This is a genomic window from Kitasatospora sp. NPDC059973, assembly GCF_042737525.1.
In the GTDB taxonomy this organism is placed as follows: domain Bacteria; phylum Actinomycetota; class Actinomycetes; order Streptomycetales; family Streptomycetaceae; genus Kitasatospora.
Genome location: NZ_JBHWUI010000002.1, coordinates 1 through 57410 on the forward strand (window position 1 = coordinate 1; position 57410 = coordinate 57410).

47 protein-coding genes and 3 tRNA genes (1 of these 50 running past the window's edge) are annotated in these 57410 nt (G+C 73.8%); 17 read left to right on the forward strand and 33 right to left on the reverse strand.

All coding sequences use genetic code 11. The features are described from left to right. The 4 genes from ACFWA9_RS00760 to ACFWA9_RS00775 form a co-directional block, all read right to left on the reverse strand. A partial coding sequence (locus ACFWA9_RS00760; RefSeq protein ID WP_380382131.1) for an NAD-dependent epimerase/dehydratase family protein occupies window positions 1-266 on the reverse strand: 266 nt, incomplete at its 3' end. A gap of 118 nt (window positions 267-384) precedes the next feature. Then, window positions 385-1053 (reverse strand): LuxR C-terminal-related transcriptional regulator, encoded by a 669-nt coding sequence (locus ACFWA9_RS00765; RefSeq protein ID WP_352290656.1) that lies wholly within the window; start codon window positions 1051-1053, stop codon window positions 385-387. A 170-nt stretch (window positions 1054-1223) separates the two neighbouring features. After that, window positions 1224-1296: transfer RNA gene (locus ACFWA9_RS00770), tRNA-Thr, on the reverse strand. A gap of 135 nt (window positions 1297-1431) precedes the next feature. Next, complete coding sequence (locus ACFWA9_RS00775) at window positions 1432-1842, reverse strand: helix-turn-helix domain-containing protein (protein ID WP_329489307.1); 411 nt, start codon at window positions 1840-1842, stop codon at window positions 1432-1434. A gap of 155 nt (window positions 1843-1997) precedes the next feature. Between ACFWA9_RS00775 and ACFWA9_RS00780 the strand changes: the two genes are divergently transcribed. Then, window positions 1998-2603: a flavodoxin family protein gene (locus tag ACFWA9_RS00780; RefSeq protein ID WP_329489306.1), complete on the forward strand. Its 606-nt coding sequence runs from the start codon at window positions 1998-2000 to the stop codon at window positions 2601-2603. Window positions 2604-2664: 61 nt separating this feature from the next. Here ACFWA9_RS00780 and ACFWA9_RS00785 read toward each other — a convergent pair whose 3' ends face one another. From ACFWA9_RS00785 to ACFWA9_RS00800, 4 genes are all read right to left on the reverse strand, one after another. Continuing rightward, complete coding sequence (locus ACFWA9_RS00785) at window positions 2665-4005, reverse strand: MFS transporter (RefSeq protein WP_352290655.1); 1341 nt, start codon at window positions 4003-4005, stop codon at window positions 2665-2667. A gap of 162 nt (window positions 4006-4167) precedes the next feature. Further along, window positions 4168-5460: a S8 family serine peptidase gene (locus ACFWA9_RS00790; RefSeq protein WP_359803693.1), complete on the reverse strand. Its 1293-nt coding sequence runs from the start codon at window positions 5458-5460 to the stop codon at window positions 4168-4170. Between the two features lie 235 nt (window positions 5461-5695). Then, on the reverse strand, window positions 5696-7342 hold the full coding sequence (locus ACFWA9_RS00795) for a WXG100 family type VII secretion target (protein WP_380382134.1): 1647 nt from the start codon (window positions 7340-7342) through the stop codon (window positions 5696-5698). A gap of 43 nt (window positions 7343-7385) precedes the next feature. Beyond that, entirely contained in the window at window positions 7386-7913 is a 528-nt protein-coding gene (locus tag ACFWA9_RS00800) for a hypothetical protein (protein WP_329489302.1), read from the reverse strand. 402 nt (window positions 7914-8315) lie between these two features. Between ACFWA9_RS00800 and ACFWA9_RS00805 the strand changes: the two genes are divergently transcribed. After that, entirely contained in the window at window positions 8316-10334 is a 2019-nt protein-coding gene (locus ACFWA9_RS00805; protein WP_380382136.1) for an FUSC family protein, read from the forward strand. A gap of 53 nt (window positions 10335-10387) precedes the next feature. Here ACFWA9_RS00805 and ACFWA9_RS00810 read toward each other — a convergent pair whose 3' ends face one another. The 7 genes from ACFWA9_RS00810 to rsmI all read right to left on the reverse strand — a co-directional run bounded on the left by ACFWA9_RS00810 (window position 10388) and on the right by rsmI (window position 18412). After that, on the reverse strand, window positions 10388-12196 hold the full coding sequence (locus ACFWA9_RS00810; RefSeq protein WP_380382138.1) for an ABC-F family ATP-binding cassette domain-containing protein: 1809 nt from the start codon (window positions 12194-12196) through the stop codon (window positions 10388-10390). 111 nt (window positions 12197-12307) lie between these two features. Further along, window positions 12308-13234, reverse strand: a complete 927-nt coding sequence (locus tag ACFWA9_RS00815; RefSeq protein WP_352290649.1) for a 4-(cytidine 5'-diphospho)-2-C-methyl-D-erythritol kinase — start codon at window positions 13232-13234, stop codon at window positions 12308-12310. Then, window positions 13231-14115 carry a 16S rRNA (adenine(1518)-N(6)/adenine(1519)-N(6))-dimethyltransferase RsmA gene (rsmA, locus tag ACFWA9_RS00820; RefSeq protein WP_329489298.1) on the reverse strand — a complete coding sequence of 295 codons (885 nt, stop codon included), beginning with the start codon at window positions 14113-14115 and terminating at the stop codon, window positions 13231-13233. The genes ACFWA9_RS00815 and rsmA overlap by 4 nt, the downstream gene beginning before the upstream one ends. A gap of 112 nt (window positions 14116-14227) precedes the next feature. Next, window positions 14228-15106, reverse strand: coding sequence for a TatD family hydrolase (locus ACFWA9_RS00825; RefSeq protein ID WP_329489297.1), 879 nt, complete (start codon window positions 15104-15106; stop codon window positions 14228-14230). Further along, complete coding sequence (metG, locus tag ACFWA9_RS00830) at window positions 15106-16728, reverse strand: methionine--tRNA ligase (RefSeq protein WP_352290647.1); 1623 nt, start codon at window positions 16726-16728, stop codon at window positions 15106-15108. Before metG ends, ACFWA9_RS00825 begins: the two co-directional genes overlap by 1 nt. 165 nt (window positions 16729-16893) lie before the next feature. Further along, the gene (locus ACFWA9_RS00835; protein WP_352290646.1) at window positions 16894-17319 is read right to left on the reverse strand and encodes a hypothetical protein; all 426 of its coding nucleotides are present in this window, start codon (window positions 17317-17319) and stop codon (window positions 16894-16896) included. A gap of 235 nt (window positions 17320-17554) precedes the next feature. Further along, window positions 17555-18412, reverse strand: a complete 858-nt coding sequence (rsmI, locus tag ACFWA9_RS00840; protein WP_380382141.1) for a 16S rRNA (cytidine(1402)-2'-O)-methyltransferase — start codon at window positions 18410-18412, stop codon at window positions 17555-17557. Between the two features lie 106 nt (window positions 18413-18518). Between rsmI and ACFWA9_RS00845 the strand changes: the two genes are divergently transcribed. Continuing rightward, window positions 18519-20339 carry a phospholipid carrier-dependent glycosyltransferase gene (locus ACFWA9_RS00845; RefSeq protein WP_352290645.1) on the forward strand — a complete coding sequence of 607 codons (1821 nt, stop codon included), beginning with the start codon at window positions 18519-18521 and terminating at the stop codon, window positions 20337-20339. Between the two features lie 171 nt (window positions 20340-20510). Further along, window positions 20511-22277, forward strand: a complete 1767-nt coding sequence (locus ACFWA9_RS00850; RefSeq protein ID WP_352290644.1) for a penicillin-binding transpeptidase domain-containing protein — start codon at window positions 20511-20513, stop codon at window positions 22275-22277. Between the two features lie 24 nt (window positions 22278-22301). On the opposite strand, the gene ACFWA9_RS00855 is transcribed toward ACFWA9_RS00850, so the two are convergent. From ACFWA9_RS00855 to ACFWA9_RS00875, 5 genes are all read right to left on the reverse strand, one after another. Beyond that, complete coding sequence (locus ACFWA9_RS00855) at window positions 22302-23711, reverse strand: glycosyltransferase 87 family protein (RefSeq protein ID WP_380382143.1); 1410 nt, start codon at window positions 23709-23711, stop codon at window positions 22302-22304. Between the two features lie 132 nt (window positions 23712-23843). Beyond that, window positions 23844-25337, reverse strand: coding sequence for an amino acid permease (locus ACFWA9_RS00860; RefSeq protein WP_352290642.1), 1494 nt, complete (start codon window positions 25335-25337; stop codon window positions 23844-23846). Between the two features lie 267 nt (window positions 25338-25604). Further along, window positions 25605-27113, reverse strand: a complete 1509-nt coding sequence (locus tag ACFWA9_RS00865; RefSeq protein ID WP_380382145.1) for a penicillin-binding transpeptidase domain-containing protein — start codon at window positions 27111-27113, stop codon at window positions 25605-25607. Beyond that, the gene (locus tag ACFWA9_RS00870; protein WP_329489288.1) at window positions 27113-28444 is read right to left on the reverse strand and encodes an FtsW/RodA/SpoVE family cell cycle protein; all 1332 of its coding nucleotides are present in this window, start codon (window positions 28442-28444) and stop codon (window positions 27113-27115) included. Before ACFWA9_RS00870 ends, ACFWA9_RS00865 begins: the two co-directional genes overlap by 1 nt. 133 nt (window positions 28445-28577) lie before the next feature. Beyond that, window positions 28578-29114 carry a DUF1269 domain-containing protein gene (locus ACFWA9_RS00875; protein WP_380382146.1) on the reverse strand — a complete coding sequence of 179 codons (537 nt, stop codon included), beginning with the start codon at window positions 29112-29114 and terminating at the stop codon, window positions 28578-28580. A gap of 337 nt (window positions 29115-29451) precedes the next feature. Here ACFWA9_RS00875 and ACFWA9_RS00880 point away from each other — a divergent pair, with 337 nt between their 5' ends. The 3 genes from ACFWA9_RS00880 (at window position 29452) to ACFWA9_RS00890 (ending at window position 32196) form a co-directional block, all read left to right on the forward strand. Beyond that, a complete protein-coding gene (locus ACFWA9_RS00880; protein ID WP_329489286.1) occupies window positions 29452-30771 on the forward strand; it encodes a VWA domain-containing protein in 1320 nt (439 codons plus the stop codon). 2 nt (window positions 30772-30773) lie between these two features. After that, window positions 30774-31652: a peptidase gene (locus ACFWA9_RS00885; protein WP_380382148.1), complete on the forward strand. Its 879-nt coding sequence runs from the start codon at window positions 30774-30776 to the stop codon at window positions 31650-31652. A 94-nt stretch (window positions 31653-31746) separates the two neighbouring features. Beyond that, on the forward strand, window positions 31747-32196 hold the full coding sequence (locus tag ACFWA9_RS00890; protein WP_380382150.1) for a universal stress protein: 450 nt from the start codon (window positions 31747-31749) through the stop codon (window positions 32194-32196). A 120-nt stretch (window positions 32197-32316) separates the two neighbouring features. Here the strand turns inward: ACFWA9_RS00890 and ACFWA9_RS00895 are convergent. From ACFWA9_RS00895 to ACFWA9_RS00930, 8 genes are all read right to left on the reverse strand, one after another. Next, a tRNA-Ala gene (locus ACFWA9_RS00895) sits at window positions 32317-32390 on the reverse strand. Window positions 32391-32481: 91 nt separating this feature from the next. Continuing rightward, window positions 32482-33600: a gephyrin-like molybdotransferase receptor GlpR gene (gene glpR, locus ACFWA9_RS00900; RefSeq protein ID WP_380382152.1), complete on the reverse strand. Its 1119-nt coding sequence runs from the start codon at window positions 33598-33600 to the stop codon at window positions 32482-32484. 150 nt (window positions 33601-33750) lie between these two features. After that, window positions 33751-34377: a GNAT family protein gene (locus ACFWA9_RS00905; protein ID WP_329492222.1), complete on the reverse strand. Its 627-nt coding sequence runs from the start codon at window positions 34375-34377 to the stop codon at window positions 33751-33753. Further along, entirely contained in the window at window positions 34374-34922 is a 549-nt protein-coding gene (locus ACFWA9_RS00910) for a molybdenum cofactor biosynthesis protein B (protein ID WP_380382154.1), read from the reverse strand. Before ACFWA9_RS00910 ends, ACFWA9_RS00905 begins: the two co-directional genes overlap by 4 nt. Then, on the reverse strand, window positions 34919-35359 hold the full coding sequence (gene moaC / locus ACFWA9_RS00915; protein WP_380382281.1) for a cyclic pyranopterin monophosphate synthase MoaC: 441 nt from the start codon (window positions 35357-35359) through the stop codon (window positions 34919-34921). The genes ACFWA9_RS00910 and moaC overlap by 4 nt, the downstream gene beginning before the upstream one ends. 173 nt (window positions 35360-35532) lie before the next feature. Then, complete coding sequence (gene glp, locus ACFWA9_RS00920) at window positions 35533-36879, reverse strand: gephyrin-like molybdotransferase Glp (protein ID WP_352290634.1); 1347 nt, start codon at window positions 36877-36879, stop codon at window positions 35533-35535. Window positions 36880-36905: 26 nt separating this feature from the next. Beyond that, window positions 36906-37826 (reverse strand): UTP--glucose-1-phosphate uridylyltransferase GalU, encoded by a 921-nt coding sequence (galU, locus tag ACFWA9_RS00925; protein ID WP_329489280.1) that lies wholly within the window; start codon window positions 37824-37826, stop codon window positions 36906-36908. Window positions 37827-37877: 51 nt separating this feature from the next. Then, on the reverse strand, window positions 37878-38747 hold the full coding sequence (locus tag ACFWA9_RS00930) for a GGDEF domain-containing protein (protein WP_380382156.1): 870 nt from the start codon (window positions 38745-38747) through the stop codon (window positions 37878-37880). 60 nt (window positions 38748-38807) lie between these two features. On the opposite strand from ACFWA9_RS00930, the gene ACFWA9_RS00935 reads away from it, so the two are divergent. Beyond that, the gene (locus tag ACFWA9_RS00935) at window positions 38808-39383 is read left to right on the forward strand and encodes a 5-formyltetrahydrofolate cyclo-ligase (protein WP_329489278.1); all 576 of its coding nucleotides are present in this window, start codon (window positions 38808-38810) and stop codon (window positions 39381-39383) included. A gap of 25 nt (window positions 39384-39408) precedes the next feature. Here ACFWA9_RS00935 and ACFWA9_RS00940 read toward each other — a convergent pair whose 3' ends face one another. Beyond that, the gene (locus tag ACFWA9_RS00940) at window positions 39409-42120 is read right to left on the reverse strand and encodes a penicillin acylase family protein (protein WP_380382158.1); all 2712 of its coding nucleotides are present in this window, start codon (window positions 42118-42120) and stop codon (window positions 39409-39411) included. Window positions 42121-42424: 304 nt separating this feature from the next. On the opposite strand from ACFWA9_RS00940, the gene ACFWA9_RS00945 reads away from it, so the two are divergent. From ACFWA9_RS00945 to mscL, 4 genes are all read left to right on the forward strand, one after another. Beyond that, window positions 42425-43912 (forward strand): potassium/proton antiporter, encoded by a 1488-nt coding sequence (locus tag ACFWA9_RS00945; protein ID WP_359836657.1) that lies wholly within the window; start codon window positions 42425-42427, stop codon window positions 43910-43912. A gap of 436 nt (window positions 43913-44348) precedes the next feature. Further along, window positions 44349-45626 (forward strand): MFS transporter, encoded by a 1278-nt coding sequence (locus tag ACFWA9_RS00950; RefSeq protein WP_329492220.1) that lies wholly within the window; start codon window positions 44349-44351, stop codon window positions 45624-45626. Window positions 45627-45889: 263 nt separating this feature from the next. Further along, window positions 45890-46228, forward strand: coding sequence for an FmdB family zinc ribbon protein (locus ACFWA9_RS00955; RefSeq protein ID WP_352290629.1), 339 nt, complete (start codon window positions 45890-45892; stop codon window positions 46226-46228). 572 nt (window positions 46229-46800) lie between these two features. Further along, the gene (gene mscL, locus ACFWA9_RS00960; RefSeq protein ID WP_359803732.1) at window positions 46801-47220 is read left to right on the forward strand and encodes a large conductance mechanosensitive channel protein MscL; all 420 of its coding nucleotides are present in this window, start codon (window positions 46801-46803) and stop codon (window positions 47218-47220) included. Between the two features lie 10 nt (window positions 47221-47230). On the opposite strand, the gene ACFWA9_RS00965 is transcribed toward mscL, so the two are convergent. Both ACFWA9_RS00965 and ACFWA9_RS00970 read right to left on the reverse strand, forming a co-directional pair. Then, window positions 47231-47500, reverse strand: coding sequence for a hypothetical protein (locus ACFWA9_RS00965; RefSeq protein WP_380382161.1), 270 nt, complete (start codon window positions 47498-47500; stop codon window positions 47231-47233). Window positions 47501-47624: 124 nt separating this feature from the next. Beyond that, window positions 47625-48596 (reverse strand): sigma-70 family RNA polymerase sigma factor, encoded by a 972-nt coding sequence (locus ACFWA9_RS00970; RefSeq protein ID WP_329489273.1) that lies wholly within the window; start codon window positions 48594-48596, stop codon window positions 47625-47627. Between the two features lie 530 nt (window positions 48597-49126). Between ACFWA9_RS00970 and ACFWA9_RS00975 the strand changes: the two genes are divergently transcribed. Together ACFWA9_RS00975 and ACFWA9_RS00980 are read left to right on the forward strand one after the other, a co-directional pair. Beyond that, window positions 49127-49975 carry a phosphatase PAP2 family protein gene (locus ACFWA9_RS00975; RefSeq protein ID WP_380382163.1) on the forward strand — a complete coding sequence of 283 codons (849 nt, stop codon included), beginning with the start codon at window positions 49127-49129 and terminating at the stop codon, window positions 49973-49975. A 53-nt stretch (window positions 49976-50028) separates the two neighbouring features. Further along, a complete protein-coding gene (locus ACFWA9_RS00980) occupies window positions 50029-50913 on the forward strand; it encodes a carbon-nitrogen hydrolase family protein (RefSeq protein WP_380382165.1) in 885 nt (294 codons plus the stop codon). 249 nt (window positions 50914-51162) lie between these two features. On the opposite strand, the gene ACFWA9_RS00985 is transcribed toward ACFWA9_RS00980, so the two are convergent. Then, window positions 51163-51235 (reverse strand) — tRNA-Arg (locus tag ACFWA9_RS00985). A 312-nt stretch (window positions 51236-51547) separates the two neighbouring features. Between ACFWA9_RS00985 and ACFWA9_RS00990 the strand changes: the two genes are divergently transcribed. Further along, on the forward strand, window positions 51548-53089 hold the full coding sequence (locus ACFWA9_RS00990; RefSeq protein ID WP_380382167.1) for a glycosyltransferase family 39 protein: 1542 nt from the start codon (window positions 51548-51550) through the stop codon (window positions 53087-53089). A 157-nt stretch (window positions 53090-53246) separates the two neighbouring features. After that, window positions 53247-54215 (forward strand): YhjD/YihY/BrkB family envelope integrity protein, encoded by a 969-nt coding sequence (locus tag ACFWA9_RS00995; RefSeq protein WP_380382169.1) that lies wholly within the window; start codon window positions 53247-53249, stop codon window positions 54213-54215. Between the two features lie 80 nt (window positions 54216-54295). On the opposite strand, the gene ACFWA9_RS01000 is transcribed toward ACFWA9_RS00995, so the two are convergent. Then, window positions 54296-56272, reverse strand: a complete 1977-nt coding sequence (locus tag ACFWA9_RS01000; protein ID WP_380382171.1) for a D-alanyl-D-alanine carboxypeptidase — start codon at window positions 56270-56272, stop codon at window positions 54296-54298. Between the two features lie 661 nt (window positions 56273-56933). Between ACFWA9_RS01000 and ACFWA9_RS01005 the strand changes: the two genes are divergently transcribed. Beyond that, window positions 56934-57410: the 5' portion of a GPP34 family phosphoprotein gene (locus ACFWA9_RS01005; RefSeq protein WP_329489267.1), read on the forward strand. 279 nt of this gene lie beyond the right edge of the window; 477 of the gene's 756 nt are visible here — the first part of the coding sequence; the start codon lies at window positions 56934-56936; its stop codon lies beyond the right edge, outside the window.

Below are 57410 nucleotides of genomic sequence, written 5' to 3' on the forward strand. Positions count from 1 at the left end.
TTGCGCCAGTACTTCTCCGGGTCCGCGACCGACTCGCCGACCTGCGAGGAGGCCGCGAAGTGCAGCACCCCGTCGAAGGAGGCGTCGAGGACCTCCCCCGCCTCCTGGATCCGCCCCCGCACGAACTCGGCGCCGGCCGGCACACCCTCGCGGAAGCCGGTGGAGAGGTCGTCCAGGACGGTGACCTGGTGTCCCGCCTCCAGCAGGTGGGCGGCGACCACGCTGCCGACATAGCCGGCGCCACCCGTGACCAGGTACTTACTCATGATGAGACCTCCAGCGGGCGATGGTCCGCCGGTGGGCGGCCATCGGTGACGTACGTACGACTGGGGCCTATTGTCCCTGGCCGCGGGAGTGCTCCGGACCGCCGGCCGGACCGCCCGCTCAGCCCCGCGCCATCCGCTCCAGCAGTCCCGTCCGGGCGGCCACCGCCGCCGCCTCCAGCCGGGTCCGCGCGCCGAGCTTCATCAGCACCCGCTGGACGTGCGTCCGGGCGGTGCTCGCCGCGATCCGCATCCCGGCGGCGATCGCCGCGGTGTCCTCGCCGTCCGCGATCCGGGCCAGCACCTGCACCTCACGGCGGGTCAGCAGCCGCAGCAGGCGGAGCGCTTCGTCGTCCGGCTCCGCGGCCGGGCGCAGCAACTGGTCGAAGGCGCCCCGGAGCACGTCCACCGCGACCGCCGCCTCCCCGGCCCGGGCCCGCCCGATGGCCCGCTCGACCACTTCGATCCGCTCGTCGCTGGGCACGTAGCCCGCCGCGCCCGCCGCGAACGCACCGGCCACGCCCCGCAGTTCACCGACCGGACCGAGCACGATGACGGCCACCTCGGGCCGCTCCCGGCGGATCCGGCGCAGCCCGTCGAAGGCCCCGGGATCGGCCGGACCGGCCACCCCGAGCAGGCACACCTCGGGCCGGCGCCCGGCCACCAGGTCGGCGGCGGACCCGGCCGGCGAGCCGACCGCGAGCACCCGGTGACCGCGCAGCTGGAGCGCGGTGGCCAGCGCCTCGGCCAGCAGCCGGTGGTCGTCGACCACCACGAGTCGAACGCCCATGACACCCTCCCCGTCGGGGTCCGGCCCGCGCCCGCACCCGGTAGGGCGGGCGGCCGATGACGCACCATCACAGCGCATTCGGCACCCGGCCCGCTAGCCCGCCTCCGACCCGGCGACGGCGGGCGGACACGAAAAAGACCCTCGCCGTTGGGCGAGGGTCTTTCACTTTGAGCCCCCATGCGGAATCGAACCGCAGACCTTCTCCTTACCATGGAGACGCTCTACCGACTGAGCTATAGGGGCGAACCGGTCGAACAAGGGAGACATTACACGGCCGACGGCCCGGAAGGGAAATCGGCTCCGACCACCCGATCGAGGACATCCGACCCCCTCGCCGACCCCCCGCCCGAGGGCGCCGCGACGGCGTCGTACAGCCGGTCAGGCGTCGGGGTGAGCCCCGTCGAACACCTCGCGCGCGGCGAGCATCTCCGCGGTCCGCTCCTCCGTCCAGCGACCGACCGGCGCCAGCAGCGCGGACAGCTCCCGGCCGAGCGGCAGCAGGTCGTAGACCACCCGCGGCGGCGTCTCGGGGTACACCGTGCGCCGCACCAGGCCGTTGCGCTCCAGGGTGCGCAACGACTGGGTGAGCATCTTGCGGCTGACCCCGTCCACCGCGCGCTGCAGCTCGGAGAACCGCTGCGGACCGAACTCGCCGAGGCTCATCAGGATCAGCATCGTCCACTTGTCCGCCAGGTCCGCGAGCATGGCGCGGCTCGGACAGAGCTGGGCGAAGACATCGAGGTCCTGGGCCTGCTCCGGCCCGGCCGGGGACCGCTCCTGCGTCGTCATGCCCTCCAGGGTAGCCCTTCGGTCTCCAATCCATTCTTGGTAACTTCTGGAGACTTGGTCTACATTGGAGACCATTGGACGGGGCGGCGCCCAGCCGCCGTCCCCGGCCTCCCCTGCCGTTCCCTTTCACGCGTCCCACCGAGGAGCACCCAGCCATGACCGCCATCCGCCCCACCGTCGCCATCGCCTATCACTCCGGCTACGGCCACACCGCCGTCATCGCCGAGGCCGTGGCCCGCGGCGCCGCCGCGAGCGGAGCCGAGGTCGTCACCGTCGCCGTCGACACCATCACCGAGGAGCAGTGGGCCCGGCTGGACGCCGCGGACGCGATCGTCTTCGGCTCGCCCACCTACATGGGCACCGCCTCCGGCGCCTTCCACGTCTTCGCCGAGGCCAGCAGCAAGCGCTGGTTCGGCGACGCCTGGCTGGACAAGGTCGCCGCCGGCTTCACCAACTCCGCCTCCAAGAGCGGCGACAAGTCCGGCACCCTCGGCTTCTTCCAGACCCTCGCCGCCCAGCACGGCATGAACTGGGTCAACCTGGGCCTCAAGCCGGGCTGGAACTCCTCGACCGGCACCGAGCACGACCTCAACCGCCTCGGCTTCTTCGCCGGCGCCGCCGCCTCCACCCCGTCCGACGGCGGCACCGACGCCGTCCACCTGGCCGACATCGCCACCGCCGAGCACCTCGGTGACCGCGTCGCCAAGCACACCGCGATCCTGCTGGCCGGCCGCGCCGCCCTGACCCCCGTCGCCGCCTGACAGTGAGCTGAGTCACCCGGGGTGCCGAGCCGCCCACCGGGGCCGGCAGCACCACCGCGCGCTACGCCGCCGGGTCCGCCCCCAGGGCGGGCGCCCGGCGGCGTCCGCCGTCGGCCCCGGCCAGCGCGAGGTCCGTACCGCTGGTCTCCGGCAGCAGCCGCAGGCAGCAGAGCGACACCAGCCCCAGCGCCGCCAGGTACCAGCCGACCGGCTCCGCCGTCCCGTAGGCGTCGGTCAGCCTGGTCGCGATCAGCGGCGTCGTCGCACCGCCCACCACCCCGCCCAGGTTGTACGTCAGCGCGGCGCCGGTGTACCGCACCCGGGTCGGGAACAGCTCCGGCAGGTACGCCGCCAGCGGCCCGAGCAGGCATCCCAGCACCACCATCGACCCGGCCAGGGCCAGGAACATCAGCGGCCGGCTCACCGTCTCCAGCAGCGGGAACAGCAGCAGCGACCAGAACACCGCGAGCCCCGTCGCCCCCTGCAGCATCCGCCGGCGCCCCCACCGGTCACTGCGCCGGGCACTCACCCAGACCGTCACGGCCTGGCCCGCGACGCCCGTCAGCAGCATCGACAGCACCACCGTGCTGGGCACCCCGAGCCCGGTCGTCGCGTACGCCAGGGCGTACGTGGTGGTCAGGTAGAACAGCGCGTACCCGACGGTGATCACCCCGCAGCCGATCAGCACCGTCCGCCAGTGGCCGCGCAGGACCTCCAGCACCGGCGGCCGCGTCCGCACCTCACCGGCCCGGAACAGCGGCGTCTCCTCGATCCGCAGCCGCACGAACAGCCCCATCGCCACCAACGCCAGCGACGCCAGGAACGGCACCCGCCAGCCCCAGCCGTGGAACGACCGCTCGCTCAGCGCCAGTTGGAGCACCAGGAAGATGCCGTTGGCGAGCGCGAAGCCGATGGTCGGCCCCAGTTGCAGGAACGCCCCGTACCGCCCGCGCCGCCCGGCCGGCGCGTTCTCCGCGATCAGCAACGCGGCCCCGCCCCACTCCCCGCCGAGCCCGACGCCCTGGCAGACCCGCAGCAGCACCAGCGCGGCCGGCGCCCACCACCCCCACGCCCCGTACCCCGGCAGCACACCGACCAGCGCCGTCGACAGGCCCATCAGCAGCAGCGACACCACCAGGGTGGCCCGCCGCCCCAGCCGGTCCCCGAAGTGCCCGAACACCACCGCCCCCAGCGGCCGGGCCAGGAACGCCACCGCGTACACCGAGAACGCCGCCAACAGCGCTCCCACCGTACCCAGGCCCGGGAAGAACACCCCGCCGAAGACCAGCGCGGCCGCCGTCCCGTAGATGAAGAAGTCGTAGAACTCGATCGCCGTACCGATCAGCGCCGCCGCCGCGGCCCTGCGCAACTGCGCCGACCGGCGGGCTTCCTGCGTATCCATACCGCCACCCTGGCGACCCCCGCACCCCCGCGACAGCGCCCACCTGGGTGACGACGGCGCACAACCGGCACCTCACGCCCGCCCCGCACCACGGCCACCACCGACGACGACTGCCCGGCCACCGGGGCTCACCCCAGCGGCCGGGCAGTCGGACCGTCTCCCCTAGCGGGCGTACGGATTGTCGCTCGGCGGAGCCGGCGGCCCGTACGACGGCGGCCCCGGCGGCACCCCGGGCCCGGCCTGCGGCGGAGCCTGCGGGTACCCCACCGGAGCGGGCGGCGCCTCGACGGCCGGCGCGGCGGTGGCCGCCCCGCGCCGGCGCAGCACCAGGAACACCACGCCCGCCACGAGCACCAGCCCGACCACCACGGCGACGACGATCGGCAGCGCACTGCCGGAGTCGGACGCCTCGGCGGCGGGCGGCTGCGCGGCCGGCGGGGCCGCCACGGGGGCGCTGTTCGCGGTCTGCGGCGCGCTCGCCGCCGCCGAAGCACCGGTGGACGCGCTCGCCGAGGGCGACGGGGCTGCAGACGGCGAAGCCGGGGGGGCCTCGACGGCCTTCTCGGGGATCGGGGACACGTCCGCCGGCCCCGGATCCCCCGGCGTGGTCAGCGCGATCCGGGGCCGGACCGCGCCGTAGCCGACGTTGTCTGCCCGGGCGGCGCCGTCACTCGGCTTCCCCGCGGTGTTGATGAGCACCCGCAGCACCTGGTTGGCGGTCCAGTCGGGGTGCACCGCCCAGACCAACGCCGCCGACGCGGAGACCAGCGCGGTCGCGTCGGAGGTGCCGTGGCTCTTGCAGTACCCGGTCTGGCCCGTGCAGGCGTCGACCATATCCATACCGGGCGCGACAAGATCGACCTGCGGCCCCTGCTCCGACTCCGACGTCACCACACCGTTCCGGTCGACCGCACCCACCCCCACGACCCCGGGCAGACCGCCGGGGTACTCGACCAGGTTCCCGCTCTGAGCGGAGTTCCCGACGCTGGCGACCACCAGCGAGCCCTTCGCGTTCGCACCGGCGATCACCCGGTTCAGTTTGGCCACGTCGTCCGGAGAGGTACTGGGGGCGGCCATGCCCTGCGAGATGTTGATGACCTTGGCGCCCTGCTCGACGGCGAAGGTGATGGCCTGACCGATCTGGTCGAGGAAGTCCGCCGAGGTGACGGCACCCTCGTTGCCGTTCCGGATCTTCAGCGGAAGGATCTTGGCCCCGGGCGCCAGACCGTAGGCCCCGTTGCCTCCCATGCCCTTCCCGGATCCCGCGATGAGACTGGCCATCTGCGTGCCGTGGCCGGTGGCCGAGGCACCCACCCCGCCCGGAAGGCCGCTGAAGTCCTTACCCGGTAGCAACTGCCCCACCAGGTCCGGGTGATCCAGCTTGAACCCGCCCTCGATCACCGCGACCGTGACGCCCTGCCCCTTCGAGGTCTGCCACATCTCCGGCGCACGCATGGCATCCAGGTGCCACTGGTCGTTCCGGATCGAACCCTCCGCAGCGGCCGGAACCACGGCTGGGCCCACTACAACGCTTGAGGCCAGCAGCGCCACGGCGAACATTCGCCCACCGACCCGTACATCCGTTCGCCGCATCACGACTCCTCGTTGTCTCCCCGTCACCGAGGACCACGCCCCGGACAGGTCTGCCCGGCCACCGGGGGAGCCCAGTGGCCGGGCAGTCGTCACAGTCCTACTCAATCACGCCCGGATTGCTCTGCGGCGTACCGCTCGTCCAGGTCTCCTCGTCCTCGTGCAGGTAGTCCGCACGCTTGCGACGGTCGCGCTCGCTCTTGCCCGCGTGACCCGACATGCCGGGACCGCCCGCCATGCCGTTCTGGCCCGAGCGCGGCCCGTTCTCCCCGCCCGCACCGCCCGTGGCACCCGCCCGGCTCCGCAGGCCCGTGCCACCGGGAGTGAACGCGCCCCCCGCGGCCGGACCCTTGGTCCCGCCGACCGTGCCACCAGTGGTCGAGGTCAGGCCCCGACCGCGCGAGCTGCCACCGGAGGCTCCGCCACCGTGACCGCCGCCCATGCCCGGGTGCATGCCGCCGCCCGAACCGCCCATGCCGTTGCCGGCCGCGGACCGACCGCTGCCGCCCTGGGCCTCACGCGATCCGAAGGGCTGTCCGCCGCCGGGCAGCCCGGACGGGGTTCCCTTCGGGGGGACCGATCCGCCACCGCCACCGAACGGGTTCGTCCGGCCCGAGGTCGGAATGGTCGGGCTGCTCCCCTTCGGGGGGAGCGAACCGCCACCGGGGCCGAAGGGGTTGAACGGCAGGGGCCCGCCGGGCTGACCGCCGGGGCCGACCGGAAGCCCGTGCGTACCTCCCGGGCCGTTCGGCGGGAAACCGCCGGGCCCGGTCGGCGCCACCGGACCGGTGGGAGAGGTCGGCAGGGTGGGCACGCTGTCGATGCCGGTCCCCGGTCGGTGGATCACCGGAGACGACGGGTCGGGCGTCGGCCCGGGGATGCCCGGGTCACCCGGCAGCGGCACCGGCGTCGGGCTGGGGCGCGGCGGGACCGGGTCGATGTGCCCGGGCCCGGTCGGGACCGGCGCGGGCGGACGGGGGGTCACCGAGCCGCCGCCTCCGCCCCCGGGCGGCGGGCTGTAGCTCCCGCCACCGCCGCCGCCACCCGTGTTGGGGTTGGGGGCGTAGTGGCTGGAGCCCGTTCCGCCGCCACCACCACCGGGCACATAGTCAGACGAACTGTCCCGGTCACCCCCCTGGCCCGGGGTCCCCGGCAGGGGCGGCAGCTCCAGCGAGTTCAGCTTCGTGGTCGCCGCCTCGTAGGCCTGCCCCAGCTTCACCATCTGGTTGATGGCTTCCTGGTGCTCCTGGTCGACCTTCTTCTTCGCCGCCGCGGCCTCGGTCGCGGTGACCCAGTTGGAGTCGACCTTCTTCATGATCTGGTCGGCGGAACTGCCCACACCGCCGTACTTGATCTCCAGCAGCGGGGTGATGGTGGGGCACGGCTGGCTGTTGTGCTTGTTGACCGTCTCGACCTCGGCCTTGGGGACGTCGGGCACCGCGGTCTTGGCCGTGCTGAGCGCCTCGCCCGCCTGGTGCATGGCATCGCCCGCGCCGGTGGAGTAGTCGCCGATCAGCGCCGCCGACTTGTGGAAGTTGCCGGCCCAGGTCTTGAAGCTCTCGGCGGCCGGCCCCTCCCAGGAGATCTGGTCGACATGCGCCTTGAGTGCCTGGCTGAGCTCCTTCAGGACCTTGCCGGCCGCCTGCAGCTGGGTACCCCGGCTGAGGACCTTGCCGGGGTCGGTGCCGGCGACCATGGCCTTGAGCTCTTCGTGCTTCTTGCCTTCGAAGTCTGTTCCGCCTGCCATTACTTACTCCCCGTCCTACCGAGACTCCTGCCCCTGACCGGCATCAGAAGGCCACCTTCGGGCCCGGCCCGTTCGGCCCCGCCGCCGGGTTGACCACACCGGCGTTCTTCGCGACCGCCTGCTGGGCGGCCGTGGTGTTCTCCTCGTTGCCGGCGTAGTTGCCCGCCGTCTGCGCGACCGCCGTCTTCATCGCCTCGATCTGGGAGACGAAGTCCTTGTGCAGCTTGACCAGGGCGTCGTGGGTCTTCCCGTACGCGGCCGTCAGGTCGGTGGACTGCGTGAAGCCCTTGCCGAAGTTGTCCGCGTGCAGCCGCTGTTCCTGGAGCTTGTAGGGCGCGGCCTCCGAGCCCTCCATCGCCTGGAGCAGCGCCTCGATCTTCTTCGCGAAGGCGGTCAGCGTGTCCAGCTCGATCTTGACGTTCTTGCTTCCGAAGGCGGACACCAGCGCCGAGGCGCTGACGTTCGTCTCCACGGCCCGGACGACGTTGTCGACCACGCCGAACATACCGCCGAACCAGCCGCCGCCATGGGTCCCGAGCGTGAACGGCTTGTCGTCCGGAGGCGCCGTCACGCCGTTCGTCCCGGCTTCTCCGCCTACAGGTGCGTCAGCCACCGCAAATCCACCTCTCCCCCGCGTGCGGGGCGGCCCGTGGGCCGCCGCACCGCAACACACCGTCAACTTCTCGGTCTTACCGTCGTACTCGGCGTGCCGCCCGCCGTCCGGACAGCAGTCGCCTGAGCCATCGTAGCCACCCGCTCCGTCAGGTCGGCAGGGCCGGTGCCCCAGGGGCGTGCGATCGGTACGAACTTGACACGTACAGGCCCCGGCGGCCCCCGCCCGGCCGACCGCTAGACTGGCCGGGTCCGGTTCGGCCGGGTACGACCTCATCTGCCGCGCAATGTCGCACAGCAGCGACCCTCCGCCCCGCCCACCCGCGTGCGAGGCGGCCCGCAGCGGAATGGATGTGATCACGTGCCGTCCCGGTCGTCCGGTCCCGTACGGCGGAGCACCCCGTGGTGGGCGCGGGCCGCCCGCCCGGCCCGGCCCCCGCTGCCGCTCGCGCCGACGGTGCGCGCGGCGGTCGGCATGGCGGTGCCGCTCGCGCTCGGGCTGCTCTCCCACCACCTGGACCTCGGCGTCTTCGCCGGTCTCGGCGCGATGCACGCCACCATGAACGACCGCGTCGAGCCCACCCGGCTGCGCGCCCCGCGGATCGCCTCGGCGGTGTCCGCCTCCGCACTCGGCATGCTGATCGGCACCGCCCTGCAGGAGTTCCACCCCCGGGGGCTTCTGTCGACCGCCCTGGCCATCGGTGCGGCGCTCACCGCCACGGCGTTCGTGTCCGGGGCGCTGAGCGCCACCGGGCCGCGCGGGTCCGCGGCGGGGATGCTGCTGCTGGTCTCCGCCGCGCTGGGGAGCGGAATGCCGCTCGCCCGGCCGTGGTGGGCGGCCGCGCCGATGATGCTGGCCGGGGCGGCCTTCGTGGTCCTGCTCGGCCTGCCGGGCCGCAGCCACCGCCGCCCGCGCGCCGACCCGCGCACCCGGGCGCTCGCCGCCGCGTACGACGCGCTCGGCGCCACCCTGGCCGACCTGGGCACCCCGCGGGGCGCCGCGTCGCGCCAGGTCCTGACGGCCCGTCTGAACCAGCTCCAGGACCTCCTCCCGCCGCCTCGCCCCGGGGTGCCCGAGGCCCCCCGCACCGTCCGGCTCCGCCGGATGTACGAGGCGGCGCTGGCGGCCACCGAGGCGGCGAGCGGGCTGCTCTGGGCCTGGCGGCCCGTCCCGCCGGAGGCCGCCGCCGTCCCCGGGCTCCTCGCCCGGGCCGTGGAGCGCGGCGGCGGCGAGGTGGCGGTGCCCGACTGGCAGCCCGACACGCCGTCCCGGCAGGCGCTGGACGCGGCCCTGCGGGCGGCCGCCGAGACCGTCGCCGGGCGCGAGGCCGCCCTGGGGACGGCGCCACCACCGCCCCCGGACCCGTGGCGGCTGCGCGTGCGGCTGCTCTCCCGGGAGTCGGTCCGGTACGGCCTGCGGGTGGCCCTCTGCATCGCGGTCGGCTCGGCCGCCACCGCCTCGTTGCCGCTCAGCAAGAGCTACTGGGTGCCGATGACGATCGCGTTCGTGCTCAAGCCGGACCTCGGCTCGGTGTTCCTGCGCGCGGTCAGCCGCTCGGTCGGTACCGTACTGGGGGTGGCGGTGACGGCGGGGGTGCTCCTGCTCACCACCGACGCGTGGGCGCTGACCGTGATCGCCGCGCTCTGCGTGGCGCTGCTGCCGTACGCGACGGCGGCGCACTACGGCCTGAACACCGTCGCCATCACCCCGATGGCACTGATCCTGCTCCAGCTCGGCGGGCAGAACGGCGCGGCCGAGTTCTGGCCCCGGGTCCTGGACACCGCGCTCGCGAGTGCGATCGTGCTGCTGTTCGGCTACCTGCTCTGGCCGGAACGCCCGCGCCACCGGATCGAGCCCCGTCTGGTCGACGCGACGGCCGCGCTCCACGCCTACCTCGCCTCGGTCACCGGAGGGGCCCGGCCGATCCCGGCCGCCGCCACCCAAACCCTCGCCACCGCGCACGCCCCCGCCACCGCACAAGCCCCCGCCACCCCGGTCGCCGAGGTCTGGCTCCGCCGCACCGCCTACCGCGCCCTCGCCGACGCCCGCCGGGAGGTGCAGCAGGGTCTCACGGAGCCGCCGCCCACCGGCCGGCTCGCCGAACAGTGGCTGCCCGCGACCGCCGCGCTGGAGCGCCTCAGCGGCGCCGTGGCGGCGTACGCGGCACAGATCCGGTACGGCGGCCGGGTCCCCGACCCGGGCGAGGTGGAGCGGGTCCGGCGGGCCCTGGACGACCTCACCGCGGCCGCCCGCGCGCACCGGCCGCCGACCCGGCCGGCGGCCCGTCCGACCCGGCCGCACGACCCGGCGCGCAGCGCGCTGGGCCGTGCGGCGGACGAACTCGAAACGCTCCTCGGCGACCGAGGCCGACCAAGCTGACCAGGCTGACCCAGGCCCACCGGCCACCCGTCCCCGACCGACCGGACCGGCCCTCAGACCTGCTCGGCCAGCTCCATCCAGCTCATCTCCAGCTCCTCCTTCTCCTCCCGAACACCGCGCAGCTCGGTGTCCAGCGACGCGACCTTGGAGAAGTCGGCGGCGTGCTCGGCCAGTTGGGCGTGCAGCTTGGCCTCCTTCTGGTCCAGCTTGGCGATCTGCCGCTCCAGCTTCTGCATCTCCTTCTTCGCCGCCCGCGTGTCCCCGGCGGACGGGCCGGCCGACGCCGCCGCCACGGCGCCGGCCGCGGCCGCCGGCACCGCGGCGGCCGCCATCCGGGCGCGCCGCTCCAGGTACTCGTCGACGCCGTTGGGCAGCATCCGCAGCTTCTTGTCACCGAGCAGCGCGTGCACCACGTCCGTGGTGCGCTCGATGAAGAACCGGTCGTGGCTGATCACGACCATCGAGCCGGGCCAGGCGTCGAGCAGGTCCTCCAGCTGGTTCAGCGTCTCGATGTCGAGGTCGTTGGTGGGCTCGTCGAGGAACAGCACGTTGGGCTCGTCCATCAGCAGCCGGAGCAGCTGCAGCCGCCGCCGCTCGCCGCCGGAGAGGTCGCCGACCGGCGTCCACTGCTTGTCCTTGCCGAAGCCGAACTGCTCGCAGAGCTGACCGGCGCTCATCTCCCGGCCCTTGCCGAGGTCCACCCGGGAGCGCACCTGCTCGACCGCCTGCAGCACCCGGGTCTCCGGCTCCAGCTCGGCGACCTCCTGCGAGAGGTAGGCCAGCCGGACCGTCTTGCCGACCTTGATCACACCGGAGGCGGGCTGCACGTCGCCCTCCGAGGCGTACGCGTCGCGCATCGCCCGCAGCAGCGAGGTCTTGCCGGCGCCGTTGACGCCGAGCAGGCCGATCCGGTCACCGGGGCCGAGCTGCCAGGTCAGGTTCTCCAGGAGCAGCTTCGGGCCGGCCGTGACGGTCACGCCCTCCAGCTCGAACACGGTGCGGCCGAGCCGCGCGTTGGCGAACTTCATCAGCTCGCTCTTGTCCCGCGGGTCCGGCACGTCCGCGATCAGGGCGTTGGCGGCCTCGATCCGGTAGCGCGGCTTGGAGGTCCGGGCGGGGGCGCCGCGGCGCAGCCAGGCCAGCTCCTTGCGGGCGAGGTTCTGGCGCTTCTGCTCCTCGGTGGCCTCGATCCGGGTGCGCTCGGCGCGGGCGAAGACGTAGTCGGAGTAGCCGCCCTCGTACTCGTGCACCGCGCCGTGCTGGACGTCCCACATCCGGGTGCAGACCTGGTCCAGGAACCAGCGGTCGTGGGTGACGCAGACGAGCGCGGAACGGCGGTTCTGGAGGTGCTTGGCGAGCCAGGCGATGCCCTCGACGTCGAGGTGGTTGGTGGGCTCGTCCAGGACGATCAGGTCCGGCGAGCCGAGTAGCAGCCTGGCGAGGGCGATCCGGCGGCGCTCGCCACCGGAGAGCGGGCCGATCACGGTGTCCAGGCCCTCGGCGAAGCCGGGCAGGTCGAGGCCGCCGAAGAGGCCCTCGATGATGTCGCGGATCCGCGCGTCGCCGAGCCACTCGTGGTCGGCCCGGCCGGCGATCACCTCGTGCCGGATGGTGGCCTTCGGGTCGAGCGAGTCGTGCTGGGTGAGGACGGCCATCTCCACCCCGCCGGCGTGGGTGATCCGCCCGCCGTCCGGCTCCTCCAGCTTGGCGAGCATCCGGATCAGGGTGGTCTTGCCGTCCCCGTTGCGGCCGACGACGCCGATCCGGTCCCCTTCACTGACGCCGAGGCTGACCCCGTCCAGAAGGGCCCGGGTGCCGTAGACCTTCGTGACGGACTCGATGGTGGCGAGGTTGACGGCCACGTGTGCTGCGCTCCTGGATTCGGCGGTCGGGGCCGCGCCGATCTCCCGGTACGCACCCCATTCGGGGTCGCCCCGATCTCCCCAGCCTAACGGGGAAGCCGGCGGGGCCCGCTACGGCAGTACGCCCGCCCCCGGGACCGGGCCGTACGTCGCGTGCGCGGTGCGGCAGGTGCCGGACGCGCGCAGGGCCTCGGCGACGGCGGCCGCCGCCTCGGCGTCCTTGGCCAGGAAGGCGCAGGTGGGGCCGGAGCCGGAGACCAGGGCGCCGAGGGCGCCGGCCTCGGTGCCGGCCCGCAGGGTCGCGGCGAGCGACGGGCGCAGCGAGAGGGCGGCCGACTGGAGGTCGTTGGCGAGCGCGCCGGCCAGCGCGACGGGGTCACCGTCGGCGAGGGCGGCGAGCAGGGCGGGGTCGGCGTCGGGGGTGGGCACCTCGGTGTCGCCGGAGCCGGTGCCGGCCTCCTCCCGGAGGCGGTCGCACTCGCGGAAGACGGCGGGGGTGGAGAGTCCGCCGTCGGCGACGGCGAAGACCCAGTGGAAGGTCCCGGTGACGGGCAGCGGGTCCAGGATCTCGCCGCGTCCCCGGCCCAGGGCGACGCCGCCGAGGAGGGCGAAGGGCACGTCGGAGCCGAGTTCGGCGGCCAGTTCCAGCAGCGTCCCGGCGGGGGTGCCGAGCTCCCACAGCGCGTCGCAGGCCACCAGGGCGGCGGCGCCGTCGGCGCTGCCGCCGGCCATCCCGCCGGCCACCGGGATGGCCTTGGCGATGTGCAGCCGCACGTCCGGCTCGCCGAGGCCGTGCCGGGCGGCGAGCAGCCGGGCCGCGCGGGCGGCGAGGTTGCTGTCGTCGAGCGGGACGGCGGCCGCGTCGGGGCCGGAGCAGGTGAGGGTGACGCCCTCGCCCGGCCCGGCGGCGCTCGCCGTCACCTCGTCGCCGAGGGCGACCGCGAAGAAGACGTTGGCCAGGTCGTGGAAGCCGTCGGCGCGCAGCCCGCCGACTCCCAGCTGGACGTTGACCTTGGCGGGGACGCGTACCGTGATCACTCGGACTCCGGCTTCACGGGCTTGTGCTCGGCGATGGCGGCGAACTGCTCCACCGTCAGCATCTCGCCGCGCAGCTTGTGGTCGATGCCGGCGCCGGCGAGCGCCTGCTCGGCCGCGGCCGGGGAGCCGGCCCAGCCGGCGAGGGCGGCGCGCAGGGTCTTGCGGCGCTGGGCGAACGCGGCGTCGACGACGGCGAACACCTCGGTGCGGCTCGCGGTGGTCCGCGGCGGATCGCGGCGGATCAGCGAGACGAGCCCGGAGTCGACGTTCGGCGCGGGCCAGAACACGTTGCGCCCGATGGCGCCGGCCCGCTTCACCTCGGCGTACCAGTTGGCCTTGACCGAGGGGACGCCGTACACCTTGTTGCCGGGCTTGGCGGCGAGCCGGTCGGCGACCTCGCTCTGCACCATCACCAGGGTGCGCTCGATGCTGGGGAAGGTCGCCAGCATGTGCAGCAGCACGGGGACGGCCACGTTGTAGGGCAGGTTGGCGACCAGCGCGGTGGGCGGCGGGCCGGGCAGCTCGGTGACCTCCATGGCGTCGCTGAGTACCAGGTCGAAGGCGTCCGCCTTGCCGGGCAGCCGGGCGGCGACGGTGTCCGGCAGGTGCCGCGCCAGCACCGGGTCGATCTCGACCGCGGTGACGTGCCGCGCGACCTCCAGCAGCGCCAGCGTCAGCGACCCGAGCCCGGGCCCGACCTCCACCACGGAGTCCTCGGCCGTCACCCCGCCCGCCCGGACGATCCGCCGGACGGTGTTGCCGTCGATGACGAAGTTCTGCCCGCGCTGCTTGGTCGGCTTCACACCGAACGCGGCGGCCAGCTCCCGCACGTCGGCGGCGCCCAGCAGGTGGATGTCAGAGGTGGGATCGGTGGTGCTCACGCGCCAAGGATACGGGCGCGGGGAGCCCCCGGGGTTCGGCCACCGCGGCGGGGGCGCTCACCACCGGGTGCGGCGGCGCGCATGGCCCGGCGGAACGCCCGGTCCGGTCGGCTCAGTACCCGAAGGCCCTGGCCGTGTTCGCCGCGATGGCGGTGGCCAGCTCGTCCTCGTGCAGCCCCAGCGTCGCGGCCATCGAGCGGACGGTGACCGGGATCAGGTACGGCGCGTTGGGGCGGCCGCGGTACGGGTGCGGGGTGAGGAAGGGCGCGTCGGTCTCGACCAGCACGCGGTCCGGCGGGGTGGCGGCGAGGGCGTCCCGCAGCGGCTGGTTGGCCTTGAAGGTGACCGGTCCGGCGAAGGACAGGTACCAGCCGTGCTCGGCGCAGGTCCTGGCCATCGCGGCGTCGCCGGAGTAGCAGTGGAAGACGGTCCGCTCGGGGGCGCCCTCCGCCAGCAGCACCGCGATGACGTCCTCGTGGGCGTCCCGGTCGTGGATCACCAGGGCCTTGTCGTGCCGCTTGGCCATCTCGATGTGCCGGCGGAACGACTCCTTCTGGATCTCCACGCCCTCGGGACCGGTCCGGAAGTAGTCCAGGCCGGTCTCGCCCACGGCGCGGACCTGCGGCAGCGCGGCGAGCGCGTCGATCTCGGCGAGGGCGGCGTCGAGCGCGGCGGCGCCGCCGGCCGGGCGCTGCTGCCCGGACCAGCCGTCCGGGTCGCCGAGGAAGATCCGCGGCGCCTCGTTGGGGTGCAGGGCGACGGCCGCGTGCACCTGCTCGAACTCGGCCGCCAGATCGGCGGCCCAGCGCGAGCCGGGCACGTCGCAGCCCACCTGGACGACGGTGGTGACGCCGACGGAGGCGGCGCGCGCCAGGCCCTCGGCGGGGGTGCCGGACTGCATGTCCAGGTGGGTATGCGAGTCGGCGACCGCCACCGCCAGCGGGGCGGGCAGCGGCGGTGGCGTCGACCGGTCGTCGTCCTTCTTCGCCATCAGGCGGCGGGCTTCTCTTCGAGGCGCGGGAACAGGATCTCGCCCTTGGTGACGGTGGCGCCGGCGGGCAGCCGGCCCCAGTCCGCCGCGGTGGCGACGGTCTGCGCGGACAGCGCGCCGAGACCGGCGGCCTCGGCCCCGAGCGAGACCCAGAGCTTCTCGGCGGTGGCCGGCATCACCGGGTTGAGCAGCACGGCGGTGGCCCGCAGCGCCTCGGCGGCGGTGTAGAGGATGGTCGCGAGGCGCGCCCGGCCCTCCTCGGACTCGTCCTTGGCGACCTTCCAGGGCGCCTGCTCGGTGAGGTAGCCGTTGACCTGCTTGACGAACTCGAAGACCGCCGCGAGGCCGCCGGCGAAGTCCAGCTCCTCGCCGATCTTCCGGTCGGCGGTCGCTACCGCCGCCGTCAGCCCGTCCGCGACGGCCTGCTCGGCCGGGCCGTGGGCCGGCGAGGCCGGCAGCGCCCCGTCGAAGTACTTGCCGACCATGGCCGCCACCCGGGAGGCCAGGTTGCCGAAGTCGTTGGCCAGCTCGGAGGTGTACCGGGCGGTGAAGTCCTCCCAGGAGAACGAGCCGTCGGTGCCGAACGGGATGGCCCGCAGGAAGTAGTAGCGGTAGGCGTCCACGCCGAAGTGCGAGGTGAGGTCCTGCGGGGCGATGCCGGTCAGGTTGGACTTGGACATCTTCTCGCCGCCGACCATCAGCCAGCCGTTGGCGACGACCCGCTTGGGCAGCGGCAGTCCGGCGGCCATCAGCATGGCCGGCCAGATCACCGCGTGGAACCGCAGGATGTCCTTGCCGACCAGGTGCACGGAGGCCGGCCAGAGTTCGGCGAAGCGCTCCGGGTCGGTGCCGTAGCCGGCCGCGGTGATGTAGTTCTGCAGCGCGTCGACCCAGACGTAGAGGACGTGCTTCTCGTCCCAGGGCAGCGGCACGCCCCAGTTGAAGGTCGAGCGGGAGATCGAGAGGTCCTTGAGGTCCTGCTCGACGAAGCGCAGCACCTCGTTGCGGGCCGAGGCGGGCTGGATGAAGTCCGGGTTCGCGGCGTAGAACTCCAGCAGCTTCGGGCCGTAGGCGGAGAGCCGGAAGAAGTAGTTCTCCTCCTCCAGCCACTCGACCGGCCGCTTGTGCACGGCGCAGAGCTTCTCGCCCTCGGTGGCGCCGTCCAGCAGCTCGGCGGGGAGCTTGTACTCCTCGCAGCCGACGCAGTACGGGCCGGAGTAGCCGCCCTTGTAGATCTCGCCCTTGTCGTAGAGGTCCTGGACGAACTCCTGCACCCGGTCGGTGTGCCGTTCCTGGGTGGTGCGGATGAAGTCGTCGTTGGCGATCTCCAGGTGCTGCCAGAGCGGCTTCCACGCCTCCTCGACCAGCTTGTCGCACCACTCCTGCGGGGTGACGCCGTTGGCCTCGGCGGTGCGCAGGATCTTCTGACCGTGCTCGTCGGTGCCGGTCAGGTACCAGACCTTCTCGCCGCGCTGGCGGTGCCAGCGGGTCAGCACGTCGCCCGCCACGGTGGTGTAGGCGTGGCCCAGGTGCGGGCGATCGTTGACGTAGTAGATCGGGGTGGTGACGTAGTACGCCGGGGTCGCGTCCCCGGTGGTGCTGTGTTCTGCAGTGGCCGCCATGGTCGGCAAGCTTAATCGGGTACGGGGGCGGCCCTCGACCCGTGCCCACCGGGGGCCGGCGCCGCCCGCCCGTCGGCGCCTCGCGCCGGTCCCCGGTCGGCTCCCGCTCCACCGGGTCGTCCGGCCGCCGGTCCGCCGACCGGCCGCCGAACCGTCCTCCCGGGCTCAGCCCGTCACGCGCGCCCAGAGCCGGGCCAGCCGTCCGCGCGGCGCGGCGGGCGCGGCCACCGGCTGGGCGCCGGCCGGCTCGGCGTGCGCCGAGTAGCCCGGGGCGTGCTGCCAGGACTTGTCCGCGCTGGCCACCCGGCCCTCGCGCATGATCCGGACGGTGTGGCCGCCGCAGCCCGGGCAGGTCGGCTTGAGCAGCGGCGACGGCACCCGGACACCGTTGGCGTGGTACTCGAACACGACGTGCCCGTCCCGGGCCATGTGGTGCTCGATGTCATACGCCTGCTCCCAGCCGTATCCGCAGCTCAGGCAGGCGAAGGAGTAGGCCTCCCGGACGGTCTCGACAGGGGTCTGCGGCCGGCCGGTCAGGCCGGGGTCGCTCAGCGCATTGCCACCGCGGGGGCTACCGATCGTCTCGCTCATAGCAGTCTCCCAGCGCCCGCCGGGCGCTCGCCCGGCTGGGTCTTTCCATCCCAGGAAATGCCCGGACCGCCCCGGCCGATGCCCCTCTTGTGAAGACTTGGACGCGGATTGGGAATCCCTATACGAAAGGGTGGATCCTGACCGAAAACCACGGCCAAAGCTTCAGCTCGGCGGGCGTTTACCGGGGCCTTCACTCCAAGGTACGCGCCCCCGTCACCCCCGGCACCTGCGGCTTTCAGGCCGGGCCGGCCGACGTGTTCTTGGCCGCCACCACCGCGTCGAACACCTCCCGCTTGGGCAGCGCCAGCTCCGCCGCGACCGCCGCGATGGCCTCCTTGCGGCGCTCCCCGGCCTCCTCCCGGACGGCCACCCGGCGGGCCAGCTCGGCCGGGGTCAGCTCGGCCGGGGCGGCCGGCGGGGCGCCCGCGACCACCACGGTGATCTCGCCCCGGACCCCGTCGGCGGCCCACTGCGCCAGCTCGCCGAGCGGGCCCCGCTTGATCTCCTCGTAGGTCTTGGTCAGCTCGCGGCAGACCGCGGCGGGGCGGTCGGCGCCGAACGCGAGGGCCATCGCGGCCAGCGTCTCGGCGATCCGGTGCGGGGCCTCGAAGAAGACCATGGTGCGCGGCTCGGCGGCGACCGTGGCCAGCTGGCGCGCCCGGTCCCCGGTCTTGCGCGGCAGGAAGCCCTCGAAGGTGAAGCGGTCCACCGGCAGGCCGGACAGCGCCAGCGCGGTGAGCACCGCGGACGGGCCGGGCACCGCGGTGACCTTGACGTCGGCGGCCACCGCGGCGGCCACCAGCCGGTAGCCGGGGTCGGAGACGGACGGCATCCCGGCGTCGGTCACCAGCAGCACCCGGGCGCCGCCCAGCAGCGCCTCGACCAGCTCGGGGGTGCGGCCTACCTCGTTGCCCTCGAAGTAGGAGAGCACCCGCCCGGCCGGGGTCACCCCGAGCGCCTGGGTGAGCCGGCGCAGCCGCCGGGTGTCCTCGGCCGCGATCACGTCCGCCGTGGCCAGCTCGGTGAGCAGCCGGGGCGGGGCGTCCGAGACGTCGCCGATGGGGGTGCCTGCGAGAACGAGTACTCCTGTCACGGGCCCCATCCTTGCAGTAACCGGGCCCCGGGTGTTTTTGGTGACGATTCGGGCAGCTTCGGAGGGAGCCGTCCTCCCCGAAGGAAGCGCCCCTACGATGTGGCGGATGAACGGCGACACGGCGGCGCAGACGCCCACTGGTACAGACCACACCGCGCAGGGTGGCGTCGGCGTGCCGGTCCTGACGGACCAGGCGTCCCCCGCCGTCCCCGCCCCGCGCGCGTCCGGGGAGGAGGAGCGCCCGGATCCGTCCTGGCTGCGGCGCCTGGCCCGGCACGGCTACACCCCGCCGCCGAAGGCCACGCTCGCCGAGCGGCTGGTGCCGCCGATGCCGGACGGCCCGGGCGTGACGCCGGCCCGGGTCGCCCCCTCCCCGGTCCTGCTGCGGCTCGGCGTAGCCGTGCCGGCGCCGCTCTGGTCCTGGCTCTGCCGCTGGGCCGGCTGGCTCGGCCCGCTCCTGGTGGCCCTGTTCGGCGGACTGCTCCGGTTCAGCGGCCTCGGCGAGCCGAACGCGATCATCTTCGACGAGACGTACTACGCCAAGGACGCGTACGCGCTCTGGCACGGCGGCTACGAGATCAGCTGGCCGGACGGCGCCAACGAGCAGATCATGGCGGGGTCGGCGGTGCCGTACCGGCCGGACCCGAGCTACGTGGTCCATCCGCCGGTCGGCAAGTGGATCATCGGCGCGGGCGAGCAGCTGTTCGGGATGAACCCCTTCGGCTGGCGGTTCGCGGTGGCGCTGCTCGGCACGCTGTCGATCCTGATGGTGGCCCGGATCGCCCGCCGGCTGTTCCGCTCGACCCTGCTGGGCTGCGTCGCCGGTCTGCTGCTCGCCGTGGACGGCCTGCACTTCGTGCTCAGCCGGGCCGCGCTGCTGGACCTGGTGGTGATGTTCTGGATCCTCGCCGCGTTCGGCTTCCTGCTGCTGGACCGCGACCGCACCCGGGCGAGGATCGTCGCGCGCCTGGGCGGTGTGGCGGACTCCGCCCTGGCCCAGCGGCTGAACCTCGGCTGGCGCCCGTACCGGATCGCGGCCGGCGTCTGCGTCGGCCTGACCTGCGCGACCAAGTGGAGCGGCCTGTACGTGGCCGCCGCCTTCGGTGTGCTGACCGTGCTCTGGGACGCCGGTTCGCGCCGGCTGGCGGGCGCCGGCCGCCCGTACCTGTGGACGCTGGTCCGGGACGTGGTGCCGGCCTTCGTCTCGGTCGTGGTGGTCTCCGCGGTGGTCTACGTGACCTCCTGGTGGGGCTGGTTCGCCAGCAGCACCGTGCCCGGCCGGGGCGGCTACGGCCGGGACTGGGCGGTCGGCCGGGACACCGCGTTCCCGTGGATCCCGGAGGGCCTGCGGGCGCTCTGGCACTACCACTCCACGGTGTACGACTTCCACACCCACCTGAGCGATCCGCACACCTACCAGTCCAACCCGTGGAGCTGGCTGGTGCTCGGCCGACCGGTCTCCTTCTTCTACGAGTCCCCGAAGCAGGGCCAGGCCGGCTGCACCGCGAGCGACTGCGCCCGCGAGGTGCTGGGCATCGGGACCCCGCTGCTCTGGTGGGCCGGCGCGGTGGCGCTGGTGTACTGCCTGTGGCGCTGGGCCGCCCGGCGCGACTGGCGGGCCGGCGCGGTGCTCTGCGGCCTGGCCGCCGGCTACCTGCCCTGGTTCGCCTACCAGCAGCGGACCATCTTCCTGTTCTACGCGGTGGCCTTCGTGCCGTTCCTGGTGCTCGCCGTGACGATGCTGGTCGGCGCCCTGATCGGGCCGGCCGGGGCGTCCCGCGACCGGCGGATCATCGGTTCCGCGGCGGCCGGGCTGCTGGTGCTGCTGATCGTCTGGAACTTCCTCTTCTTCTACCCGCTGTACACCGGGCAGACGATCCCGATGGACGACTGGCGCAAGCGGATGTGGTTCAACACCTGGATCTGACGGTCCCGGGGCGGGAACCGTGCCGGCGTGGTGCGCGACACGTACCAGATCCGTCACAAGACCCGGGCGTTTCGTCGGCGCACCGAGTTCGGCTGCCTAGGCTGGTCACCGAACGCGTATCCGGCCACCTCCGGCTGCGGCCAGTCGCCAGACCCTTGGGGGAACAGCACCATGCGCAGAGGCGCCAAGATCGGCATCATCACCGGCGTTTCCGTCGCCGTGCTCGCGGGCGGCGGGTACGGGGCCTACAGCCTCGTCGGGTCGGGCGGCTCCGACACCGCCGAGGCCAAGAAGGCCCGCACGGTGGTCGCCGAGCCTCCCAGCGCCGAGCAGGCCGCGGCCGGGGCCAAGGACTTCCTGGAGGCCTGGGCCGCCGGTGACATCGCCAAGGCGGCCGGGCTGACCGACGACCCGGCGGCCGCGACCGCCGCGCTGACCGCGTTCAAGGACCAGGTCAAGCCCAGCGCGCTGACCCTCGCGCCGTCCGGCCCGGCCACCCCGGCCGCCTTCGCCTCCGCGACCGGCACGCCCTCGCCGGCCGCCAAGCCCCCGGCCGCCACCGGCTCCGCGGCGCCGACCGCGGCGGGCACCGAGTCCCCGTCGGCCTCCGCCTCCGCCGCCCCCTCCGGCGTGCTGATGGGCTTCAAGGCCCGCGCCGAGTTCGAGGGCACCAACCGGGTCTGGGACTACAACGGCTTCCTGGGCGTCGTGAAGATGAGCGACAACACCCCGGCCGTGCACTGGGCCCCGTCGGTGATCCACCCGCACCTGACCGCCGGCGAGGTGATCGCCACCCAGCCGGTCTTCGCCCCCGCGGGCAACGTGGTCGACCGCAACGGCAAGGCGCTGCAGGGCGCCTCGATCACCCCGGCGCTGATCTCGACCCTCCAGGACAACGCCCGCAAGCTCCTCCAGGCCGACCCGACCAAGGACCAGAGCGACGCCGGGAGCGGCGTGGTGATCACCGACGCGGCAGGCAAGGGCGTCACCGACAAGCTGTTCACCATCGTCGAGCCGAAGCCGGCCAAGCCGTTCAAGGTCACCATCGACAACGCCGTGCAGGCCGCCGCCGAGAAGGCGATGGCGGACCTCGGCGGCAAGCAGGGCTCGATCGTGGCCATCGAGCCGAGCACCGGCCAGGTGCTGGCCTTCGCCAACGCGCCGGCCACCGGCCAGAACCGGGCCTTCGTCGGCCTGCTGGCCCCGGGCTCGACGATGAAGATCGTCACCTCGGCGGCCCTGCTGGAGGCCGGCGTCAACCCGGACACCCCGGTCGCCTGCCCGGTGAAGAGCAGCAACCCGAAGGCGATCCCGAACTCGTTCCCGGACGCCTACCCGAACAACACGCTCCAGCAGGACTTCATGATCTCCTGCAACACCGCCTTCATCGACCAGGGCCTGGCCAGCCTCAAGCCGGCCACCCTCGGTGCCACCGCGAAGGACGTCTTCGGCATCGGCCTGGAGTGGAAGACCGGCCTGCCCAACGTCGACGGCCGGGTGCCGGACCCGGGCGCCAACAAGGACGAGCAGGCCATGCAGTCGATCGGCCAGGGCAAGGTCCAGATGAACCCGCTGGCCATCGCCTCGATCACCGCCACGGTGCAGAGCGGTGAGTTCAAGCAGCCGATCCTGGTCGCCGACCTGCCGCAGCAGAAGGCCGCCCGCAACCTCTCCGCGGACGCCGACGCCAAGCTGAAGGCGATGATGGCCGCCACCGCCAAGGACGGCACGGCCAAGGCCGCGATGGCCGGCATCTCGGACAACGCCGGTGCCAAGACCGGCTCGGCCGAGGTCGCCGGGATGGACACCACCAACAGCTGGTTCACCGCCTACCGGGGCAACATCGCCGTCGCCGCCGAGGTCCAGGCCGGTGGCCACGGCGCCGACGCGGCCGGCCCGGCCGTCGCCGCCGTCATCAAGGCGGCCGGCAACCGCTGACGCCCGGCCGGCGCCGCCCCGCGGTCAGCCCCGGGGCAGCGCCGGCTCCGGCAGGGTCAGCAGGCAGCCGGCCGGCACCGGCGGGCTCCCGCTCCACCGCCGGGCGGCCAGCCGGGGCCAGATCACCAGGACGGCCGGCAGCGCCAGGTAGCCGAAGCGCCCGGCCGGCGCCAGCATGAACGCGATCGCCAGCCCCGCCGCCAGCAGGTCGGCGGCGGCGATCGCGGAGACCGGCGGCCGGGCCAGCAGCCAGATCGCCACCCCCAGCCCGCCCACCGTCATCAGCGCCAGCGACACGGTGTGCCCGGTCGGGCCGAACCCGGCCAGCACCTTGCCGGGCAGCGGGCTGCCGGCCGGCGTCTGGATCGCGGTCAGCCCCAGGGGGAACCGCACCACCTGTTCGCGCAGCTCGTCGGCCCGGACCAGCACCGAGGGCAGGATCACCAGCAGGCCGGTACCGAGCGCGGTCAGTCCGGCCCGGGCCGCCGGGCGCCGCCCGTAGAGCCGCCACAGCAGCAGGACGGCCACCGGCAGCGCCGGCCAGGCCGTCCACTTCAGGGTGCAGGCCAGCGCGAGGACCAGCCCGGCGCCGATGGTGCGGTCCCGTTCGGCGAGGGCCATGGCCAGGCAGCAGACCCCGATCAGCGGCAGGTCCACCCCGCCGACCGCCAGGGCCAGCGCGATCAGCGGCGAGGCGGTGAGCACCGCCAGCGGCAGCAGCGGTGCCCGGTCCCGGGACGGCCGCAGCAGCCGCCAGCTGGCCAGCAGGCAGGCCAGGAAGGTCAGCGCGAACCAGATCCGGGCGTCCCCCACCACCTGCGCCACCGGATTGCCGCTGCCCACCAGGGCACGCGGCATCCCGAACAGCGTCATCGCCGGCAGGTAGGGGTTGTAGTCGGTGACCACCACCGGGTGCGGCAGGTACGGGCTGCCGGTGGTGAGCAGCAGGTGCGCCGAGCGCTCGACCACCATCACCTCGGACTGGTGACGCCCCTGCAGCGCCAGCAGCGCCAGCGGCACCAGGACGGCGCCCAGGAGGGCGACCCCGGCGGCCGCACGGGCCGCCCACCGGCGCGGCAGGACCAGGCAGAACAGCCCGGCGAGGGCGTACGCGGGGGCCGCCACGGTCCCCCAGAGCCGCTGGTTGGGCAGGTCCGACACGAGCGGGAAGGCCGCCGCCCAGCCGGCCGCCACCAGGCAGCCGAACAGCTGGACGCGCCGCAGCGCGGCGAGCCGGGTCGGGTTCAGCCGATCGGGCGGGGTGCCGGTGGACCGGTCACCACGCTGACGGGGGAACGGCCGGGGCGCCGCCGTACCGCGCGGACGGTCTCGTCGGGTCGGCGGCCCGGCCTCTGCGGGCGGGGCCGGCGCGGCCCCACGGCCGGTGAAGCGGCCGCGCGGGCGGGAGTAGCCGGGCGTGCGGGTGCTCACCATGGTGGAAGGTTATGGGCGGGGGCCACGCCGTGTCGCCATCTCCGGGCCGGGAGTCTGCGGTGGCACGGACGGGGCCGTCGAGTGGCATTCGCCCTTCGACGGCCCCGTCCGCGGGTGCTCGGTACGCGAATCTCAGCCGGCCGGGTTGCCGGCCGTGGCGTCGGTCGGCCGCGCCGCCTTCTCCAGCTTGGAGTGCTTCATGCTGTAGCCGAAGTAGACGACCACGGCGAGCGTCAGGGCGATCGCTCCGGCCCGGAACGTGTCGGCGTGCAGGCCGGTGATCAGGTAGACGCAGAAGCCGACGCTGACCAGCGGGACGACCGGGTAGCCGGGCACCTTGAAGCCGCGCGGCAGGTCGGGCTGGGTGCGGCGCAGGATGATCACGCCGACCGAGACCACCGAGAAGGCGATCAGGGTGCCCAGGCTGGTGATGTCGGCCAGGACGTTCAGCGGGATGAAGGCGGCCAGCGCGCCGACGCCGAGGCCCACCACGATGGTGTTCCAGACCGGGGTGCCGGTGCGCGGCGAGAGCTCGGCGAAGCGCTTGGGCAGCATGCCGTCGCGGCCCATCGAGTACAGGATGCGGGTCTGGCCGTAGATCACCACGAGGGTGATGCTGAAGATCGAGATGATCGCGCCGATCGCGAAGACGATGGCGGGCCAGCTCTGGCCGGTGATGTCCTGGAGGATCTGGGCGAGGCCCGCCTCCTGGCCGTCGAACTTCTCCCAGGGCTGCGCGCCGATGCCGGCCAGCGCCACCAGGATGTACAGCAGGGTGACCACGACCAGCGAGATGATGATCGCCATCGGCAGGGTGCGGCGCGGGTTCTTGACCTCCTCACCGGCGGTGGACACGGCGTCCAGGCCGATGAACGAGAAGAAGATGCTGGAGGCCGCCACCTGGACGCCGCCGATGCCCAGCGGCATGAACGGGGTCAGGTTGCCGGAGTGGAAGCCGGTCAGGCCGACCCCGATGAAGAGCAGCAGGATGAGGATCTTGATGCCCACCATGGCCGCGTTGACCTTCACCGACTCGCTGACGCCGCGGATCAGCAGGGTGCAGACCATCGCGACCAGCAGCAGGGCCGGCAGGTTGAACCAGTGGGTGCTGTCGGGCGCCCCGGAGACCGCCTCGGGGATCTTGAACCCGAAGGCCAGGTCGAAGAACTTGTTGAGGTACTCGGCCCAGCTCACCGCGATCGCGGAGGCCGAGACGCCGTACTCCATCAGCAGGCAGATGCCGACCGCGAACGCGACGCCCTCGCCGAGGGTGGCGTAGGCGTACGAGTACGAGGAGCCCGAGACCGGGATCGCGGAGGCCATCTCGGCGTAGCAGAGCGCGGTGAGGCCGGCGGTGACCGCGGCGATCACGAAGGAGAGGATCACGGCCGGACCGGCCGACGGCACGGCGGTGCTGAGCACGAAGAAGATGCCGGTGCCGATGGTGGCGCCGATCCCGATCGAGGACAGCTGCCAGAGGCCGATCGTGCGGCGCAGGTGGATACCGGAGCGTCCGCCCTCCTCGGGCGCACCGGCGGGAAGGCCGTCGCGGCCCTCGCTCTCGGCGATCAGGGTCGAGACGGGCTTGCGCCGCAACAGGCGCGCGCCGAGGGCGTTGCTGGCCAAAACGAGGATCCTTGCTGGGCGAGGGAGGGTGTCCTAGCGGCCGGTCACTCGACGCGCCGTGGGGTGCCATCGGGGACCAACCGAACAAAGATGGGACAGTACCCCGCGAATGCACCAGTGTCGCAAACGAACAGTCGCGCGGTGCGCATTGTACGAATCGTCGCACTGGCATGCACAAACCGGACACTTCGCAAACGGCGGATCTTGGAACGAGCCGCTAAGCCGCAGGTCAGCGACGTGCCCCCGGCGCACGGGCCGTTCCACCCCTCACCGCCCGAGAACGGCCTGCATCACCGACCGGGCGATCGGTGCCGCCAGCGCGCCGCCGGTGACATCGGTCGCGTCGCTGTCCGCGATCACGACCGCGACCGCCACCGGCGCCACCGCGCCGGAGCCGGCCGGCTTGGCCCACCCGATGAACCAGGCGTAGGGCGTCCCGGAGTTGTCCACCCCGTGCTGGGCGGTGCCGGTCTTCCCCCCGACCACCGCCCCGCCGATCCGCGCGTTGCGCCCGGTGCCGTTCTCCACCACGTCGGTCATCAGCCGCTGCACCTGCCCGGCCACCGCCGGGCTCATCGCCTGCCGGTACGCGGCCGGGCGCATCAGCTGCACGGTGGTGCCGTCCTGCTTGGTCAGCTTGTCCACAAGCTGTGGACGCATCACGGCGCCGTTGTTGGCGACCCCGGCCGCGACCATCGCCATCACCAGCGGGGTGGCCGCCGTGTCGAACTGGCCGATCGAGGAGAGCGCCAGCTGGGACTCGTTCATCCGGGTGTCGAAGTTGGAGCGGGCCGGCCGGACCGGGACGTCCAGCCTCGGGTCGTTGAAGCCGAAGTTCGCGGCCGTCTCCACCATCCGGTCCAGCCCGACCTGCACCCCGAGGTAGCCCAGCACGCTGTTGCAGCTGTGGACCATCGCGGTGTCCAGCGACTGCCCCGGCTCGTCGCACGCCGGGGTGTCGTTGACCAGCGGCGTGGTGGTCCCCGGCAGGACGTACGGGTAGGGCGCGCCGGTCGGCGCGTCCGGGTCCGTGACGACGCCGTGCTGCAGCGCGGCCGCGGCGGTGACCACCTTGAAGGTCGAGCCGGGCGGGTAGGTCTGGCGCAGCGCCCGGTTGAGCATCGGCTGGTCGGCGTCGGCCTGCAGCCGGTTCCAGGCCTCCTGGTCGGCCGCGGAGGAGCCCGCTAAGCTGCCCGGGTCGTACGAGGGGGTGCTGGCCAGTGCCAGGATCCGGCCGGTGGCGGGCTCGATCGCGGCGACCGCGCCCTGCTGCCCGCCGAGTCCGCGCATCGCGGCCTGCTGGGCGGCCCGGTCGATGGTCGTGTAGACGTCCCCGCCGGGGTTCTGCTTGCGGGCGACGGCGTCCCAGACCGCCCAGCTCGCCAGCCGGCTGTCCGTCCCGGAGAGCAGGTCGTCCTCCGTCCCCTCCAGCTGGGTGTTCCCGTAGGCCTGCGAGGAGTACCCGGTGACGGCGGCGTACAGCGGGCCGTCGGTGTAGGTGCGCTTGTAGTCGTACCGGCCACCGGTGGGTTCGGAGCCGGTGACGCTGTCGGCGCCGACCAGCAGGTTGCCGCGCGGCTGGGAGTACCGCTCGATGGTGAGCCGCTGGTTGGCCGGGTTGTGGTCCAGTTCGTCGGCCCGGAACACCTGGACCCGGGTGGCCTGGACGCACAGCGCCACGGTCAGCAGCAGGCAGAAGGTGCCCGCGCGGCGGCCGGTGACGGAGATCCCCGGCCGGCCCTGCGGCCCGCCGCCCCGGGAGCGGCCGAGCGCCATCAGACCTCCCCCGCGGACGGGCGGCGGGCGATGTCGCTCATCCGCACCAGCAGCGCGACGATGATCCAGTTGGTGACCACCGAGGAGCCTCCCTGGGCGACGAACGGGAGCGTCATCCCGGTCAGCGGGATGAGGTCGAGCACCCCGCCGGCCACCACGAACACCTGGAGGCCGACGATCGACGCCAGCCCGATCGCGAGCAGCCGGCCGAACGGGTCCCGCAGCGCGATGCCGGTGCGAAAGCCCCGGGCGACCAGCAGCGCGTACAACAGGAACAGCGCGATCAGCCCGGTCAGCCCCAGCTCCTCGCCGATGGTCGCGAGGATGAAGTCGGACTTGGCCGCGAACCCGATCAGCACGGAGTGCCCGTTGCCGAGGCCGCTGCCCAGCTCCCCGCCCCAGGCGAAGGCGAACAGCGACTGGGCGATCTGGTTGGCACCCCGGCCCTCGGCGATCGAGCCGAGCGGGTCCAGCCAGTCGTTGACCCGGCTGTGCACGTGCGGCGAGAGCCAGCCGACCCCGACCGCGGCCACCGCGGCCAGGAACAGCCCGATGGCGATCCAGCCGCTGCGCGCGGTCGCCACGTAGAGCATGACCACGAAGAGGCCGAAGAAGAGCAGCGAGGTGCCGAGGTCGGTCTCCAGGACGAGGACGCCCACGAAGGCCGCCCAGATCAGCAGGACCGGCCCGAGCACCCGCCCGCGCGGCAGCTGGAACCCGAGCACCCGGCGGCCGGTCAGCGCCAGCGCGTCCCGGTGGACCGCCAGGTAGGCGGCGAAGAAGACCGCCAGCAGGATCTTGGCGAACTCGCCCGGCTGGAACGAGAGCGGTCCGACGGTGATCCAGATCCGCGAGCCGTACACCGGCGGGAAGAAGATCGGCAGCACCAGCAGCACCAGCGCCACCAGGGCGCCGATGTACGCGTAGCGCCGCAGCCGCTTGTGGTCGCGCAGCAGCACCACCACCGCGATGAACAGCGCCACCCCGAGCGTGGACCAGAGCAGCTGGGTGGGGGCCGCGCCGCCGCCGGGAGTGGCCCGGTCCAGCCGGTAGATGACGACCAGTCCGATCCCGTTGAGCAGCACGCCGATCGGCAGCGGCAGCGGATCGGCGTACCGCGCCCGCCAGCGCACCACGGCGTGCGCCAGCAGCGCGAGCACGCCGAGCGCGGCGCCGTACTCGGCGGCGTCGGCGGGGACCGTGCCGTCGATGTTGACCCCGACCTCGGCGTAGCCGAGGACGGCGATCAGCACGGCGGCCAGGACCAGCGCGAGCTCGGTGTTGCGCCGGGTCCGCACCGTCCGGCGGGGCCGGCCGGCGGTTCTCGTCACGGCGGAGGGTGTCGCCACGGACCGTCCTGGGTGTCCTGCTGCGCGGGTGTGCTGCTGACGGAACGACGGCCGGGGCGGCCGGGCGACCGGGCCCGTCCGCCCCGGCCCGGCCGTCCGGTCCGGCGGGTGCGGCTCAGGCGGAGGCCGGGGTGGAGGCCGGGGCGGAGGCCGGGGCGGGCTGCACCCGGGACGCCTCGACGGTGGCCCTGAGTTCGGCCTCGGCCCCGGCGGAGAGCGAGGTCTGGATGATCCGGCCGCCGTAGCGGGCCAGCGCCGGCACGACCTTGTCGGCCGTGGCCCGGCGGACCAGCAGGAACACCGCGGCGGTGCCCGGCTGGAGGTGCTGGGCGACCTCGCGCATGAAGTCGTCGTCCACCCCGATGTCGGTGGAGGCGCCGACCGCCGCGCCGGCGGCGCCGCCCACCGCCGCGCCGAGCAGCGGCATGAAGAACAGCAGACCGATGACGCCGCCCCAGAGCGCTCCCGAGGCGGCGCCCGCACCCGTGGTGCTGACCTGCTGGTGCAGCTTGATCCTGCCGTCCTCGCGGCGTTCCACGACGACCGCGTCCTCCAGGTCGATCAGCTTCTGGGTCTGCAGTCCGACCGCCTCGTTGCGCACCGCCTGGGCGGTGGCCAGATCCGGGTAGGCGATCGCGAAGAGATTGCTCATGCGCTGGTCCTTCCAATCCGTCGGACGTACCGGCCGGGCGCGGGCGCCGGTGCCCCGGTTCGTCACCCTAACGAGCGTTATCCGCAGATATGAGCTCTTGCGGCCGGTGTGTCCCTCCCCGTCGAACCGGCCCGCCGTCACCCGCACCGCCGCCCGGCCCCGCCACCGCACCCGCCGCCGGCCGTCCGACCGGCGCCCGCGCCGACCCGGGCGGCGCACGCCTGGGCATCCGGCGGCCGATGTCCCACCGGCGCCCGGGAGTTCGCGCCGGAGTCCGGCGGCCCGTGCACCGGACCGCGTTGGCCATGGCGAACTGATGATCCCTAGGATCGGGCGGGTGACTACCGGACGACGCCCGAAGGCCAGGCTCGGCAGCCTGCTGGCCGCCCTGGCGATAACAGGCGGCGCGCTGCTCAGCGGCCTGCCCGCCCATGCCGACGAACCATCAGCCGGCAACGCCGGCAAGGAAGCCCCCCGGGTCGACCTCGTCCTGGACGTCAGCGGCTCGATGCGAGCCACCGACATCCAGGGCAAGAGCCGCATCGCGGTGGCCCAGCAATCCCTGAACGAGGTGATCGACGCCCTGCCCCCGGAGACCGACTTCGGCATCCGCACGCTCGGCGCCAACGTCCCCGGCGAGGCCGACAAGGCCCAGGGCTGCCTGGACACCAAGCAGCTCTTCCCGGTCGGCAAGACCAACAAGGTCGAGGCCAAGACCGCGGTCGCCACCCTGCGCCCGACCGGCTGGACCCCGATCGGCCTGGCCCTGCGCGGCGCCGCGCAGGACCTGGGCAAGGGCGAGACCACCCGCCGGGTGGTGCTGATCACCGACGGCGAGGACTCCTGCGCCCCGCCGGACCCGTGCGACGTGGCCCGTGAGCTCGCCGCCCAGGGCATCCACCTGGTGATCGACACCCTCGGCCTGGCGCACGACGACAAGACCCGCCAGCAGCTGCTCTGCATCGCCAACGCGACCGGCGGCACCTACACCGACGTCCGCACCCAGGAGCAGCTCACCGACAAGGTGAAGCAGCTGGTGGACCGCTCCAACGACACCTACACCGTGGCACCGGTCAAGACGGCGGGCACCGACAAGTGCGAGAGCGCGCCCGTCCTCACCCCCGGTGTCTACAGCGACCGGGAGAAGTTCTCCGAGCACCGGGTCTACCGCGTCCCGGTCAAGGCCGGGCAGGAGCTGCGCGCCTCGGTCAGCGTCGCGCTGGACCGCGGTGTCGCCCGTGACTACGGCGTCCTGCTCCAGGCCACCAGCGCCACCGGCCAGGAGCTGGTCCGCGGCACCGACGCCGGCAGTGGCCGGACCGACGTGATCTCCACCGGTCTGCGCTGGTCCACCGACGACTCCAAGGGCTACGCCTCCGCGACGCCGTCCGCCTCGCCGAGCGGCAAGCCGGAGACCACCGTCTGCCTGGTCGTCAGCAACTCGCTGGCCGCCCTGCCCGGCGTCCAGGCCGACCCCGGGCTGCCGCTGGAGCTGACGGTCGACCTGTCCGCCGCCTCGCCCGCCCCGGACGGCCCGGCGATGGGTCTCGGCCGCGGCTGGATCCTGCTGCTGGTGCTCACCCTGGCCGGCCTGCTGACCGGCCTGCTGTTCGGCTGGATCGCACGCTGGCGGATCGCTGTCTGGCGGGAGAACTGACCATGCGTACCTCGACGACCCGCGCCGCGCTCGCCGCGCTCGCCCTGCTCCCCGCCCTGGTGCTGGCGGCCCCCGCGGCCTCCGCCGCCTCGCCGTCCCCCTCCGCCAGCGCGAGCGGGACGCCCGCCCCGGCCACCAAGGCCGGAACGTCCTTCCTGACCGCCATCAACCTCGCCCCCGGCCAGGACGCCAACGTCGCCGCCTCCACCGGCGACTACCTGTACTGGGCGTTCGGCGCCTCCGAGGGCCAGACCGCGACGGTCGGCCTGACCGTCGGCCTGGCCCCCTCCGCCGACCGGCACGGCCCGCAGACCTGGAGCGTCGAGGTGTTCGACGGGCTGCGCCGCCGCCAGTCCTGCACCGCCGGCACCCAGAACGCCACCGCCGACCCGGCCGCCGCCTCGCTCGCGCTCAGCTGCACGCTGCGCGAGGTCCGCTCCTGGGCCGAGCCCTGGTCCGGGGACCCGCTGCCCGGCACCTACTACGTACGGCTCTCGCTCGCCGACGCCCCGCAGCCGGACCTCGGCCTCGCCGCCTCCGTCCAGCTGCACGTCAGTGCCAAGGGCGACGCCGACAACGCCCAGCCGGAGGGCGGGGAGCTGAAGGCCCCGCTGGTCCCGCCGGTCGGCGGCGGCGCCGCGACCGCCAAGGCGGCCGCCCCCGAGGAGGCCGAGGACCACTGGTACACCGGCTGGTTCTCCGGCTGGAACAGCCGGTGGTTCTGGACCCTGGCCGGCGGCGTGCTGGCGGCCCTGGCCGGGGTCGCCGGCTACACCCTCACCCGCCACCCGCGCGGCCGCCGGCCGGCCCGCTACGGCTCCGTGCCGCCGCAGGCCGGTGCCCCGCAGCCGGGCCCGTACGCGGGCTCGGGCCAGCCCTGACGGCACCCGACACCCTCCCGAGGGCCGGCCGGAGCCTCTCCGGCCGGCCCTCGGCCGTCTCGCCGGTCCGGCGGCACCGCTCTACGCTCGAAAGGTGACCCGGCAGCCGGACGGCAGGATCGTGGTCGGTGTGGACGGCTCCCCGCTCTCCCTCGCCGCCGTCCGCTGGGCCGCCCGGCTCGCCGCCGTCACCGGCGGCCCGCTGGAGGCGGTGACCGTCTGGGAGTTCCCCTGCCTGCTGGGCGAGCACGGCCTCGTCCCGCCCGCCCTGGACGGCTTCGGCCCCGAGCGGCACGCCGCGCGGATCCTCGACGAGACCCTGGCCGCCGCACTGTCCTCCGCCGGACCCTCGGCCGGGCCCTCCGCCGTCCGGCGCCACCTCAAGGCCGGCTCGCCCGGTCCGGCGCTGACCGGCGCCGCCAAGGGCGCCGCCGCGCTCGTCCTCGGCAGCCGAGGCCGCGCCGCGCCGCCCGGTGCCGCCCTCGGCACCGTCACCCAGTACTGCGTGCACCACGCCCCGTGCACCGTCGTGGTGGTCAGGTGATCATCGTCACAGACCCAACTCCCGGCCCGAGACGGCCCGCTGACCGCCGGTCCGCCGCACCTTCCGGCACAACGCAGAAGTCCCGCCCGATCTCTCGATGGGGCGGGACTTCCTGTTGGGTGGAGCTGAGGGGATTCGAACCCCTGACCCCCTCGATGCGAACGAGGTGCGCTACCGGACTGCGCCACAGCCCCAACGAGAAGAAACTTTAGCACCTTTCGGAGGGGGCTCGTGACCACCCCCGGAGGACCGGACGGCCGGGGGTGCCGGAGCACCCCCGGGCGGTCACTCGTTGGCGGCGCGCCGGCGGGGTTCGGCGGCGGCGGGCTCGGCGTACTGGTCGAAGAGCGGGGTGTTGCGCGCCTCGGTCGCCCGGACCTCCCCGGTACGGACCTCTCCGGTCCGGGCCTCCGCCGGACGGCCGGCCGTCCAGGTGCCGGGGGCCGACAGGTCGAGGCCCCGGCTGACCCGGGGCGCCACCGGAGCCGTGACGTAGGTCGGCAGCGGGACGGGGACGGGCTCCCAGGAGTCCGGCCCGGCCGCGCCGCGCTCGCGCATGCCGTCGACCCACTCCTCGTGCTCGGTCGCCTCCGCCAGTGCCGAGGCGGACGCCGGACCCGCCGGACCCGCCGGCTCCGGGGCCCGGTCGCGGTCGGTGGCGAGCCGCAGGTGCGAGCGGCCGCGCCCGGCCGGCTCCGCGGCCTCGGGGGCCCGCTCCGGCGCCTCCTCGGCGGGACCGGCCTCGGCACGCCGCTGTTCGCGCTTGCGCAGCCGCTCGGCGGCCTGGGCGGCCCGGACCCGGTCGATCTTCACCTCGTACCGCAGCCGCTCCAGCTTGCGCAGGTGGCCGATGTAGAGGGTCAGCAGGGTCGCCGGCACGGCCGGGACCCAGAGGAAGGCGAGGCCGGACACCGCCGCGACGACCGCGCCGAGGGCGAAGGCCAGGAAGAGGACGGTGACCATCCGGCGGCGCCGGGCCAGCAGCCGCGCCCGGGGCTCGATCCCGCCCCGCGCACCGGTGGGGCGCTCGGGGGCGCGGACCGCCGGCCGCTCTGGCTCCGCCTCCGGCAGCCGCTCCGGCTCCGGTGCGGTGCCGCCGTCGCGGTCGGCACCCGGATCGCCCTCGCGGTCGGCACCGGGACCGGCGCCGGGGTCGCCCGGGGCGGCCTCGTCCCGTACGGGAGGGCCGTCGTCGCTCTGCTCGTCGTCACGCGGTTCGTCGCCCAGGGCCCGGGCCGCCCGCCGCTCCAGCGCCGAACGCCCGGCCAGCAGGCGGATGGCGGTGCTGAAGCGTTCCGTCGGGCGCGCCTCGTTGAGCTCGTCCTGCCTGCGGAGCCACATCGGCACCAGATAGGCGGCCCAGGCCCCTACGATGACGGCGTAGATAAGGCCGCTACTGCTCACGTTTCATACCGTACGGGCGCCGGGGAAGGCACGGCAGCAATTTGGCGCGGCGTGTCGTGTGATCAAGCTGATTCTCCGACTATTTTGCCGGTATTTGTGCCCGTCCGTCGCCACGCCGATGCCATATCGATATTTGGTTCGAACATATATTCAATTACGCGGGCGCCGCGCCGAACTGAGCGTCCGCCAGCGTTCCAGCATCCCCTCGGGGACCTCCTCGGCGGTCAGCGCGTACACCAGGTGGTCGCGCCAGTCGCCGTCGATGTGCAGATAGCGCGGCCGCATTCCCTCCGAGCGGAACCCGAGCTTTTCCACCACCCGGCGGCTCGGTCCGTTCTCCGGCCGGATGCAGACCTCGATCCGGTGCAGGCCCAGGGTGGTGAAACAGTGGTCCACCGAAAGCGCCACGGCCGCCGGCATGATGCCCCGGCCGGCCACCGCCTCGTCGATCCAGTAGCCGACGTTGGCCGAACACATCGAGCCCCAGGTGATCCCGCCGACGGTCAGCTGGCCGACCAGCCGGCCCTGGTGGAGCACCACGAAGGGCAGCATCCGCCCGGCCGAGGCCTCACCGCGCAGGAACCGGACCATCTGCCGGTAGGTCGGGCGCGGGCCGGTGCCCCGGCCGGCCGGGCCGGGCGGCACGGTGGCCTCCCAGCGCCGCAGCCAGTCCCGGTTGCGGCGGCTGACCTCCTGCCACTCCCGCTGGTCCCGGCCCCGGATCGGGCGCAGCGCGACGTCCCCCTCGTGGAGTTCTACCGGCCAGCCGGCGTTCAGTGCGCTCTCCCGGAAGCAGGTGCGTCGGGCCGGGGGTGGTCCCCGCCGCCGAGCTGGTCGACGGCGTGCGCGAGCAGCGGCTCCAGGACGGCCAGGCCGTCCCTGACGCCACCGGTCGAGCCCGGCAGGTTGACGATCAGGGTACGTCCGGCGAGGCCCGCGAGCCCGCGGGAGAGCGCGGAGGTCGGGACCTTCTCGCGGCCGTACGCCCTGATGGCCTCGGGGATGCCGGGGATCTGCCGGTCGATCACCCGCGCGGTCATCTCGGGGGTGAGGTCCATCGGGGAGATGCCGGTGCCGCCGGTGGTGAGCACCACGTCGTACCCGGCCGCGACGGCCTCCCGCAGAGCCTCCTCGACCGGCTCGCCGTCCGGCACCACCCGGGGGCCGTCGGTGGTGAAGCCCATCGCGACCAGGCCGGCCACCAGCAGCGGGCCGCCGCGGTCCGCGTAGACGCCGGCCGAGGCGCGGTTGGAGACGGTGACGGCCAGCGCCCTCATCGCCGGCGCCCCCGTGACCGGCGCCCCCGCGTCCGGCGCGGTCATTCCGGGCTCCCCGCGGCGAACCAGTCGCCGCTCTTGCCGCCGGTCTTGCTGAGCACCCGGACGGACTCGATGGCGGCGCCCTTGTCGACGGCCTTGACCATGTCGATCACGGTGAGCCCGGCCACCGCGACGGCGGTGAGCGCCTCCATCTCGACGCCGGTCCGGTCGGCGGTCTTCACGGTGGCCGTGATCTCGACCGCGTCGTCGGTGACGGAGAGCTCGACCTTCACCCCGGAGACCGCGATCGGGTGGCAGAGCGGGATCAGCTCCGGTGTCTTCTTGGCGCCCATGATCCCGGCGATCCGGGCGACCGCGAGGGCGTCGCCCTTGGGCACGCCCTCGCCGCGCAGCAGCTCGACCACGCGGGGGGCGACCCTGACCCGGCCGGCCGCGACCGCGGTGCGCGCGGTGGTGGCCTTCTCGGAGACGTCGACCATCCGGGCCGCGCCCTGGTCGTCGACATGGGTGAGGCGGTCGCCGGGGGGTGAGGCGGTCACGGGTGGCTCCAGGGGGCGCGCAGATCGAATACCGCGCTACCGTACTCCTCGCTCCGGCCGGGGCGTGGGACGGGCCGTGTCAGCGGACGGGACGGCCCGGTCGCCGGGACCGGTCAGCCGCCGAGCAGGACGACGTCCACCTCGCTGCCGGCGGCGAGCTCGGTGACCTCCTCGGGCACCGTGATCAGGCAGTCCGCCCTGGCCAGCGCGCCGACCAGGTGCGAGCCCGCACCGCCGACCGGCTCCACCACGCCGTCGGCCGCCGCGTACCGGCCGCGCAGGAACTGCCGCCGCCCGGCGGGCGAGCGCAGCGCGACCGGGCAGACCGCCCGGACCACCGGGCGGTGGACGTCGGCGGCGCCGAGCATGGTGCGGATCACCGGGCGGACGAAGAGCTCGAAGGAGATGTAGGCGCTGACCGGGTTGCCGGGCAGGGCCAGCAGCGGGACACCGGCACCGTCGCCGATCCGGCCGAAGCCCTGCGGCTTGCCGGGCTGCATCCGCAGCCGGCGGAAGTCGACCCCGCCGTAGGACTCGAAGACCTCTTTGACCACGTCGTACGCGCCGACGCTGACGCCGCCGCTGGTGACGATCAGGTCGGCCCGGCCGAGCTGGTCCTCCAGGACGGCGCGCAGCCGTTCCGCGTCGTCCGGCACCCCGCCGACGCGGTAGGCGATGGCGCCGGCGTCCAGGGCGGCGGCGGTGAGGGTGAAGCTGTTGGAGTCGGCGATCTGCCCGGGGCCGACCGGCTCGCCGGGCTGGACCAGCTCGCTGCCGGTGGAGAGCACCACCACGCGCGGGCGGGGGCGGACCCGGACGGTGCCCCGGCCGATCGCGGCGAGCAGGCCGATCTGGGTGGGGCCGAGCCGGGTACCGGCTTCCAGGACCCGGTCGCCGGCGGTGACGTCGCTGCCGCGGCGGCGGATGTGGGCGCCCTCGGAGACCGGGCGCAGCACCCGGACCTCCTCGTCCTCGACCGGGGCGCCCATCGCGTCGGCGGCCCGGCCGGTGCCGCTGCCGCCGTCGGTCCACTCGACCGGGGCGACCGCCTGGGCACCGGGCGGGACGGGGGCGCCGGTCATGATCCGGGCGGCCTGGCCGGGGCCGACCCTGGGCAGTTCGGCGGCGCCGGCGGCGATGTCGCCGACCACCGAGAGCACCGAGGGGTACTCGGCGGTGGCTCCGGCGGTGTCGGCGGTGCGCAGGGCGTAGCCGTCCATCGAGCTGTTGTCGAAGGGCGGCAGGTCACCGCCGGCGAGCACGTCCTCGTCGAGCCGGCAGCCCTGGGCGTCGAGCAGCTGGAGCTCGATCGCGGGCAGCGGGCCGACCGCGGCCAGCACGTCGGCGAGGTGCTCGTCGACGGTCCAGAGCCGGGCCGGCCGGGCGGCCGGTGCCGGGTCCGCGGATCCGTCGCAGCAGGCTGCGGCGGGGGTGGGGCTGTTCTCCGTGGACCCGGTCATCGGCGCTCTCGCTCTCTGTCGGCGTGTCAGTCCTGCAGCTCGGAGGCGACGAACTCACGGAGCCAGGAGCGGAACTCCGGGCCCAGGTCCTCGCGCTCGGAGGCCAGACGGACGATAGCGCGCAGGTAGTCCGCGCGGTCACCGGTGTCGTAGCGGCGGCCCTTGAAGAGGACGCCGTGCACCTGGCCGCCGCTCTCGGCGTCGCGGGTGGTCAGCTCGCGCAGGGCGTCGGTGAGCTGGATCTCGCCGCCGCGGCCGGGCGGGGTCTCGCGCAGCACGTCGAAGACCGAGGGGTCGAGCACGTAGCGGCCGATGACGGCGTAGTTCGACGGCGCGTCGGCGGTCTCGGGCTTCTCGACCAGGTCGGTCACCTGGAAGACGTCCTCGCCGAAGCCGTTGGCCTTGACGGCCGCGCAGCCGTACAGGTGGATCTGCGAGGGGTCGACCTCCATGAGGGCGACGACCGAGCCGCCGAGCTCCTGCTGGACCTCGATCATGCGGGCGAGCAGCGGGTCGCGCGGGTCGATCAGGTCGTCGCCGAGCAGAACGGCGAAGGGCTGGCCGGCGACGTGCTGCTCGGCGACCGAGACGGCGTGGCCGAGACCCTTCGGGTCGCCCTGGCGGACGTAGTGCATGTTGGCCAGGTCGACGGACTCGCGCACCCGGCGCAGCCGGTCCTGGTCGCCCTTGCGGGCGAGCAGCTCCTCCAGCTCGTAGGCGCGGTCGAAGTGGTCCTCCAGCGCCCGCTTGTTACGGCCGGTGACCATCAGTATGTCGGACAGCCCGGCGGAGGCCGCCTCCTCGACGACGTACTGGATCGCCGGCTTGTCGACGACAGGCAGCATCTCCTTCGGAGTGGCCTTGGTGGCCGGGAGGAAGCGCGTACCCAGTCCGGCCGCGGGGACCACGGCCTTGGTTACCGGAATTCGGGAGCTGATCGTCGTCATGCGTTTACCTTACTAAGGCATGTTTACGCCCGGCCGAGCGCGGTTGACCGGCTATGACAGCACGTCGCTGGGCCCGGCCAAGGTGGCAGGCAAAGGGGAAGCGCCGGGTGAGGTGAGGGGGTCCTCTCCGGCACAGGGCGACAGACTACCCGGGTTTTCCGAACGGTCACGCTCGGCAGCGGAGCCGCTGAGTGGCCGGGAGGAGGCGGCTTCGCGCCAGCAGTCCCCGCCGGCGTCGCGGGCGTCGGCCAGAGCCCGGTCGGCGGCCCGGAGCAGGACGGCGGCATGCGTACCGTCCTCGGGCAGCACGGCCACGCCGACCGCGGCGGTGAGCCCGTTGCCCTGCTGGCGGCGGCCCTCGCGCGGTCCGGAGGACCAGTCCAGCAGCAGGTGGCGGCGGACCGACCAGACCAGCCGTTCGGCGACGTGCGCCGCGCCCGCGGCGCCGGTGTCCGGCAGCACGATCAGGAAGACCTCGCCGCTGTACCGGCCGAGGGTGTCGGAGCGGCGGATCTCCATGCCGAGCCGCTGGGCGAGGTCGCGCAGTATCGCGTCGGCCCGGGCCCGGCCGTGTTCGGCGATCACCCGGTCGAAGCCCGCGATGTCCAGCAGCAGGACGGCCAGCGGGTGCGGGCCGTCCTGCTGGTCGGCCTGCTCGGCCCGGCGGGCGCGCTCGATCTCCCGGTCCAGGGTGAGCTGCAGGTGGCGGTAGTTCCAGACCCCGGTGAGCGGGTCGCAGGAGGCGGTGCGCTCCAGCTCGGCGCAGCGGGCCTCCAGCTCGGCGACCCGCTCGCGCAGCCGGGCCTCGCGGTCGGCGGCGGCGCCGTCGGCCCGGCGCAGCCGCAGGCCGAACACGGCGGCGCCGGCCAGCGCCGGGGCGCTCAGCGCGGCCAGGGCCTGGAGCAGCAGCGGGGTCGACATCGGGGCGCCTTCCGCGTGTCAGGCTCTGGACGTCACGGGCACAGAGCTGTGGAGGATCCCATGCACAACGAGAAGAGCGCGCTGAGGACACGGCTGCTGGCCGAACGGCGGGCGCTGGTGGCGGTGGAGCGGGAGCGGGCGGCGCTCGCCCTGGCCGGGCACGCCGGCGCGCTGGCCGAGCCGGGCGCCACGGTGGCCGCGTACGTGTCGGTCGGCAGCGAGCCGGGCACCCGGCCGCTGCTGGACGCGCTGCTGGCGCGCGGGGTCCGGGTGCTGCTGCCGGTGCTGCTGGCCGACAACGACCTGGACTGGGCCGAGTACGAGGGGCCGCAGGCGCTGGCGCCGGCCGGGCGCGGGCTGCTGGAGCCGGTCGGCGGCCGGCTCGGGCCGGAGGCCGTGACCACGGCGTCGCTGGTGCTGCTGCCCGGCCTGGCGGTGGACCGGCGGGGGCTGCGGCTGGGCCGCGGCGGCGGCTCGTACGACCGGGTGCTGGCCCGGCTCGGGCGGGCCGGGGCGCGACCGCTGCTGGCGGTGCTGCTCTACGAGCACGAGCTGCTGGCGAGCGTGCCGGCCGAGCCGCACGACCTGCCGGTGGACCTCGCCCTCACCCCGTCCGGGCCGCACCGGCTGGGGTGACGCCCGCCGTGCCGTGCGGGCCGGCTCAGCCGGTGGTCAGCACCAGCTTGTGCTTGGCCGACTTCTCGACCGCGTCGGGTGAATAGGCCCAGGTCAGCAGCTTGCCCTTGAGCCAGAGGTCGGTCTGGTCGTTGTAGTTGTCGTGGAAGGCGTGCCCGGAGGCGCCGCCCACGTTCACCCAGCGCGAGGCGTCGAAGTCGCTCAGGTCGACGACCATCCGCATCGACGGGATCCAGTCCACCTGGTAGCCCGCCGCCGCGTTCCAGCCCGCCGCGTCAACCGCGCCGGAGCCGCCGGAGAGGCGGTACGGGCCGCGGTTGAGCAGTCGCCGGACGACGCCGGAGGCGATCGAGGAGTCGTCGCTGCCCAGGGTCTGTTCGCGCAGCGTCAGGGTGTGCAGACGGCCCCAGCTCCAGGTGGAGACGTCCTTGCTGAGCAGCGCCGTGAGGTCCTGACGGGCATTCTTCATCGCCTCGGCGAGCAGGTTGTCGAGGCCCTTCTGCTCGTGGTGGTCCGAGTCGATGTACGTCCACCAGCTGCTGTCGGGCTTCGCCAGCTGCTGGCGCACCACCTCGGTCCAGCGGTCGCCGCCGTCCGGCTGGGCCTTGCCCGGGTCACGGGTGCCGCACTCGGTGACGATCTGGGTGCGGCTGTCGGGCTTGGTCGGGTCGGTCTGCCGGCGGACCAGCAGGCAGTTGTCCTCGGCGCGCAGGTCGGCCGGGAACTTCTGGCCGAAGGAGAGGCTGAGCAGCTGGCGCCAGACGCCGTTGTAGTAGGCGGCGGCGGCCGAGTCGGCGTCCTGGTGGAAGTTCCAGTCCTTCAGCAGGTCCTGCGCCTCGCGCACGTACGGGTCGTCGATCTGCACCTTCAGCAGCATCGGGACCAGCGTCTTGGCCAGGATGCTGGTGTTGTCGAGCTGCATCTCCTGCATGTCGTCCGGCGAGATCTTGCCGTTGTTCCTGAGCTTGGCCTCGATCTGGTCGGTGATCTCCTTGGCCCGGGTGCCGTACTCCCAGTCCTTGGTCAGCAGGTACTTGTACGAGGGGTCGACCACGGCCTGGTTGGCGGTGACGATGTAGCCGGCGGCCGGGTTGCGGCTGTAGGGCAGGGCGGTGAAGGGGACGGCGCCCTTCCACTGGTACGAGGAGTCCCAGCCCGGCGCCGGGTAGCCGCCGTCGCCCTTGCCGCGGACCGGGATGTTGCCCGGGGCCTGGTAGCCGATGTTCTCGGCGTCGGCGTAGATCAGGTTCTGCGCGGGGACTGCGAAGTCCTTCGCGGCGGCCCGGAAGTCGTCCCAGCCCTTGGCGCGGTCCAGCGCGAAGACGGCGTCCATGGTCTTGCCCGGCTCCAGCGCCGTCCACTGCAGGGCCACGCCGTAGCCGCTGGTCGAGCGGTCCGGGGCGGAGGCGCCGTTCGGCGCGTATTTGCCGACGTTCTGCTGCTCGGTGCTCTGGTCGGAGATCAGCGGGGCGCCGGTCTGGGTGGTGCGGACGGTGATGGTGCGGTCCTCGCCGCCGGCCACCTTGATGGTCTCCTTGCGCAGCGTGAACTTCACCTCCTTGCCGTCCACCAGGTAGGTCTCCGGGCCGGTGACCTTCTCCAGGAAGAGGTCGGTGACGTCGGCGCCGAGGTTGGTGAAGCCCCAGGCGATGTCCTTGTTGTGGCCGATCACCACGCCCGGCATACCGGCGAAGGTGAAGCCGGAGACGTCGTACTGGCAGGCGGGCGAGGCGGTGCGGCAGTGCAGGCCCATCTGGTACCAGACCGACGGCAGGCCGGGGCCGAGGTGCGGGTCGTTGGCCAGCAGCGGCTTGCCGGTGGTGGTGTGCGAGCCGGCGACCACCCAGGAGTTGGACCCGATGCCCTGGCCCTGCCGGCCGAGCAGCTGCGGCATCGCGTCGATCCGGTCGGTGACGTCCTTGAACATCGCCTTGGTCGCGGCCGCGCCCTGCGCGGTGCCCGTGGTGGGGCCGGACTGGGCGGTCCCGTCCGCCGGGCGGTACGCGTCGCCCGAGACGGTGCCGGTCTTCACGATGGTGCCGTTGCGCGCGTACGGGTACTCCGGGTACAGCTCGGCGATCTTCTCCGGGCTGAAGTCCTGGGCGAGCAGCGAGCGGTCGATCTCCTCCTGGAGGTTCCCCGAGAGGTTCCAGGCCATCGCCTTCAGCCAGGAGACCGAGTCGACCGGGGCCCACTGCTCCGGCTTGTAGTCGCCGTTCACCACGCCGAGCAGGCTGTACTCCAGCGAGGCGCTCGCGCCGCCGGGGTGCTCGCCGAGCCAGGCGTTGACGCCGTCCGCGTACGCCTGGAGGTTCTTCCTGGTCTCGGGCGACAGCTGGGAGTCGATCTCCTTCTGCGCCACGTCGCGCCAGCCCATGGTGCGGATGAAGGAGTCGGTCTCGACCTGGCTGTCGCCGAACATCTCGGAGAGCCGGCCCGCGGTGATGTGCCGTCGGACGTCCATCTCCCAGAACCGGTCCTGCGCCTGCACGTAGCCCTGGGCGCGGAAGAGGTCCTCCGGGGTGTCGGCGTAGAGCTGGGGGATGCCGTTGGCATCCCGCTTCACGTCGACCGGCGCGCTCAGGCCCGCCACCTTGACGCTACCGTCGACCTCCGGGAAGGACGCGCGTACCGCGGCCACCCCCCGGTAGCCGCCGTAGCCGGCGCCGGCCACCAGCAGCACGACCAGCACGATCACGATCAGACGGGCGCGCCGGAACTTCTTCGAGCGGGGCATCTGGGTCCTTGCGGTCCTCGACTGGGGGACGGGCGGGCATGTCCAGGGCACACGGCCATGACAGGGGACCACATTAGGCCGAGTCCACTGGCGGGCGTGCACGGGGGACGCTCACGGTGGGATCGGACGAGGTCAGCGGAGGGCGGGAAGGGACCCGTGTGAACGGTGAAGCTAAAGATATGGCAAAATGTTAGACTGAGTAACGATCCGCTAGCGGAGCAATCGCCCCCGGCCGGTCGGCTCCCCCCGGCCTCACCGCCAACAGACACCCCGCCCGCCCCCAGCCTGCCCGAGGTGCCCCTGCGTGAATGTCGACCACCTGAACCAGCTGCTCCTCGAATTCTCCGTGATCCTGCTGGTCGCGGTGGTCGCCGTGCGCATCTCGACCCGGTCGGGGCTGCCCAGCCTGCTGATCTACCTCGGCATCGGCGTCGCCCTCGGCCAGAACGGCCTGGGCTTCGCCTTCAACAACGCCGCGCTGACCCAGGTGATCGGCTACGCCGCACTGGTCGTCATCCTGGCCGAGGGCGGCCTCAAGACGAGCTGGCGCGAGGTCAGACCCGTGATGCCGGCCGCCACCGTGCTCGCCACGGTCGGCGTCGGGATCAGCGTCTTCGTGACCGCGGCCGGCGCGCACTGGCTGGTCGGCCTGGACTGGCGGACGTCCATGCTGCTCGGCGCGATCGTCTCCTCGACCGACGCGGCCGCCGTCTTCTCCGTGCTGCGGATGGTCCCGCTGCCGCACCGGCTGACCGGGCTCCTGGAGGCCGAGTCGGGCTTCAACGACGCCCCCGTGGTGATCCTCGTCGTCGCCTTCGCCACCACCGGTGAACTCGACTCCTGGTACGTCCTGATCGGCACGATCGTCGCCGAGCTGGCCATCGGGGCCGCGGTCGGCCTCACGGTCGGCAAGCTGGGCGCCTTCGGGATCAAGCACGTCGCCCTGCCGTCCTCCGGGCTCTACCCGATCGCCGTCCTGGCGCTCACCGTGCTCGCCTACGCCGGCGGCGCGCTGCTGCACGGCTCCGGCTTCCTCGCCGTCTACATCAGCGCGGTCATCCTGGGGAACGCCAAACTGCCGCACGGGCCCGCCGTCCGCGGCTTCGCCGACGGACTGGCCTGGATCGGGCAGATCGGCATGTTCGTGCTGCTCGGCCTGCTCTGCACCCCCGAGACCATGGGCTCGGCCGTGGTGCCCGCGCTGGTGATCGGCGCCGTGCTGGTCTTCCTGGCCAGGCCGCTGTCGGTGGTGATCACGCTGACGCCCTTCAAGCTGCCCGGCCGCGAGCAGGCACTGCTCAGCTGGGCCGGGCTGCGCGGGGCGGTGCCCATCGTGCTGGCGACCATCCCGATGGTGGCCGGCACGCCGATGGCCCACGACGTCTTCAACATCGTCTTCATCCTGGTCGTGGTCTTCACCCTGCTCCAGGGCCCGACCCTGCCCTGGGTCGCCAAGTGGCTGAAGATCTCCGAGGGCTCGATGGGCCAGGACCTCGGCATCGAGTCCGCGCCCCTGGAGAAGCTGCACGGACACCTGCTGTCGGTGGCGCTGTCGCCGAGTTCCAGGATGTCCGGCGTGGAGATCGGCGAGCTGCGGCTGCCGGCCGGCGCGGCGGTGACCCTGGTGGTCCGGGAGGGCAGCAGCTTCGTCCCGGACAAGGCCACCGTGCTGCGCGGCGGCGACGAACTGCTGGTCGTGACCACCGACGAGGTCAGCGAGGCCGCCGAGCGGCGGCTGCGGGCCGTGGACAAGGGCGGCAAGCTCGCGGGGTGGCTGTACGGGCGGCGGTGACCGCGCTGACCGCGGGGGGTTCGTCCAGCGTTCACCTCCGATGGACGGGACAGATCTGGATGTCCTCTGTATGGTGGGGGTAGCGCGTCATCTACGCGCGTATATGCAGAACGATCGAAACACCCCAGCATCTGCCTGAAGCAGAGTTGGCGCGACCGCTCGGCGGCCGCGGCCCGGATCCCGGCAACCACGCCGGGCGGGCCCGGTAACTACCCCGGTCGACGCGCGAGAGGACGACTCTCGGCGCCGTCGGGGCCACCCCATGCCCCTTCCGCGCTACCAGGCAGCAGGAAGGACGACCGTGACGGCCCGCCGAACGGTCGAGAACACCGCGGACACCCGCGCCGCCCTGGCCACCGACACGCTCCCGGACACCCGGCCGGGCACCGGGGCCACCGCCGACCAGGGCGCACCCGCCCGCGTCGGGTACGGCGCACTGCTGCGCACCCCCGGGGCCTGGACGTTCCTGGCCCCCGCCTTCGCCGCGCGGCTCCCGTACGCGATGCTCAGCCTGGGCATCGTCCTGCTGGTGCTGGACACCCACGGCTCCTACGGCACGGCCGGCAGCGTCGCGGCGGTCTCCGCCGTCGCCCAGGCCTTCATCGGCCCGCAGACCGGCCGGCTGGCCGACCGCTACGGCCAGGCCGCCGTGCTCGTCCCGACCGTGATCGTGCACGCGGTCTCGGTCGGCGCGCTGATCGCGCTGGCCCTGGGCCACGCCCCGGTCTGGACCCTCTTCCTCGCCGCCGCCCCCGCCGGCGCCAGCGTGCCGCAGGTCGGCGCGATGGTCCGGTCCCGCTGGGTCGCCAAGCTCTCCGCCGAGGGTGCGGCCGGCGGGCGCTCGGCATCCGCGCTGTCGGCCGCCAAGCTCAACACCGCCTTCGCCTTCGAGTCCGTGACGGACGAGTTCACCTTCGTGATCGGCCCGGTGCTCGCCGGCGCCATCGCCACCTCGGTCACGCCCGCCGCCGGGCTGATCGCCGAGGCCGCGCTGACCGTGGTCGGCGGACTGGCCTTCGCCGCCCAGCGGCGCACCGCGCCGGCCCGGCACCCGCACCAGCCCGGCGTCCGCCGGGTCTCCGCGCTCTCCTCCCCCGGCGTCCGGCTGCTGGCCGGCGCGTTCCTGGGCGTCGGCACCGTCTTCGGCGCCATGCAGGTGTCGGTCACCGCGTTCACCGAGTCGGTCGGCCAGCCCGGCGCCAACGGCACCGTGTACGGGATCTTCGCCGGCGGCTCGATGCTGGCCGGCGTGCTGTACGGCATGGTCGCCTGGCGCCGGGCCGCCCGGCACCGGATGCTGGCCAGCTACGCGCTGCTGGTCGTGGGCTGCTCGACGCTCTGGGCGATGCCCAACCTGGTCGCGCTGTCCGTCGCCGGGCTGGTCTGCGGCCTGGCCATCGCACCGACGCTGATCACCGGGTACACCCTGGTCGAGACGCTGGTCGCGGACGGCGCCAAGACCGAGGCCTTCACCTGGCTGACCGGTGCGATCGGGCTGGGCCTGGCGGCCGGGTCCACGGTCGCCGGACGGCTGATCGACGGACACGGGCCGTCGGCCGGGTTCCTGGTGCCGATGGCCGGTGCCGGGCTCGGCCTGGTCGCGCTGGTCGCGCTGCGGCACCTGCTGATCGCGCCGGGCGCGGCGAGCACGGTGGTCGCGGGCGCGAACGAGCGGGGCTCGGCTCCGCAGCTGGTCGGGGCGGCGAAGGGCTGAGCGGCGGGGCTCGGGGGCGGCGGGCCGGGTCGGGGTGGCCCGGGGGCCCGGGGGCCCGGGCGGCTCGGGGGCGGGCCGCGTCGGGCGGCGGGTCCGGGCCGGAGCGGTGGCCCTCGGCGGCCGGCGTCCGGCGGGCGCCGGAACGGGTGCTTCGGCGCGCCCCCGGCTCATCTCACATTCGAGTCGCTGGACTGATCCAGCGGAATGCCGCATCATTGACCATCGTTAGCACTCATCAGGCGAGAGTGCCAGGAGGAAGACAAGTGCCCACGTACCAGTACCAGTGCACCGAGTGCGGCAACGGCCTGGAGGCGGTGCAGAAGTTCACCGACGAGGCGCTGACCACGTGCCCCGACTGCCAGGGACGGCTCCGCAAGGTCTTCTCGGCCGTGGGTGTGGTCTTCAAGGGCTCCGGCTTCTACCGGACCGACAGCCGCTCCTCGTCCACCAGCTCGGTGGGCACCGGCTCGTCGTCGAACTCGACCTCGTCGGGTTCGTCCTCGTCCGGCTCGTCGTCGGCTGCTTCGACCTCGTCCTCGTCGTCCTCGGGCGGCTCGACCGCTGCCGCGAGCTCGGCTCCGGCGGCGAAGCCCGCCGGCTGAGACCAGACTTCGCAAGGCCCGTGGGCCCGCGCCATCGCGCGGCCCCCGGGCCTTTCGCGTGCCCGGGCGGGGGGCAGGCCGCTCGCGGTCAACCGCCCATGGGCCCACTACCCCGTTCGGGTGTACGGAGTTGTCCACAGGGCCGAGTTGTCCACAGGTCTGGGGACAGCCCTTCCACCCGACCCCTGGGCCGCCCAGAGTGTGCGTCGGAAGAGCCGGCCCGCACCCCGGGCCGGCGCCCTGCGACCACCGGTGGTGCCCATGTCGACCACGAGCCTCCCCTCACGGTTCCCGCCGCTCCCCGCGCCGGCCGTTCCGCCCCGGCGGGAGGTGCCGCCCTTCACGCCGATCCGGCGTGGCGGTGGCCGCCTCCACCGGCTCCGCCGGGCCGCCCGGCACCGGTTCGGGGTGCCCGCCCTGCTGCTGGTCGCCCTGTCGGCCGCGCTGGCCGTCGGGCCCGCGCGGGCGGGTCTCTCCCCGCCGGGCGCCGCCTCGGTCGGCCGATCGGGTTGTCAATCGGGGCCCCTCGAAGATCACCCGTGACCGGACGACGACTTCGTCGTTCACGCGGCATGAAAGGCTTCAAGGAATTCCTGCTGCGCGGAAACGTCGTCGAGCTCGCCGTCGCCGTCGTCATCGGCGCGGCGTTCACCAACATCATCAACGCCTTCGTCAAGGGCGTGATCAACCCGATCGTCGGCGCCTTCGGAGCCAAGGACCTGGGCGCCTACAGTTCCTGCCTCAAGGGCCCCTGCGAGCTGAGCGCGACCGGCGAGGTCACGTCCGGGATCCTCATCCTGTGGGGCTCGGTGCTGAGCGCCCTCCTGCAGTTCGTCATCACCGCGGCCGTCGTCTACTTCTGCCTGATCCTGCCGATGACCAGGTTCGCCGCCCGGCGCAAGAGCCTCGCCGAGGTCCAGGCGGAGGCCGAGGCCAAGGAGGTCCTGCTGCTGACCGAGATCCGCGACGCGCTGGTCACGCAGCAGCGCTGAGCACGCCCCGTCAGCCGCCGTGGTGCGGCGGGCGCTGGCTCAGGTACCAGTCCAGTCCCCGTCCACCACTCTCCCCCGCTGCCGGGCGCCCGCCCCAGCCGGCGTCGGTGTCATCACTGGACCGCTGGTCCAGCGGGTCCCGGAAGACCAGCCGGGCCTTCGTCGCGGCCTTGGGGTCCTTGGACGCCTTCACGGCCTCCGCGACGTCCGCCCCGTCCCCGTCGTCCTGCCTGGGCTCCCGCTCGGTCACCGGCCCGCCTCCGTCTCGCACATCGTCCACTCCTCCAGCCTAGAAGCTCCTCGTGCCCGCGCCGACCGCCGCCGAGGACGCGCGAGAGCCCCGGTGCGGAGCGATTCCGCACCCGGGGCCCCGGTCCGACGGCGAGGTCGCGGCGGGGAGGCCGTCAGGCGGCTTCGAAGCCCGCGTGGTCGGCGATCCGCTTCAGCTCGGCCAGCGCGTGCTTCTCGATCTGGCGGATCCGCTCCCGCGTCAGCCCGTGCTGCTTGCCCACCTCGGTGAGCGTCCGCTCACGGCCGTCCTCCATCCCGTAGCGCGACCGGATGATCGAGGCCGTCCGGTCGTCCAGGCGCCCGATCAGACCGTCCAGCTCCTCGCGGCGGAGCATGACCATCACGGCGTCCTCCGGGGACGTCGCCCCGGTGTCCTCGACCAGGTCGCCGAACTGGGTCTCGCCCTCGTCGTCGACGGACATGTTGAGGCTCACCGGGTCACGCGCCCAGTCCAGGACGTCCTTGATCCGCGCCTCGGTGGTGTCCAGCTCGGCCGCGATCTCGGCCGGCTCCGGCTCACGGCCCAGCTCCTTGGACTTCTCCCGCTGGACGCGCCGGATCCGGCCCAGCTCCTCGACCAGGTGGACGGGCAGCCGGATGGTGCGCGACTGGTCCGCGATGGACCGGGTGATCGCCTGCCGGATCCACCAGGTGGCATAGGTGGAGAACTTGAAACCCTTGGCGTAGTCGAACTTCTCCACCGCCCGCACCAGGCCGGCGTTGCCCTCCTGGATGAGGTCGAGCAACGGAAGGCCGCTGCGCGGGTAACGCCGCGCGACGGCGACGACCAGCCGGAGGTTGGAGCGGATGAAGACGTCCTTGGCGCGCTCGGCGTCCTCGGCTATCGCCTCCAGCTCCTCACGCTTCACACCCTTGGGGAGCTCCGCCTCCTCCAGCAGGTGCTGGGCGTACACACCGGCCTCGATCCGCAGCGAGAGCTCGACCTCCTCGGCGGCATCGAGCAGGGGCGTCCTGGCGATCTCGTCGAGATACATACCGACCAGGTCACGGTCGGCCTCAAGGTTGGTCGGGCGGGCCGCGCGAGTCCGGTCGGCCCTGTCGCGAACGACGGCACGGGTGGCCATGCTTGCTCCCTTTGCTGGAATTGCCGAGGTCTGCCTGCCTGCCCCCAAGAGGGCAAGAATGCGGGCCCCGCGGGGCTCACACGTAACGATCCAACGAACAGATTCCGGACAACATTCCCAAGTCGCTCAGATTCTTCCGCCGATGCAGTATGCTGCCGGTTTTCACCGCGCCCCTGGACGGAGCGTGACCGGGCCGGCACCACAGGTGTCGGCCGGGCGGTCCACGCGGCGCGGTCCACCGAATGCGGTCGGCGGGACCGCGGGTGCGGCCCTCCGGCGCCTTGCCGCTGCGCGGCCGCCCATGCCGGGGCCGTCGACGCACTCCTTTGCGGACCCTTCACTCCGGAGAACCCGCGGGCAGCCACGCGCGTTCCCACCCGGCCCCGCCGGAGCCGCCGCTGCCACCGGTTCCGCACCCCGGAGCCGCCTCGCGCCCGCACCCCGGCGCACGCAGATCCTCCGCACAAAAGATGCCAAATCGCTATCGCGCAGGCGTCCGATCAGCACAACGCACGGGGAAGGTGTCAGCCATGCACCTGACCAACAGCTCGCCTCTCCTCACCCCGCGTAGCCGCCACCTGCTCCGGCACGTGGCGCTCGCGGCGGGCTGTACCGCGCTGTTCGTGGTCCTGGCCACCCTGGTGCAGACCGGCTGGTCCCCCCTCGCCCGGCTGGACCAGGGCTGGGTGGACGACATGCACCGCTACGCCCAGGGCCGAAGAGTCTGGGTCGCCTCGGTGCAGATGCTCACCGACATCGGCGGCACGATCACCATGCGCACGCTGCTCGGCGCCGCCACGCTCTGGCTCTGGCTGATCGGGGCCCGGGTGCTGGCCTGCTGGGCGGCGGCCCAGGCGCTGGTCGGCTGGGGCTTCCTGTGGGTCCTGAAGCTCTGCCTCGACCGCCTGCGGCCGCACTTCCCCGACCCGGTCGCCCACGCCGGCGGCCCGGCCCTCCCGTCCGGGCATGCGATGGCCTCCGTGATCACCTGCGCCGTCCTGGTCGGGCTGGTCTGGCACCGGTCCTCGCGCGGCGGGCGGATCACCGCCTGTTCGATCGCCGCGCTGACCGTGCTGACGATCGGCTGGACGAGGGTCGCCCTCGCCGTCCACTGGCCGAGCGACGTGCTGGGCGGCTGGCTGGCGGCTGGGATCGTCCTGGGCGCGGTCACCGTGGCCGTCGAGCTCTGCCGGCCCGGCGCGCTGGCCCGGGACGTCCGGCGGGTCAACTGGCGGACCAGGCCGAGGGTCCAGCGCGTCCTCGTTTCCCAGACCGCCCCCGCGCCCTACGACCCGGCTTTTGATCCGGCTTTTGATCCGGCCTTCGAGGAGGCCGGCGAGCGGGCCGGCGACCGACCGGACGGCGCGGTCAAGCCCTAGCGCGGGTCCCCCGGCCTCGGGCCGGTCCGCCGGGCCCGCCTAGCCTGGCCTTCATGCCGCTTCCCTCGACGCCCGACCGACCCGCTCCCGCCCCCGACTTCCCCGACCGGCCGCTGCGGATCGCCGCCGCGCAGGCCCAGGCGGTGGCGGGCGACATCCCCGCCAACGTCGCGACCGTCGCCGACCTGATCCGCGAGGCCGCCTCGGACGGCGTCCGCCTGGTGCTCTTCGCCGAGAAGTTCCTGTCCGGCTACGAGCCCGAGCTGATCCGGACCGACCCCCTCAAGTACAGCGTCGAGCCCGGCGATCCCCGGCTCGCACCGATCGCCGACGCCTGCCGGGAGACCGGCACCGCCGCCGTGGTCGGCGCGGCCGTCCGGGACGCCGACGGCGAACTGCGCATCTCCGCCCTGGTCTTCGGCCCCGACGGTGCGCTCACCACCCGGTACGACAAGCAGTACCTCTTCAAGACCGAACGGGACACCTACCGCCCCGGGACGACGGGCTGCACCCTCCAACTCGACGGCTGGCGGCTCGGCCTGGGCATCTGCTACGACTCCGGCTTCCCCGAGCACGCCCGCGCCGCCGCCCTCGACGGCTGCCACGCCTACCTGGTCGGCGCGTTGTTCAGCGTGGGCCACGGCCACCACGAGTCCCGGACCTGGTTCCCGGCCCGCGCGCTCGACAACACCCTCTACACGGTGCTGGCCAACCACATCGGCACCACCGGCGGCTGGCACACCTGCGGCGCCAGCGCCGTCTGGTCCCCCGACGGCCGCCTCCTCGCCGAGGCCGGCCCGGACCGCCGCGAGCTGGTCGTCGCCGACCTCGACCCGGAGGTCCTGCGCACCACCCGGGAGGCCGAGAGCCTCCTCGCCGACCTCGCCTCCCAGCCCCGCACCACCCCGCGCGACCGGCACGCCCTCGGTCTCGGCTGAGCGCGCCCCCGACGGCCCGTCACACGCCGGCGGCCCCGAACGCGCCCGGCCGACTCCACCGCCCCGGGGCGCCGGTCCTCGTGCCCACCGTGGACCCGCCGGGCAGGCGGCCCCACGGCCGTGAACGCGGCACGGACGCGCGGCACGGACGCGGCACAAGCGGGACACGGGCGGGGCGGCGGTCGGGAACGACGAAGGCCCAGGTCCGGGGGAATCCCCGGACCTGGGCCTTCACTGCGTACCGCGCTGTGCCCCAGGCAGGATTCGAACCTGCGACACCGGCTTTAGGAGAGCCGTGCTCTATCCCCTGAGCTACTGAGGCGGGGTCGTTCGCGGTCGGGCGCGCGTGTGGCGCGACGACCGCTGACAGCCTAGCGGATCGGGGGGTGGCCACGCCGGGTCGGGCCGTCGGCCGGGCGGAGGTGGCGGGGTGTGCGGTGAGGGGAGTCCGCGTGCGAATCGTGTGCGGGAAGATGGGATCATGGGCAGGGTGCCGATGGTGCCCGGCGACGGGGCGTCACATCCTGCTCCAGTAGCCTGGAGCGAACCGGTGTTCCGGTGCGGGGCGTCGGTGCCCCCGCCGGCCCTGGCACGCCTGCAGCAACGCATCACCGCAAGGACGAGGCGCTTCACCATGACATCAGCCGGCAGACGGCACCCGGCCCTCCGCGTACTGGGCCAGGTGTGGCTCTGGCCGGCACTGGTGATGCTCTGCGTCGGCGCCTACCGGCTCGGGACGCCCGAGCTGTGGCGGGACGAGGTGGCGACCTGGACGGTGGCGACCCGCTCGCTCGGTGATCTGCTCGGACTGCTCCAGCACATCGACGCCAGCAACGGCGCGTACTACCTGCTGATGCACGGCTGGACGTCGGTGTTCGGCGACTCCGCGATCGCGTTGCGGCTGCCCTCCGTGCTGGCGATGGCCGGCGCGGCCGCGTTCGTGGCGCTGACCGCCCAGCGGTTGTTCGGCGGCCGGGTGGCGGCGATCGGCGGCGGGCTGCTGTTCTCCGTGGTGCCGCTGATCTCGCGGTACGCGCAGGAGGCCCGCTCGTACGCCCTGGTGACCTGTGCGGTCGCCGCTGCCACCTGGTTCCTGCTGCGCGCGCTGGAGCGCCCGTCACTGCGGCGGTGGGCGCCGTACTGCGTGGCGATGGCGGCGGCCGGCACCGGGCACCTGATCTCCTTCGCGACGCTGGCCGGCCAGCTGGCCGTGGTGGCGCTGCACCTGTGGCGGACCCGCCCGGCCACCGAGCGGCGGGTGCTCTGGCAGTACCCACTCGCCGTGCTGGTCGCGGCCCTGCCGGTGCTGCCGGTGGTGCTGCTGGGCAGCCGGCAGTCCGGGCGCCAGCTGGGCTGGATCGGCAAGCCGACCTTCTACCAGCTGCGGCACTTCGGTGAGCCGCTGTTCGGCTCGCCCGGGGTGTTCCACGTCTTCGCCCTGCTGGCCCTGCTGGCCCTGGTCCTGCCCGGGCGCCGCCTGCCCGCGCTCCAGCTGCTGCTGCTCGCGGTGCTGCCGGTGCTCGGCGTCTGGCTGGTGTCGCGCGGCAGCACCTCGTACTTCGTCGACCGCTACCTGCTCTTCACGGTGCCGGCCTGGGCGGCGCTGGCCGGCGGCGGGGTGCAGGCGGTCTACACGACGGTGGCGGCGGCCGCGCGACGCAGCCGGACGCCGGGGCAGGTCCGGGCCGCGGGCGCGCTGCTGGCCGTCGGGCTGATCGCGGTCCCCGCCCTGGTCGCGCTGCCCAAGCAGTCCTCGGTGCGCTCCGCGGGCTCGCACTCCTTCTCCCGTGAGCCGTACCGGGCGGCCGCCGAGCTGATCGGGGCCGGGTACCGGCCCGGCGACGGACTGGCGGCCCCGCTCGGCGACCAGGGCTGGGCGATGGTCGGGCCGGGCGTCTCCTACTACCTGCCGAGCGACGTCCGGCCGTTCCCGGTCTTCGTCGAACGCAGCGCCCTCCAGGCCGAGGACCTCTTCCCGACCACCTGCCCCCAGGTGGACGCGTGCCTGGGGCCGGGGCAGCGGACCTGGCTGCTCGTCCTCGGGGACACCGCCGAGCCGCTGACCGCGATGCCCGCGGAGCAGGCGCGGGCCCTCCGGGCCAGGTACGGCCCGCCCGACCGGGTGACGCCGCTCGGCGGGGTGACGCTCGCGCTGCTGGACTCCACCACCGGCTGAGCCGGCTGCCGCGCCGCCCGGTCCGGCGCCCGCGTGGCGGCGGTCCGCCCGGATGCGGCCGTCCGGCGACCGGGTGACCATGGAGCACGGTGACCGGGGCGCCTCCGGCCTCCGGCCGCCCGCCCCTCGACGGTCGGGACTGCCCGGGAGGACACCTGTGAGCGAGCACCCGGCCGGGCGGGTGACCCGGCTGAAGAAGCGGTCGGCGAAGCTGGCCCGGCGCGCTCGCGAGCTGCCCGAGCAGGTGCCGCTGGTGGGCCGGGCGCTCGGCCACCTGCTGCGGGTGAACCTCCTCGACTGCGCGACCCGGCTGGCCGCCCAAGCCTTCCTGAGCGCCCTGCCCGCGCTCTTCGTGGTGGCCGTGTTCACCCCGGCCGCGGTCCGCGAGAACGTGATGCGCTCGCTCCGCAAGGAGCTGGGCCTGGAGGGTGCGGCGCAGCAGTCGGTGCAGCAGATGCTGCAGAGCAGCCATGACCAGGAGACCACGATCGGCGTGTTCGGCGCCCTGGTGACCCTGGCGTCGGCGACGGCGCTGAGCCGGGCGATGCAACGCGTCTGCGAGCGCTGCTGGGAGCTGCCGAGGGCGGGTTCGCGGGTGGTGGCCTGGCGCTGGCTGGTCTGGCTGCTGGTCTGGCTGGTCTGCCTGATGTTCCAGACGCCGCTGCGGGACGGCTTCGGCCTGGGTGCCTGGCTGGGGATTCCGCTGACCTTCGTCGGCGGGACGGCGATCTGGTGGTGGACCCAGCACCTGCTGCTGGTCGGCCGGGTGCGCTGGCTGCCGCTGCTGCCGGGGGCGCTGCTCTGCGGGGCGGTGGTGGTGGGCCTGGGGATCGCCTCCCGGATCTACCTGCCGCGGGCGATGGCGCACAGCGTGACGCAGTTCGGGCCGTACGGGGTGGTGTTCACCGGCCTCTCCTGGCTGATCGTGATGTTCGCCGGGCTGACGCTGGCGATCGCGCTGGGCCGGGTGGTGTCGGAGGAGGAGTCGGTCGCGCACTGGCTGGGCACCCGGACCGAACCGGGCGTCTGGGGCGGCGCCCCGCTCACGGCGGAGGAGGCGGGCGAGGCGGCGGGGGACGCGGGCGGACCGGACCCCGACGGCGCGGACGGGCCCCGGGGCGGCTGACGCGCCTCGGCGGGGGAACCGGTGGCCGGTTCCCCCGCCGAGGGGTGTGCGAGGCCCGCGGGCGGGCCGGACGGCCGAGGTCAGAGCAGGCGGGTCAGCCGGGACAGGATGGACGGCGGGGCCAGGTCCGTCTGGAGCACGACCGGGACCTCCACCTTGCCGTCGCCCGCCCCCACGCTCAGCACGCCGACCTGGGCACCGGCCTTGGCCGTGTGGCCGAGCTTGGCCGGGTCCAGGGTGAGGGTGCCGCTGATGCCGGGGAAGCCGGCCGCGGTGAGGTCCTTGGCGGCGACGACCGGGACCGAGCCGCCGAGCCCGTCGTCGACCCGGCCGACGACGTCGCCCTGCTTGGCGAGGGTCTGGCCGGTCAGCCCGTTCTGGGCCGCCTGGATCTGCAGGGCGCTGACGTTCTGGACGATCTTGAGGATGCTCGGCTCGGCGGTGGTCGCCGGCTGGCCCAGGGTGACCCCGAGGATGAGCCGCTGGACCCCGCCGACCTCCTTGTAGGCGGCCCACATCAGGCAGCCGCCGGCCGGGGTGCTGGAGCCGGTCTTGACGCCGATGATGCCGTTCTTCGGGGAGATCAGGGTGTTGGTGTTGGAGATCTTCTGATTGTTGAAGTTGGTCTCCGGCGTCGAGACGATCTGCCGGAAGATCGCGTCCTGCATCACCTGCTCGGCCAGCTTCAGCTGGTCCTTGGCGGTGCTCTTGGTGTCCGGGCTGAAGCCCGCCGGGTCGGTGTAGGTGGTGGCGGCCATGCCGAACCTGGCGGCGGTGTCGTTCATCTTCTTGACGAACGCCTCCTCCGAACCGGCGTCCCAGCGGGCCAGCAGCCGGGCCACGTTGTTGGCCGACGGCAGCATCAGCAGCTCCAGTGCCTGGTACTGGGTGAGCTGCTGGCCCTCGGTGAGGGTGACCCTGGACTCGTCGACGTTGCCGGACTCCTGGGCGGCCTGCTTGTCGACGGTGATCTTCGGGCCGCTCTCCCCCTTCTTGAGCGGGTGCGACTGGAGGATCAGGTAGGCGTTCATGACCTTGGTGACACTGGCGATCGAGGCCGGCGTCTCCGGGCCGGAGCTGCCGAGACTGCCGACGCCGACGACCTGGGCGGCCGACTGGCCCTTGGCCGGCCAGGCCAGGTCGAGCGGGTCGCCGCCGAAGCTGTAGCTGCCCGCGGCGGTCTGCTTCACCTTGGCGTCCGGCAGCGGGCGGAGCAGCTGCGCGACCGCCACCGCGCCGAGCACGACGGCCAGGAAGACCGTCCAGATGGTGATCCGCTTGAGTGCGCGGCGAAACGGCGAGACGGGGCGCGCGTTGAGCGTCGCCAGCACCTGCATCGCCTCGGCCGTCGTCTCCGGGGCCGGCGCGGGCTCGGGGGCGGGCAGCGGCGCGGGCTTCGGCAGCGGCGGCGGGGGCGGCAGCGGCCGGGGGTCGGGGGTGGGGAGCGGCTCGGGGGCCGGGGTGGGCGCCGGCTTCGGGGCCGGGACGGGCTCCGGCTCGGGGGCCGGCTCCGGCTCCGGGACGGGCCTGGGGGCCGGGTGCGGCTCGGGGACCGGCTCGGGCACGGTGCCCGCACCGGGTGCCCGCGGGGCGCGGGGCTTCTCCAGCTTCTCGGCCTGCCCGGCCCGGTCGGCGGGCGGCGCGGGCGGCCCGGGCCGCGCGGGGGTCTCCGGCTCCTCGCCGGCGCCCTTCGGCTCGTCGCCGGGCTCAGCGGGTTCGGCGGGCTCGGCGGGCTCGGCGGGTTCGGCGGGCTCGGCGGGCTCGGCCGAGGGCTTCGCGGGCTCGGCCGCAGGCTTTCCGGGGACCACCGATTCCGTCCGCATGGCGAGACGCGGGTCCGGCCCGGTCGGGCGCCCCGGCTTCCCGGCGGGGGCGTCGGCCGGCGGCTCGACCGGCGGAGCGCCCCGGCCGGCACCGCCGTCCGCCGGGGAACGGAGCTCCTCGGGCAGCCGCAACGCGGTGGTCGCGTTGTCCGCGGGCAGTCGCAACGAGGTCGTCGCGCTGTCCGCGGGGAGGCGGAGCGCGGTGGTCGCGTTGTCCACGGGAAGGCGGAGCATGGTGGTCCTGGAGTCCGTATCCCGGACACGGAGCTGCACGGTCGACCCCGTCCTGGGCGCGCCCGCGCCATCGGCGGCGGGCTCCCCGGTGGCGGCGGAGGCGGCCTCCGACCCCGCGTCCGAGGCATCGTCGGCGCCGGCCTCCGAAACCGCCGCGGGGCTCCCGGGCTCGTCCGAAGCGGCCTCGGCACCGGCCCCGGCACCCGCCCGCGCACCCGCCCCGGCAGCGTCGGCGTCCTCGCGCCCGGCCGGTTCCACGGCCGCCGCCGTCGCGTCGGCACCGGCGCCGGAACCGCTCCGCGCCCCGTCCCGCTCCCGCCTCCGCTCGCCGTCCCGCAGCACCCTGTCGGGGGACTCGCCCACGTAACCCAGCCTCCTCAACGCCCGGCGGGGCACCGGCAGACCCGATTTCGGGAAGCCGACGCCCCGCCCCGTGTACCTGTACAGTCTCCGCCACCGGCGACCGTTCCGGCCGCCCACACCCCGCCCGACCGGCGCGTATTGCCGCCGCACGGCCGCACCGCGGTCCCTCCACCGGTCAGACGCCGGGCCCGCCTCCGCCGGTTCCCCGCCGCGGCCGCAAGGTCACGATTCGGAGGCGTACTCGACAAGCCCGTGTGAGAGGCGTCACGCTGTCATTCATCCACGCGGGGAGGCTTGGATGGGCAAGAGCCGCAGAACTGTTCCCGAGGAACTCTTGCTGCTCGCTTTGGACCCGACCACGGGTACCACTGCGCAGCCGCAGACCCTCGACCTCGGACTCGCCGGGGCCCAGCTCGTCGAGCTGTCCCTGGCCGGACGGATCGTCCCGGAGGGCGATCGGATCGCCGTGGTACTGCCACGGCCGACAGGCGACCCGACCCTGGACCACGCACTGGAACTGCTGCGCCGACGCGGCAGCCCGGTTCGCGCGGCCCACTGGATCGGTGGGCCCAGACTGGGGCTCAGGCAGACCTATCTGGCGCACCTGGAGCGGTGCGGCATGGTCACGGCCGTGCCGGGCCAGATGTGCGGCGTGCTGCCGACGACGCGCTACCAGGCGTCCGACGACTGCACCAACGCCGCGATCAAGCAGCGGCTGGACACCGCGATCCGCACCGGCGTGCCGCCGGACCCGCGGACGGCCGCGCTGGCCGCG

Bases quoted from the DNA above. Each gene is read 5' to 3' on its own strand.
- mscL (WP_359803732.1), top strand. From the start codon at position 46,801: ATGAAAGGCTTCAAGGAATTCCTGCTGCGCGGAAACGTCGTCGAGCTC.
- ACFWA9_RS00765 (WP_352290656.1), bottom strand. From the start codon at position 1,053: ATGGGCGTTCGACTCGTGGTGGTCGACGACCACCGGCTGCTGGCCGAG.
- ACFWA9_RS00935 (WP_329489278.1), top strand. From the start codon at position 38,808: ATGCACAACGAGAAGAGCGCGCTGAGGACACGGCTGCTGGCCGAACGG.
- ACFWA9_RS00795 (WP_380382134.1), bottom strand. From the start codon at position 7,342: ATGGCAGGCGGAACAGACTTCGAAGGCAAGAAGCACGAAGAGCTCAAG.
- ACFWA9_RS00865 (WP_380382145.1), bottom strand. From the start codon at position 27,113: ATGGCGCTCGGCCGCTCCCGGGGCGGCGGGCCGCAGGGCCGGCCGGGG.
- ACFWA9_RS00790 (WP_359803693.1), bottom strand. From the start codon at position 5,460: ATGCGTGCGCCGGAGATGTGGCAGACCTCGAAGGGGCAGGGCGTCACG.
- metG (WP_352290647.1), bottom strand. From the start codon at position 16,728: ATGGCGGCCACTGCAGAACACAGCACCACCGGGGACGCGACCCCGGCG.
- ACFWA9_RS00980 (WP_380382165.1), top strand. From the start codon at position 50,029: ATGCCGCTTCCCTCGACGCCCGACCGACCCGCTCCCGCCCCCGACTTC.
- ACFWA9_RS00855 (WP_380382143.1), bottom strand. From the start codon at position 23,711: ATGGTGAGCACCCGCACGCCCGGCTACTCCCGCCCGCGCGGCCGCTTC.
- ACFWA9_RS00850 (WP_352290644.1), top strand. From the start codon at position 20,511: ATGCGCAGAGGCGCCAAGATCGGCATCATCACCGGCGTTTCCGTCGCC.
- moaC (WP_380382281.1), bottom strand. From the start codon at position 35,359: ATGGTCGACGTCTCCGAGAAGGCCACCACCGCGCGCACCGCGGTCGCG.
- ACFWA9_RS00970 (WP_329489273.1), bottom strand. From the start codon at position 48,596: ATGGCCACCCGTGCCGTCGTTCGCGACAGGGCCGACCGGACTCGCGCG.
- ACFWA9_RS00910 (WP_380382154.1), bottom strand. From the start codon at position 34,922: ATGACCGCGCCGGACGCGGGGGCGCCGGTCACGGGGGCGCCGGCGATG.
- ACFWA9_RS00975 (WP_380382163.1), top strand. From the start codon at position 49,127: ATGCACCTGACCAACAGCTCGCCTCTCCTCACCCCGCGTAGCCGCCAC.
- glp (WP_352290634.1), bottom strand. From the start codon at position 36,879: ATGACCGGGTCCACGGAGAACAGCCCCACCCCCGCCGCAGCCTGCTGC.
- ACFWA9_RS00845 (WP_352290645.1), top strand. From the start codon at position 18,519: ATGAACGGCGACACGGCGGCGCAGACGCCCACTGGTACAGACCACACC.
- ACFWA9_RS00780 (WP_329489306.1), top strand. From the start codon at position 1,998: ATGACCGCCATCCGCCCCACCGTCGCCATCGCCTATCACTCCGGCTAC.
- ACFWA9_RS00785 (WP_352290655.1), bottom strand. From the start codon at position 4,005: ATGGATACGCAGGAAGCCCGCCGGTCGGCGCAGTTGCGCAGGGCCGCG.
- ACFWA9_RS01000 (WP_380382171.1), bottom strand. From the start codon at position 56,272: ATGCTCCGCCTTCCCGTGGACAACGCGACCACCGCGCTCCGCCTCCCC.
- galU (WP_329489280.1), bottom strand. From the start codon at position 37,826: ATGACGACGATCAGCTCCCGAATTCCGGTAACCAAGGCCGTGGTCCCC.
- ACFWA9_RS00940 (WP_380382158.1), bottom strand. From the start codon at position 42,120: ATGCCCCGCTCGAAGAAGTTCCGGCGCGCCCGTCTGATCGTGATCGTG.
- ACFWA9_RS00835 (WP_352290646.1), bottom strand. From the start codon at position 17,319: ATGAGCGAGACGATCGGTAGCCCCCGCGGTGGCAATGCGCTGAGCGAC.
- ACFWA9_RS00875 (WP_380382146.1), bottom strand. From the start codon at position 29,114: ATGAGCAATCTCTTCGCGATCGCCTACCCGGATCTGGCCACCGCCCAG.
- ACFWA9_RS00930 (WP_380382156.1), bottom strand. From the start codon at position 38,747: ATGTCGACCCCGCTGCTGCTCCAGGCCCTGGCCGCGCTGAGCGCCCCG.
- ACFWA9_RS00885 (WP_380382148.1), top strand. From the start codon at position 30,774: ATGCGTACCTCGACGACCCGCGCCGCGCTCGCCGCGCTCGCCCTGCTC.
- ACFWA9_RS00825 (WP_329489297.1), bottom strand. From the start codon at position 15,106: ATGGCGAAGAAGGACGACGACCGGTCGACGCCACCGCCGCTGCCCGCC.
- ACFWA9_RS00990 (WP_380382167.1), top strand. From the start codon at position 51,548: ATGACATCAGCCGGCAGACGGCACCCGGCCCTCCGCGTACTGGGCCAG.
- ACFWA9_RS00775 (WP_329489307.1), bottom strand. From the start codon at position 1,842: ATGACGACGCAGGAGCGGTCCCCGGCCGGGCCGGAGCAGGCCCAGGAC.